We start from the raw sequence: 57,671 nt of genomic DNA on the forward strand, positions 1-57,671 counted from the left end.
AGAAGCCGGGCGCGCTGATCAGATCGAGCATGGCCAGACCGGCCTTCATCGCCAGCGGATTACCGGACAGCGTGCCCGCCTGATAGACCGGGCCCAGCGGCGCGATGCACTCCATGATTTCGCGCTTGCCGCCGAACGCGCCGACCGGCAGGCCCGCGCCGATGATCTTGCCCAGCGTCGTCAGGTCGGGAGTGATGCCGTAGTAGGCCTGCGCGCCGCCCAGCGCGACGCGGAAGCCGGTCATCACCTCATCAAAGATCAGCACCGCGCCATAGCGCGTGCACAGGTCGCGCATGGCGTGCAGGAATTCGGGCGTGGGCGCGATCAGGTTCATGTTGCCCGCTACCGGTTCGACGATGACGCAGGCGATTTCCTCGCCCAGCTCGCCGAACAGCTTCATCAGCGCTTCGTGGTCGTTGTAGGGGAGGGTCAGGGTGTGTTTGGCGAGATCGGCGGGAACACCGGGCGAGGTCGGAACGCCCAGCGTCAGCATGCCGGAACCGGCCTTGACCAGCAGCGAGTCGGCATGACCGTGATAACAGCCTTCGAACTTGACCAGCTTGTCGCGGCCGGTGAAACCGCGCGCCAGTCGGATGGCGCTCATGGTGGCTTCGGTGCCGGAGCTGACCATGCGCACCATGTCCATCGACGGCAGGATCTCGCAGACGCGGTCAGCCATGGTGATTTCGGTTTCGGTGGGCGCGCCGAAGCTGAGGCCGTTCTCGGCGGCCAGCTGCACGGCCTTGATGATGTCCGGGTGGGCATGACCCAGGATCATCGGTCCCCAGGAACCGACGTAATCCACGTATTGCTTGCCGTCCGCGTCCCAGAGGTAGGCGCCCTTGCCCTTGTTGAAGAAGACCGGGGTGCCGCCGACCCCCTTGAAGGCGCGGACGGGGGAATTCACGCCGCCGGGAATGTGCTTGCAGGCGGCGGTGAAAAGTTCCTGGTTACGGCTCATGGTGTGCACTCAGTCAAATAGCTGTTGGTAGACGGCGGTCCGCGCGCGGATATCGGGCAGGGGACGGCCGAAAATATCGTGGATGACCGCGAGGCAATCCGCCCCGGCGGCCAGCAATTCCGGGGCATTATCGGTGTTAATGCCGCCAATGGCCACTACCGGCAGGCCGAATCGCACTTTCGCCAACCCCAGGATGGCGGGGTCGGCCCGATGCGCGCCGGGCTTGGTGGCGGAAGGGTACATCGCGCCGAAAGCCAGGTAATCGGCGCCGCCCTGGACGGCTTCGGCAGCGTAACCCAGCGAGTCGTGGCAGGTAGCGCCGAGGATGGCGTCCGGCCCCAGCCGTTCCCGCGCCGCCGCCAGCGAGCCGTCGGTGCGGCCGAGGTGGACGCCGTCGGCGCCGATGGCCAGCGCCAGGTCGACGTCGTCATTGATCAGCAGCGGGCGGTCATAACGGCGGCACAGGGCCAGCAGGCTGTGCGCCTCACTCAGCCGCCGGTCATGATCGCCGGACTTGTCGCGGTACTGGACGATGGCCGCGCCCCCCTCCAGCGCCGCTTCCACCGCCGCCAGCAACAGGTCGCCGAGGCTGTTGTCGGTGATGACATAAAGGCCGCGCGGCATCTTCACGGAAAATCGCTCCGGATGCGCTTGGGAATGGCCTGGCCGTCGGCATGAGGCAGGTCGGCGTCGGCCAGCGTCGATTGCAGCCAGACTTCCGCCCGGGTGATCGCCACTGGCAGCGTCAGCCCGCGCGCCAGACCGCCGGCAATGGCGGAGGCCAGCGTGCAGCCGGAACCGTGGTATTCGTGCGGCAGGCGCGGCCACTGGCTGGTCTGAACGATTTTGCCGTCCACGGACAGGACATTGCGGATCATCGGTCCCGGTTCGTGGCCGCCTTTCAGCAGCACAGCTTTGGCTCCCAGTTCGTGCAGGCGGGCCAGTGCCTCGTCGAGGTTATCCCGCGCGGCCAGCCAGCGGGTTTCCAGGGAATTGGGCGTAATTACAGCGGCATGGGCAAACAGCGAGGCCAGTTCCGTCACCATGCGCGGGTCAGCCAGAGAGCCGCCGCTGTTGGCGGCCAGCACCGGGTCCAGCACCAGCGGAATCTGCGGATGGTCGGCGCAGACGCTCCGCACCATCGCCACCACCTCGGGGTTGGCCAGCATGCCGCACTTGATGGCGCGCACCGGCAGGTCGGCCAGCACCTTGTCGGCCTGCTGGCGCAGGAAGGCGGGGTCGATGGCCTGAAAGCCGTACACCCGGCGGGTATCCTGGATGGTGAGGGCGGTGCAGACGACGGCGGCATGCGCGCCTTGCGCCGCCACGGCTTCGATATCCGCCTGCAGCCCCGCGCCGCCGGAGGGGTCAAGGCCGCTGAAACAGAGGACGACGGGTCTCATCGGGATAATTTCCTTATCAAAACGGTTTGACGACCACCAGAATGACAATCGCCACCAGCAGCAGCACCGGCAATTCGTTGAACACGCGGTAGAATTTGTGGCTGCGGGTATTCTTGTCGTCGCGCAACTGCTTCAGGTAATGACCGCACATCAGGTGATAAATGACCAACAGGACCACCAGCGTCAGCTTGGCGTGCAGCCAGCCGTTCTTCAGGTATTCCGGCACCAGCGCAACCATCCAGCCGCCAAAGACAACGGTCATCACCAGCGACGGCCACATGATGCCGCGATACAGTTTGCGCTCCATGATCTTGAAGCGGTCGGTGCTGATGCTGTCATGGCTCATGGCATGATAGACAAACAGGCGCGGCAGGTAAAAAAGACCGGCAAACCAACAGATTACCGCAATGATATGCAGTGCTTTCAACCAGAGCATGAGCTGTATTCCCTGAACTTTCCGCTAGTTTAACAAAACCTTGCCTTTCCCAACGCCTGAACATACCGGATAATTCCCGCATGTTTTTGGAGAGTAAGGTCATGATCAAAGTCGGTATTGTCGGTGGAACGGGTTACACCGGGGTTGAACTGCTGCGTTTGCTGGCGCAACACCCGAACGTCGAGCTGACCGCCATCACCTCGCGTAGCGAATCCGGCATGCCGGTGGCGAAGATGTTCCCCAACCTGCGCGGCCGCGTCAACCTGGCGTTCAGCGAGCCGTCGCTGGAGACGCTGGGGGCCTGTGATGTGGTGTTTTTCGCCACCCCGCACGGCGTGGCAATGAAACAGACGCCCGAGCTGCTGGCGCGCGGCGTCAAGGTCATCGACTTGGGCGCGGACTTCCGCCTGAAGGATCTGGCCCAGTTCGAGAAATGGTACGGCATGCCGCACAGCTGCCCGGAGATTCTGGAAGAAGCCGTGTACGGCCTGCCGGAAGTGAACCGTGAAGCCATCCGTTCCGCCCGCGTCATCGGCAACCCCGGTTGCTACCCGACCGCCGTGCAGCTGGGTTTAATGCCATTGTTGAAGGCGGGGCTGATTGACGTTGACCATCTGGTCGCCGATGCCAAGTCCGGTGTATCCGGCGCCGGGCGCAAGGCGGAAGTGCATACTCTCTATTCCGAAGCCGGGGAGTCGTTCCGCGCTTATGGCGTGGCCGGTCACCGCCACCTGCCGGAAATCACCCAGGGCCTGAACGGCATGACCGGCGGCAACGTCGGCCTGACCTTCGTGCCACACCTGCTGCCGATGATCCGCGGTATTCACGCCACGCTGTACGGCCGCCTGACGAAAGAGCCGGGCGACCTGCAAGCCCTGTATGAGCAAACCTATGCCGGGGAACCGTTCGTGGACGTGATGCCCGCCGGTTCGCTGCCGGAAACCCGTTCGGTGAAGGGCGCGAACACCTGCCGCATCGCCGTGTACCGTCCGCAGGGCGGTGACACCGTGGTGGTGCTGTCGGTAATCGACAACCTGGTGAAGGGCGCGGCGGGTCAGGCCATCCAGAACATGAACCTGATGTTCGGGCTGGCGGAAGACGCCGGTCTGGGCCAGATCGCCCTGTTGCCCTGAGCCCGGCTTCGGCCCGGAGGCTAGACCATGTGGCAGCGCTTTCCCCGGCCCCGTTTGCGGACCTATCTGGATGCCCCCGTCACCGCGCACCGGCTGGCCTGGGGGCTATCGGCGCTGCTGGCCATCGGAGTCAGCGCCGCCACCGCGTTTTATCTGGGCTATGACCGCGCCTTGCGTTCGGTCGGGGCCAGCGCGGCGGACGTGGCGGCGATGCGCGCCGACGGCAAGCGCCTGCAGCAAAGCGTGGCAGAGGTGCAAAAGGCGCTGGCGGTGATGCAGCAGGAACGCGACATGGCGCAGGAAACCGCGCGCAAGATGCAGCAGGACGCCGTCGGCCAGATGGATGAACTCTCGGCGCTGCGCGAGCAACTGGTGACCTATCAGCGCATGCTGGGCGCGCAGGGCGCCAATGGTGGCCTGACGGTCGAAAACCTGCATTTCTCGCCGCGCGGTCCCGGCGTCTACGGCTTCCGGCTGCTGCTGACGCAGGTGGGGCAGAACGCGGGCAATACCAGCGGCACGGTTACGGTGCGCGTGCTGGGCGCGGGTTCGGCGCAGCCGGTGGCGGTGGTGAAGGATTTCCGCTTCCAGTACTTTCAGGCGGTGTCGGGAGAATTGACGTTGCCGAAGGGTTTTGTACCGCAAAGTGTCGAAGTGGCGCTGCAGGCCACCTCACCCAAGCCGGTCAGGGTGCAGAAACGGTTCAAGTGGGAAGTGGGCAGCTGAGGCTGCCCTTTTCATTTACTGTCCGCCCAACGCCCGCTGCCAGGTCCGCAACGGAATGGTGGTTTGCAGGCGGTCGATGGCGCATTGCACCAGCGCCGGATGCAGGAAATGCTCCACCCCCGACGCGGTATCCAGCGTGGCATCCCCCTTCAGTTGCGTCAGTTGCTCGAACGCCGCCCAGGCATGCGCCACCGGCATGACATCGTCATCGTCGCCGTGCAGCAGGTGGATGGTGGTCAGCACCGGCGCTTGTGACGGCAGCTTGGCAAAGCGGGCGGCGAAGGCCACTACGCGTCCCACCAGCCCGTCGTGAGCCACACTCAACTCCAGCGCCATGATGCCTCCTTGCGAGAAGCCCACCAGAGCTGTATCCGGGTTGAGGATGCCGAAACGGTCCTGCTGCTCGCGGATGTAAGCGGCCAGTTGCGGCATGACTTCTGCGACACGCTCCGGCCGGGTTTCATCGTTGACGCCTTCCAGCGGGAACCACTGGCGGCCGCCGGGATAGGGCGAGGGCTGGAAGCCTTGCGGAATGAGCACGGCTGCCTTGGGGAAAGCCTCGGACAAGGCTCCGGCCAGTCCCAGCATGCCTTCGGCGGTGTCGCCAAAGCCGTGCAGCACGATGAACAGGCTTTCGGGTCGGCCTTCATGCGGCAGGAATTCAAGGGTGGAATGCGGGGCCATGATGGTGCTCCTCTTCAGGTTTCAGCCAGCATAGCGCGGTTTGGCGGGAACGGGTTCCGCGGATTTGGGGATGGGGTGTTGGCGGGAAGGAAACACGCCTGAATCCGGTCGTTACCGGATTCAGGCGCAAGGCGCTTACAGCACTTCGAAGGTCAGCCCGGCGTGATCCACCAGCCGCTTCACCAGCTTGTCGCCAAAGGCGGTGGCCGGGGTCCAGAATCCGCCGCCGACCTTGGCCTTGTCGGTTTCCAGTGCCAGGCAGACCGCCGCTTCGCCCAGTATCTTGGCGGTGGAGCCATAGCCGGGATCACGGTCGCCGGTCACCTTGACCACCATCTTCTGCCCGCTAGTCGTGCGACCGAAGAAGCGGAAATCGTAGCCGCCTTTTTCCTGTTCTTCCGGCGTCGGGCCTTCACCCGGCTGCGGCACCACCTTTTCCAGCAGGAAGCGGGTGGGCGGCAGGGCGGCGGCGGCCAGGAAGCCCGCCAGTCCCGCGCCGATGGCGGTGGCCACGGCGCGGCCCTTGAAGCCGTTGCCGGTCATCATCGCTTCGTCATAACGGAAATCCGCGCCGTAGTTGCCGCCCACCAGATTGGAACGATGCACCACGCGGGTGTTGATGCCCGCCATGACGAACGGGGCCAGCCAGCTGCGCGCGTCCTCATCGTATTCCGCCAGTGTCACATTGGGCTGGCGCACGCCCTGGACGCCGGGGCAGAGTGCGTAGGGGTTGGACATCAGCTTGCGTACGGACGGATCCTTTACGCTTTCCTGCACCACGTTCAGCATGCTGGCGACGGTGCCGCCCGACGCGCCGCCGCGCATGTTCTTGATGCGCAGCTTGATGGTGGAGCAGGGTTGGCCGAACTGCTGCCTGGCATGCTGTTGCAGGAAATGCACGCCCAGGTCGGAGGGAATGGAGTCGAAGCCGCAGCAATGGACGATGCGCGCGCCGCTCTTTTGGGCGGTGGCTTCGTGTTCGGCGATCATGCGGGCAATCCACTGCACCTCACCAGTCAGGTCGCAATAGTCGGTGCCGGTTTCGGCGCAGACCTTGACCAGCGGCGAGCCGTACAGGGCGTAGGGGCCGACGGTGGAAACAATGACGCGGGTTTGCGCGCACAGGCTGCGCAGCTCGGCTTCGTGGGCGGCGTCGGCGACGATCAGCGGCAGGGCGGCGGCTTGCGGCCCGAGGCTGGCGCGCACCTGTTCCAGCTTGCCCAGGGAGCGGCCCGCCAGCGCCCAGCTGACTTCGCCGCCGATGCCGTGACGCTGCCACAGGTAGCGGGTGAGGATCTGGCCGACAAAGCTGGTGGCGCCGAAGACGACGATATGGTGCTGGGACATGGGGGTGCTCCGTGTTGAGGGCGGTGTGCGGGGAGTATAGCCGGATGGCGGACGAGGGAAAGGTATACAGAATGGTTGAAACGGTTTGATGGCCGTGATCGGGATAAGAAAGGCCGCCAGGGATTGACGGCCTTCATTACCTCGCAAAGGCTTTGGCTTAAAAACCGAGCAATGTTGAAACGGATACGACTTTCGGGGTGCCGACATTCTGGCCGTCGTGCTTCAGTTGCAGCATTGCAGAACCCGTATCAGGAACGGCATAACTGATGTAAAGCCCGGTGCCACCGCTACCGGTAACCGTCATTGCACCACCGTATGCCAGTGGCTGGCTAACAGACTTGATAATGGGTGTGGTGATATTGAAAGCGACACTGCCGTTGATGTTGGCATTGTTGCTGACAATGCTGCCGCTGCCGGTAATGGTGACTTTGCTGAAGTCCGGCGACTGCTGGACCAGAGTCAGGTCTTCATTCAGCGTAAATTGCCGGGTTACGTTGACGTTATTCACCGGTGCGGTTGATTTCACCGTCAGGTCATTGATGCGGTAGTTATTGGATGAGTACGCCGTGTTGTTCTGGGGAAAGCCGCTTTCCGTGCTGGTCCAGACCGCGGAGCCGCTCACGACTTCACTGCTGTAAACGCCTTTACTGATCTTGAAATTGGTAAATGTCAGCGTATCCGTGGTGCTGGTAGTGGTTTCAGCGTTGAAAGCGTCTTGAATCTTGCCGTTGACAGTTGCGCCGTCTAACGTCGTGCAATTGGTGAACTGGACGGAGCCCACTTCCGTGACATCCCAGTCACCATTCGAATTCCGGTCATCGAAGGAAGACGCCATCGAGCCGCTGGACGGGCAAGGGCTCGTATCGCTAACCAAGGCACCGATGACTTGTGCCGACATGGGATGCGCGGCAGCCCGCCAGTCCTGATGCAGTTTTCCGATCAATTCGCGAAGGCTGAAAGAGGGGGCGCTTTCCGATGGGGCATCTGTCGGTTCAATGGCCGTAGCCAAGGCGCTATTCACGTCATTCAGGGTTCCGGTGAAGTTGATGACATTGCTGTTGACTTCAACGGCTACAGGCTGCTGGGAGCCATCCTGCATTTGATAAGAAGGGCTGAATCCCGTGCTGGATCCACCGCTGCCACCACCACCGCAAGCGGCCAGTGAAAGGGTGAGCAGGGTCAAGCCGGTATGGGAAAAAGGGAGTTTCATTCCGTAGCCCTTTTCAGATGATGCGTTATTCCGGATAGGCATCAAGCGCCTGTCCGATTGAGGTTTGGGGACGTGGCTGAGTTTACGCTGAATGGGAAAAGGCGTGGAAATAATCTGCCGGGTTCGGGCGTGCTTGATGGCTATGCTCGCCTGCCGGATAGCCTTCTTACGGATAAAGCGGCTTTGCCTGTCGGTGGGCACCGTGGGCAATCCGAAATCCGTTTTGCGGAAGGGTAGCGGGTTTAAGTCCAAAGCGTGACGGGGCCGTATTGGCCCCGTCAGTCCATCAAGCCTTTGCTTCCTGCCTCCTTTTCAACGCATAAAACAGCACCGGAATCACCACCAGCGTCAGCACCGTCGACACCAGAATCCCGAAGATCAGCGAAATCGCCAGGCCATTGAAGATCGGATCATCCAGGATGAAAAACGCGCCCAGCATCGCCGCGACGCCGGTCAGCACGATCGGCTTGGCGCGCGTCGCCGCCGCTTCCACCACCGCCTTTTCCAGCGCCACACCGTCCGCCAGCCGCAGGTTGATGAAATCCACCAGCAGAATCGAGTTGCGGACGATGATGCCCGCCAGCGCGATCATGCCGATCATCGAAGTGGCGGTGAACTGCGCGCCCAGCAGGGCATGGCCCGGCATCACGCCGATGATGGTCAGCGGAATGGGCATCATGATGATGGCGGGCACGCTGTACGAGCGGAACTGCGCCACCACCAGCAAGTAGATCATGATCAGGCCGACGCCGTAGGCAATGCCCATGTCGCGAAAGGTTTCGTAGGTGATCTGCCATTCGCCGTCCCACTTCACCGCCACTTCGCGGTAGGGGTCGGAGGGCTGGCTGATGAAATACTCCTTTACCGGCGCGCCGTTGGGCAGCCTGATCTGCGACAGCGGCTGGCGCATGGCGAACAGGCCGTACAGCGGCGAGTCCAGCTTGCCCGCCATGTCGCCCATCACGTACATCACCGGCAGCAAATCCTTGTGGTACAGGATCGGATCGACGGTTTCCTGATGCACCTGCACCAGGTCGGATAGCAGCACCAGCGTGCCATTGCCGGACTTGACGGCCAGTTTCAGCACATCGTCGAGACGGGCTTTCTGGGTGTCGGGCAGGGTCAGGCGCATCGGCACTTCGTACTTGGCGCCAGCGGCCAGCAGCGGCGCGGCGTCCAGCCCTTGCAGGCCCAGGCTGAGCGTGGCGGCAACCGTTTGCGGGCTGACACCCAGCACCATCGCCTTGTTCTGGTCGATGACCACGCGCAATTGCGGCGCGGCTTCCCGCCGGGAATCGTCACGGGCCACGATGTCCGGGGTCTTGTCGAAGAGGGCGCGCACGGCTTGCGCGGCCTGGGTGCGGGTCGCATCGTCCGGGCCGTAGATTTCCGCCACCAGCGGCGACATCACCGGCGGGCCGGGCGGCACTTCCACCACTTTCAGCTTCGCACCATGGGCGGCGGCAATCTTTTCCAGTTCCGGACGCACGGCCCCGGCAATCTCGTGGCTCTTGCGGTTGCGGTGATGCTTGTCCACCAGATTGACCTGCAGGTCGCCTTGTTCCGCGTCGGCGCGCAGGTAGTACTGGCGCACCAGCCCGTTGAAGTTGATCGGCGCGGCCGTACCGGCATAAGCCTGGTAGTGCGTCACTTCCGGCACGGTGGCGAGGTAAGCGCCCATGTCGTGCAGTGCGGCGGCGGTCTGTTCCAGCGGCGTTCCGGCGGGCATGTCCACCATCACCTGGAACTCGGACTTGTTGTCGAAGGGCAGCATCTTCAGCACCACCAGCTTCACCACCGCCAGCGACACCGACAGCACGATCAGCCCCACCACGCCCCAATACAGGCGGTGACGGTTGCGCTTGCCCGTTGTGGGTTGCAGGAAGGGGGACATGATCTTGTGGAAGAAGGCATTGAGCTTGCCCGCTTTTATACCCTCCTGTGGAACAGGGGGGTGGCCCGAATGGGCCGGGGGGTTAGGGCCGCCCACCGAACACGCCGTTGTATCCGGAGTTGTATTTTGGCGACCGTCGTTAACCCCCCCGCGGCCTTCGCCGCTCCCCCCTATTGCATAGGGGGGAAGGCCCGTGTGAGGGTGTTTCAGCAACTTCAACGCCAGCCACGGCGTAATCACAAAGGCAATCGCCAGCGACAGCAGCATGCCCATCGAGGCATTGATCGGGATCGGGCTCATGTACGGGCCCATCAGGCCGCTGACGAAGGCCATCGGCAGCAGCGCCGCGATCACGGTCAGGGTGGCGAGGATGGTCGGGCCGCCCACTTCGTCCACGGCTTCGGGAATCACTTCCAACAAGGGCTTGTTGTCCAGCACCATGCGGCGGTGGATGTTTTCGACCACGACAATCGCGTCGTCCACCAGGATGCCGATGGAGAAGATCAGCGCGAACAACGACACCCGGTTCAGCGTGAAACCCCAGGCCCAGGAGGCGAACAGCGTCGCGGCCAGCGTCAGCAGCACGGCCGTGCCGACGATGACGGCTTCGCGCTTGCCCAGCGCCAGAAACACCAGCACCACCACCGAGAAAGTGGCGAAGATCAGTTTCTGGATCAGCTTCTGCGCCTTGTCGTTGGCGGTTTCGCCGTAATTGCGGCTGATGGTGGCTTGCACGTTGGCGGGAATGACGGTGTTCTTCAGTTCATCCACACGCTGCATCACCCGTTCGGCGACATCGACGGCGTTTTCTCCGGATTTCTTGGTGATGGCGATGGTCACGGCCGGAAACTCGCCGTCCGCCTTGATGCCGGAGGTGGTGGCGGCCTTGCCGGTGCCCAGCCAGACATAGCGGTTGGGCAAGGCGGGGCCGTCGGTCAGCGTCGCCACTTCCGAAAGGTAGACGGGCTTGCCGTCGGTGACGCCCACCACCAGGCTTTCCACGTCCTCGCGGCTGCGCAGGAAGTCGTTGGCCTGCACCACGGTGAGGGTGTTGTTGCTGACCAGTTGGCCCCCGGGCAGGGCGACCTGGCTGCGGCGCAGCAGGTCGGCCACTTCCAGCGCGCTGAGGTTGGCGGCGCGCAGGCGTTCCGGGTCCAGTTCGATGCGCAGCTCGCGGCCGGGACCGCCGATCGTTGTCACTTCACGGGTGCCGGGCACGCGTTTCAGTTGGGCCTCGGCGGCGTGGGCGATGCGTTCCAGCTCATAACCGGCCAGCGTGTTGTCGGGATTCCACAGCGTCAGGCTGACGATGGGAACATCATCAATGCCCTTGGGTTTCACCAGCGGTTCGCCGACGCCCAGTTCCGGCTTCAGCCAGTCGCGGTTGGCCTGCAGCGTGTCGTGCAGACGCACCAGCGCTTCGGTGCGCGGCACGCCGACCTTGAATTGCAGCGTCATCACCGCCATGCCGGGACGGGAGACGGAATAGACATGCTCCAGCCCCTGGATTTGTGACAGCACCTGTTCGGCGGGCGTGGCCACCAGCGTTTCCACATCCTTTGACGTGGCGCCGGGGAAGGGGATCAGCACGTTCGCCATGGTGACGTTGATCTGCGGTTCTTCCTCGCGCGGGGTGACCATGACGGCAAATGCCCCGAGCAGCACGGCGATCAGCGCCAGCAGCGGGGTCAGGTGCGAGGTCAGGAACTGGCGGGCGATACGACCGGAAATACCCATGGGTCAGTCTCCTCAGGGCTTCAGGGTAGCGGCAACGGGATCCAAGGCGACCTGCTCGCCTTCCTTCACCCCGGCCAGCACTTCCACCAGACCGCCGGGCAGGCTTTGACCGGCGCGGATCTGGCGCAGTTGCGGGGTCTTGCCGGACGGCACGACATAGACGGCGGTGAGTTCGGAACGGCGCAGCACGGCGGCGGCGGGCACCACCAGTCGGCGCGCGGTGCCGGTGACGAAGTGGGCGCGGGCGAACTGGCCGGGAATCAGGTTGGCGGTATCGGCGGGCAGCATCACCCGCACTTCGGTGGTATGGCTGCGCGGATCGGCGGAAGGCAGCACGATCAAGCTGCGCGCCGCCTGCCAGTTCGGCAGGCCGGGGATTTCCACATAGGCCTTCGCGCCGCGACGCACGGCGTCAATCTGGGTTTGCGGAATCTGGGCGGTGACCCGCAACTGCGAGGGATCGTAGCCGGTGGCCAGCGGCGTGCCGGGTGCTGCCATTTCCCCCAGTTCCACATGCAGCGCCGACATGACGCCGGAATAGGGCGCGATGACATTGGTGAAGCTGCGTGCGGTGGTGCTTTGGCCCAGATTGGCCTTCAGGGTGTTGACCTGCGCCTGCGCCGACTTGAAGTCGGCTTCGGCCTTGTCCACCTGCGCCTGGCTGACGTATTTCTGCGCCAGCAGGTCGCGCACGCGCTCGTACTGCTTGCGGGCGTTGTCCATCTGCACCTGCGCCTCGTTCAGGCGCGCCTGCATGCCCGCGACATCCTGATTGGCGGTGGCGGGGTCGATGCGCATGATCACCTGCCCCTGCTGCACGCGGTCACCGGCGCGGAAGTTGATCGCGACGATGCGGCCCGAAGTCTGGGCGCTGACCGTGGACTGGCGCTCGGCCTCGGCCACGCCGAGGCTGCTCCAGGTGGCTTCGACATTGCGGTATTCCACCGGCGCCGTGGCGACGGGAGCGGCTTGCGCCAGCAGCGGCAGGGCCAGCAGGGCGAGGGGCAGGTGTTTCATGTGCGACTCCTGTTGTTCTGGTTCCCTCTCCCAAGGGGGAGAGGGCTAGGGAGAGGGGGGATGGACAGTGGTCTGAACATGTATTTTCAAGCGGCCACCGCCGAACCCTCTCCCGACGCTACGCGCCACCCTCTCCCGGGCCTCGGGAGAGGGAGATTCATCAGCTAACCGGGCATTCCTTCTTGAAACCCAGCTTACCCAAAAACCAGACCATCGGACACCAGCCGGTAAAGCCTGACTGGAACAGGTTGAGGCCGACAAAGGCGGTGAACAGGAACCAGGCCGGATTGACGAAGTAACCCAGCGCGACGCTGAGCATGACAAAGAAACCGGCGACGATGCGGAGGCCTGCATTGATGGTCATCATGATGGTGTTCCTCGATGGGGTTGCGATAGTGCTAATACTATACCCCCATGGGTATATGTCAAGGGTTGAATGCCATGCTTCGGTACAGGCGAAAGGGTAGAATCGCCGGGTTGATCAGACAAAGTTTTCCCATGCCGACCCTGAAACCCCTGACCCTCGATGATCTGGAAGCGGTGCTGGCCATCCAGTCCGCCTGCTATGAGCCGTTTTTTCATGAATCCGTCGCCGCCTTCCGCGCCATGCTGACGGCGAGTCCCGACACGCACTGGCTTTGCCGCCGCGAAGGCAAGCCTCTTGGCTATCTGGTCACCTTGCCGGTGGCGGAAGGCAAGCTGCCTGTGCTGGATGCGGCTGCCGTTGCAACGGTGGATACACCGGAATGGCTGTACGTGCATGATCTGGCTGTTCTGGCCGAAGCGCGCTCGCTGGGGCTGGGCAGGCGCTTCATGGCGGAAGCGGAACGGGTGGCTCGTGAAAAAGGGCTGCGCGGGTTGGCGCTGGTGGCGGTGCAGGGGGCGGAAGGGTATTGGGCGAAGGCGGGGTTTCGTGCGAAATTGGAAGTTTCACCCGCGCTGGCGGGGAAATTGGCCAGTTTCGGGGAAGGGGCGGTGTACATGGAGAAGGCGTGCTAGGAACGGCTCGCCAGCCGCTCCCGATTGATCACTCCATGGCCACGGCTGCGGCCTCGCTGCCGGTTTGTGCCGGTTTCTTAAGCAGCAGCACCATCGGCAGCGCCGCCAGCGTAATCCACATCATCAACCGGAAATCCTGCAGGTACGCCAGCGTGGCGGCTTGCCGGTTGATTTCCTGATTGATGGCTGTCAGTCCTTCCGGGGTGCTCAGGTTATAGACACCGGCCTGCACCGCCTGCGCCAGCGCCAGATTGTCGGGGTTGATGGAGGCCGCCAGCGCGGCGTGATTGATCTGCGTGCGTTGCGCCAGATAGGTAATCACCACCGAGATGCCGATGCTGCTGCCCAGATTGCGCATCAGGCTGAACAGCGAAGCGCCTTCATTACGGAAGCGCGGGGCCAGCGTGGCGAAGGCGATGGTGGACAAGGGCACGAAGATGAACCCCAGCCCCAGCCCCTGGGTGATGCCAGTGCGTACGATGTCCCAGCCGCTGATGTCGGTGGTGAAGCGCGTCATTTCCCACAGTGAGGCGCTGGTCAGCAGCAGTCCGGCGGTAATCAGGTAACGCACATCAATCCGGCCGTTCAGTCGCCCCACCAGAAACATCGCGAACATGGTGCCGACGCCGCGCGGGGTCAGCAGATAGCCGATATCAATGACCGGATAGCCCATCAGGCTTTGCATGAACGGCGGCAGCAAGGCCATGGTCGCCAGCAAAATGATGCCGATGGTGAAAATGAACACCAGCCCGACGTTGAAGTTGCGGTCGCGGAACAACGCCGGTTCCAGAAACGGCTGCCGGGCGGTGAACATGTGCGCAATGAACAGGTACATCGCCAGACCCGCCACCATCGCCTCAATCACCACTTCCGGACTGGCGAACCAGTCCAGGGATTCCCCCCGGTCGAGCATCATCTGCAAGGCGGCTACCGCCAGGCTGAGCAGGGCGAAGCCGGGCAGGTCGAAACGGCGGCTGCGGTCGATGGGCGTTTCCTGCACGAAGGTGGCCAGTCCCAGCCAGGCCAGCAGCCCGAACGGCAGGTTGATGTAGAACACCCAGCGCCAGTTGTAATACTCGGTCAGCCAGCCGCCCAGCGACGGCCCCAGGATCGGCCCGACCATCACCCCCACGCCCCACATCGCCATCGCGGAGCCGTGCTGTTCCTTGGGATAGGTATCCAGCAGCACCGCTTGCGACAGCGGCACCAGACAGGCGCCAAACACGCCCTGCATCAACCGGAACAGCACGATTTGCGGCAGGCTTTGCGCCGCGCCGCGCCGCGCCGCACAGCATGGAGGCCAGGGTGAAGCCGATGACGGCGGTGATGAAGACGCGCTTGCGGCCGAAGCGGGCGGTGAGAAAACCGGTCAACGGCATGAAAATCGCCGCCGCGACGATATAGGAAGTCAGCACCCAGGAAATCTGGTCCTGGGTGGCGCTCATGCTGCCCTGCATGTGCGGCAGCGCAACGTTGGCGATAGTGGTGTCCAGCGCCTGCATGATGGTCGCCAGCATCACCGACAGCGCCACCAGACCGCGCCGGGGCGCGGTGGCAGGACTGGCGATAGAAGATGTCATGACGGAAGCTCCGGATTACAGACCCGGCAAATGCCGTTGATGCCCGGTGTCGATCTCCACGATCGCGCTCAACCCGGCCCGCAAGGGCGGGCTATCCTTCGACTCATTCAGCCGGATGCGCACCGGCACCCGTTGCACCACCTTCACCCAGTTGCCGGTGGCGTTTTGCGCCGGAATCACCGACAGCTCCGAGCCGGTGGTGGGGCTGAGGCTGTCCACTTCGCCGGTCCACTGACGGCCCGGATAGGTGTCGATCCTCACCGTCACCGGCTGGCCGGGGTGTACATAAGTCAGGTCGTTTTCGGGAAAGTTCGCTTCAACCCAGGGCGCGCCGTTCACGACCAGCGACATGCTGCTGGCCCCGGCCTCCACGAACTGCCCGACCTTGGGCGGCTTGCCGACCGCGCCCGGCATGGTGGCCCGTACTTCGGTCCAGTCAAGCTCCAGCCGGGCCTGCTCCAGATCCGCCAGCGCCGCCTGATAGGCGGGCAACTGTTCCACCGGGGCATTGACGTTGCCGCCCAACAGGGCGGCCAGCCGTTGCAGGTCGGCCTGCTGCACGCCGGTTTCCCGAGCGGCGACTTCAGCATTCTGCTCAGCCTGATCCACTTGGGACGGGGACACATATTGCTGGGCCAGCAGGTTGTTCATGCGCTGCTGTTCCTTGCGCGCAAAGGTCACGCGGGTCTGCGCCAGCCGGATTTCCGCTTCCTTCTCGCGGTAGGCGGCCTGCTGCGCGGCCAGATCGGCGCGCACCTGCGCTAACCTCGCCTCGGCGCGCATGACCGCCACCCGGAACGGTCCCGGGTCCAGCCGGTAGAGGGGTTGGCCGATAGCCACGGTCTGGTTTTCGCTGACCAGCACTTCCCGCACCATGCCGGAAACGCGGCCGCTGACCGGGACTTTCGTGGCCTTGACGTAGGCGTTCTCGGTTTCGACGTAGCGACCGCCATGCAGGTAGACCATGGTCGAGGCAGTCAGGATGGCGGCGGGAACAGCGAACAGCAGCAGGAACCGCCTGGGGTTGCGGGTGGGAGCCGTAAGGGTACTGTCGGACTCCGGATTGGAAGCGGCGAGACTCATAATGGGCGACTCCGTAAAAAGCGCCTAGCGCGCGGACAGGTTGTCGCGCATCGTGCGCAGGGCATGGATCAAGGCATCCGCCTGATCGGGGTTCAGGTTGTTCAGGGCATCCGCCCGAATGGCGGCGGCCACGTTCTCGATGATGGCGATTTGCGGAGCGGCGGCCGGTGTCAGGAAAATGCGGTAGGCGCGGCGGTCATCGGGATCGGAACGTCGCTCCACCAGACCGTCGGCGGACAACTGGTCAATCAGGCGCGCGAGGGTGATCGGTTGTACTTCCAGCAGATCGGCCAGATCAATCTGGCGCACGCCTTCGTTCCGCGCCACAAAGATCAGGGCGCGTGCCTGGGCCATGGTCAGGTTGCTACCTTCCAGGCGCTGGCCGAAGCTGCGGCGCATCAGGCGGGCCACGTCGGAAATCAGGAAGCCCAGGCTGTCAGTGGGAGTAGGCATGGGTAGCTCATAACTAGTAAGTAATGCTTACTATGTGCCTAGAATACTAGTTGGTCAATATTTGGCAATGGAAAGGTATTCAGTGAGGGTGCGGTTTACAGAGGGAGGGAACTGGATTTGCTCCGGTAAGGTGTTTACCGGAGCGGGGTTGGAATCAGGTGGCGGACAGGATGCTCTGGACGGTGCGGAGCGCCTTGACCATGGCGGCAGCCTGTTCCGGATCGAGTCCACGGAGCACATCGCCACGGATGGCGTCTGCAGCGGATTCGATGGTGGCCAGTTGCGGAGCCGAGGCAGCCGTGAGGTAAAGACCCCAGGCATGGAGGTTACCCGGCTCTTGCCGGCGTTCGACAAGGCCGTCGACAGACAGCTGGTCAACGATCCGCGCCAGCGTTACGGGGGCTAATTCCATGAGTTCAGCCAGTTTTGACTGGGTGATTCCCGGATGACGGGCCGCAAATGTCAGGACACGCGCTTGGGTGGTGTTCAGGCCGCCGCTTTCAAGGCGGCGGGCGAGGCTGCGGCGGAGCAGGCGGGCGACATCGGAAATCAGGAAACCGGGGCTTTCTTGGGAGAGATGCATGGACGTCTCGGTAGTGCTAAAGCTGTCTTTGCCGTGGGTGGAGGCAGCCTGATGACCACCAACCGTTAATGCTCGAACGAGCTGGTATTGGCTGAGCCGGGGCAGAGGTCGGCAGTCATTTCAGGCGGCATGATTATCCGACAAATCAAGAGGACAATACCGGGACGGATTTCGCAAAACAAAAAAGGCCAGCTTACGCTGACCTTTTTTGATAAATCTGGTGGCTATGACGTCTATCAAATTGTTTCGTAAGTACATGAAAAATAAAAATAATAATTTCTTACAATTCAGTGTTACTGCCAAAGTTACCGACATTGAATTTCGAGCCTTTTGATGGCCAAGCCTCAACAAGCCAAGTCCTCAGTTCGACTCCCGAAACGAGAGTTGAATTATAAAGGAAATTGCCATGCTGGACATCGCGACTGCGGCTGCGAGGCAGGATTAGAGTCAAATTTGATGGCAGGGGGCTTTATCCATTTGACATGACAGACGTTGGCGACTGTACAGAAGAAAAGCCCCCGACGTACACTTTTAGGCGAGAGCAGACCCACGGCTTCGGGATGAACGGAAAAGGGTGAAACGCAGCCAGTAGCTGTACAGTGCTTGATCAGTGAAGTTGCCGCTCATGGGGTTAGCTTTGTTCTGGCATTTGTAACTGCGGTGGCGGAGGAGATCATGACCAGCTATGATTTGCATGAAACCTCAATGAAGTATCATGCAATGGAAACCGCCGTCGCCCCCTTCTCAAGCTCATCGCCACGAGCCAGGCAGAATGCCGTGGATCAGGTTGCGAGGATGCTGCACGCCGGTAAGGTCTACCGTCGGGAAGATTTGGCTCGGGTTTCCAAAGCGGTAGACAGGCACATGGGTGAGCTGGTTGCCGTTGGTGCGTTGAAGCGCCTGGCGCAAGGGCTTTACTACGCACCGAAGCGATCTGTATTTGGCGTCTTGCCCCCGGACGATCATGAGTTGGTTGCCGCCTTCCTGCGTGATGAAGACTTTCTGGTTTTTTCCCCGTCAATGTACAACACGCTGGGTTTGGGTACCTCACAGCTTTATAACAAGACCCTTGTCTACAACCATAAGCGGCACGGGCGCTTTACATTTGGAAATCGCCAATTTGATTTTCGGGTGAAGCCCCGTTTTCCCAGGCGACTCACGCCTGAGTTCCTGTTTGTCGATGCACTCAACAATCTGGACGAATTGGCAGAAGACAAGCATCAGGTGCTACAGATGGCGGAACGTAAGCTTTCGACGTTTGATCCGACCGAGTTAAGGCGCGCCGTATTGGATTACGCTTCCGTTGCCACTCAAAAGCGTTTCAAACGGTGGCTCAATGTCTGACTTTCTTCATAATCACAGCGACTTCAGCGGCCTGCTGGCTATCGTGGCTGATGAGCGCGGGATTGATCCGGTGCTGGTAGAAAAGGACTACTGGATTATGCATTGCCTGTGGGGATTGCAGGCATTGCAGTTCAGGTTCGAACTGAAGGGCTGCACATCGCTATCAAAAGGCTTTGGCGTCATCCACCGGTTCTCGGAAGACATTGATATCCGGATAGAACCACCCGATCACATGCAGGTCAAGGTGGGTAAAAATCATGACAAGCCTGCACATATAGAGTCACGGCGATACTATTACGAATGGCTCGCCAGGAACATCACCATTCCGGGCATCGACTTGGTTGAGCGCGATACGGCATTTGATGACGAAAAGATGCGCAGCGCCGGAATCCGGTTGCGCTATCCCAATCGGGTTGGCCAACAGAGTGGTATTAAGGATGGAATCTTGCTGGAGTTGGGCTTTGATGACACGACCCCCAATTGGCCGGTTGTCATCTCATCCTGGGCCTACGAGGCGGCGGTCAAGGCTGGAGTGCCGATTTTTGACAATCGAGCCGTCGATGTACCGTGCTACCAGCCTGCCTATACCTTTGTCGAGAAGTTGCAAACGGTATCAACCAAGTACCGGCTGCAAAAGGCTGGTGAAGCATTCCCGGCCAACTTCATGCGCCACTATTACGATATCTACTGCCTGCTTACGTTGCCTGAGGTTCAGGAATTTATTGGTACACCCGCCTATGAGGCGCGCAAGGTGCAGCGGTTTCGGAGTGGGGACGAGCTGATCGCCGCCAAAAATCCTGCTTTTTTGCTGGATGATCCTGAAGAGCGAGAGCGCTTTTCCCGTGAATATAGAAGGACTTCGGCCTTGTACTACAACGGGCAGCCAGACTTGACGGACATTCTTTGTCGTATCGGGCAATTCCTAGATAAAATGTAGCGATCTTTGAGCTGCCACCACTTGCCGCCAGTGTATGAAAGTCCAAGGCAGGCTTGGATCTGAAGTTGATGGCAGGGGCATCTCATGGTGGGCAAGACGGCGTTCGAACTTTGACACAAAGTAGCCCCCGCCTTACGATGCTGGGCGATTCAGAGTGTTGTGGGCCTGGTGATCCGGGATGGCTGTGATGTACCCGCTAAGTGGTACGCACTTTAGAGATGAAAGCATTGAAGTTGATCGCTCTCGTTGGTGGTTTTCTGGACTGAATCCCGTAAAGAAGGAGAAATTAATTGAAGCTTGATTTTGAAAAAATACTTGATGGCTCAAAATTCTATCCAATCGAGGAGTTGGAAAATTTGTTGGCTTGGCCCAAAGGGTATATTTTGAAATCGGCTATTAAGAAAGGGCCCAGATTATTGGTTTGCATTAAGGTTTCTGATGGTTGTGAGGCTTTCTCTATTGATATATCTTCAATTAATCAGGGTTTTGTTGAGCGGATTCGTCATAAAAGTAATAATCCTAATTATCCATCCCCATCTGTTTTCGAAGCCCCTCAGTGCGAATTGCGGGGGCAAGTGATCGCATTAATAGTAGACCGGAGTGTGCTTGTTGATGTAGAAAAAAATTGGTCTGGAGTCTGTCAGAAATTCTTTAGAGAAGCCTACGTTGTTGTGAAGAGGCACCCAACGCTTTCATTTAAGTTATTAAAGTTGATGTCTCCACAAAGGCTTCATGATCTAAATGCACCTAGGGATGTTCTTTGGAACGTAGACCCCGAACGTGCGAGATATGCCGTGTATCGTTCGGATACGAATATTGAGTTTATTGATGGCGCTGGCTATACTGATCCATTGAATGTTCCTGTGAAAATAGATGCTCTCTATATTAGAGGCTATGATTTTATTGAGTGGTTCAAGCAGGTTGGATATTTTTATACAGGTAATATTTGGCGGCAACCTGAAAGCACGGTTTCGCTGTCGGATAGTTTAGCGCCAGTAGATATTTCGCCGGATGGTTTAGAGCCAGTAGATATTTTGCCAGGTAATAATGTTCTGTCAGAGTTAACCGGTGAGGCTGAGGATTCTACTCGCCAAAAGAAATTAAGAATGAATGAATTCCGTATCCGGGTTAAGCGGGGACTTGATTCTATAATGAAAGAGCGCAATATTTCAGCTGCGGATGTTTATGCAGATGACTTGCTGCGTTTGTTTAATGAGGAGGCGAATAAGGGCGGTGGTGATTTCTTCTTTGAGTGTGTAAGTGTTGCCGGGAGCTCAAAAGAGTTGTTTTTCAGAAATTCAACAGGAGGTAGGATTCTTGTGAGCAAAAAGAAAACGGCAGCTTGTCTGAAAAGGGTTGTCGAATTGATAGAAAAAGGATTGTGGGGATCGGATGGTGATTGATGTGGAATGCGCGGCAGATGCATTCAGTTCTGATAGCGTTGACTGCTGAGGCCAACAATCTGTCGTGCGCTGACAGTCGCGGCCCTCGATAGGCTCAATCTTCAATTGATTGGAAGTTCCTGAGTGCCTTGCCGCACAGGCCATCTGTAGTGTACCTCTCGGGCGGGCGGTACTATTAGTGCTTAATAAGCCTAATAAGCCATGCCCCTGGTTAGCCCACCCGCACAATTGCTCTCGATCACGTTGATCCTGCAACAGGCGTGTTGCCTGTTGCCGCTATCGAGAGTTGAATGATGAATGCAACTGTTATTCGCCCCATTATTCGGGCAAAAGACTTTTGTAAAATGACCGGTATTCCCGATTCGACCCGTGCCGTTTGGGAGAATCCGAAATCCAAATACTACGATCAGACCTTTCCTAAGAAAGTTCGCCTTGGGCCGCGCACGGTAGGCTACTTCTTGGATGAGGTTGTGGCCTGGCTGGAGAGTCGTCAGGAAATGAATGCCGTACCTGAGGGGCAGAAGGCGAAGGAGGAATCGAAGTAATCATGGATGGCATTATACCTGCCGGGTATGACCCGGCAGAATACTGCTGGTTTTGGTATCTCAGTTTTCTTCTTGAAGAGTATTAGCGATGAGTAGTCTTATTAACGCTAAAGGCAATCATGATGCTGAGATGGCAAGTAATGGACTTGAGGCTATTCTGGTGACGGATTATCCTGATTTGATTTTTAGTCAGCCTGAGATGATTCGCTTGTTGTGCCCGAGTATGGCCAATCCGTTTATTGCGCCTGAAGTGCTTTCTGTAGTGAGGTGGGTAATCGCGATCAAGGATAACATCAATGTCTGGTCTGGAATGTTTGGAGGGCATGTTGGTAAGTCCTATGCTCGGATTTATATTGATGATTGCCTCGGAACGCTGTGTCAATATTTTCCCGCGCTGCAGCTCTCAGCGGACTGGATAATGTTTGAGGAATTTGGGGAAATGAAGCCTGCCTTTATCGAAATGGCTAGGCATCAAAATCATGGCGCACAATCGCTCTTGGATAAAATGTGGTCTGGCCCTGACTGCTTGATTCAAAGCCAACTGCTGCGCCATCATGTTGATGAAGCGGTTTGGCCCTCCAGCTCCTTATTTGTGCATGCATTGGCTGCATTTGCCCAGTGTGCCACCTCCGACCTTGTCAAATTGTTGACGGATAAAGCTCTTTCTTCGTGGGGCATATTTTGGGGCGAAGCGGTGGATTATCGTTATATGGTGGCCAATCTTCCGGTGTTGCTCGGCTTCTGGAGCATGACTGGTGCACCCATGACGTGGTGGCATCGCCAGCGCCGACTGGCAGTGGTCGAGCAAGTCCGTGTGTTCGATCCGCAGTGGTTCGCCCTTGCTTACCAGCACGGAGTCATGCTGGCTGTGGTCATGGGCCATCATTACAGTACCGCGAAGGTGGAGTAAGCAAGATGACTATTCCTTACTTCAGCGTCTTGTTGTCGGAACTTGCCGAACGCTCCCTTCAGGTCGTGAAACGGCATCTGAAAATCCTTCATCCCGCTTTGCGAGCTTACCTTGACCAATTGATGACCGAGACCACGCTTTTCGCCAGTGATCCGGTGTTTGAGCCGACCTTCGGATGGCGGCAGGCTGTGTCCACCATGGATGAATTGTCCACATCGTTGCTTAGTCCGGCCTTGGTTGCTGCACTGGATGCTCCTGGCGGGGAGGAGGGGGCGAATTATCGCTTTGCACGTCATTTCCACCCCTACCGTCATCAGCATGAGGCTTGGGAGCTCCTGTGCCAGCTGCCCGCTCAGTCGGTGCTGGTCAGCTGTGGGACTGGGTCGGGTAAATCTGAATGCTTCATGGTCCCGATTCTGGACAATCTGGTGCGTGAACAGGCGCAGCTTGAAGCAAATTTGGAAGGTGTTCGCGCCCTGATGATCTATCCCTTGAATGCGCTCATCGCCAGCCAGCAGCAACGGCTCAATGCCTGGACCTGGCCGTTTGGCAAGGCGATTCGCTATTGCCTGTACAACGGAAACACCCCGCACCGGCCGACCGGCAATCAGACCGGCAGCCCCAGCGAGGTGATGGATCGTCAGACGTTGCGTGAGTCGCCGCCCCCTATCCTGGTGACGAATGCCACGATGCTGGAATATCTGCTGATCCGTCCTGAGGACGCACCCATACTTCATCAGTCGCAGGGCCAGTTGAAGTGGATTGTGCTGGATGAAGCTCATACCTACATCGGCTCCAAGGCCGCTGAGCTGGCGTTGCTTCTGCGCCGTGTCATGATGGCTTTCGGGGTAAGGGCGGAGGAGGTGCGCCTCATAGCAACGTCGGCGACTCTTGGCGGCTCGGATGTCGATCTTCATCTTCAACGGTTTCTCGCCAAGTTGGCCGGGGTGCCGTTGGCGCAGGTTCACATCGTCAAGGGGGAGCGTGAGATTCCTGGCCTTGTTAAAGGGCATTGGAAGCATGCCGACAAAACGCTAGCTCAGTTGGAGACCCTGAAGGATGAGTCGCCCGGTAGGCTTTACCGGGTGCTGAGCGGGAACAGGATTGCGCGTGCTCTGCGTGAAGCTTTTCTAACCGATAACGGATGTAAGCCGCAACCTCTGTCAGGCCTGTTGGACTTCGTCAGTAGTGCTGTCGGGGAGATGGACAGCCGCCAAGCCTGTCTGCGATGGCTGGATTTGCTGACCCATGTCCGTGACGAGTCGGGTACGCCATTCTTGCCCTTGCGCATGCATGCCTTTCAGGGTGTATTCGATGGCCTGTGGGCGTGCTGCGATAAACAGTGTTTTCGGCGTGAGGGAACGGCGCTGGACTCACCAGACTGGGCCTTTGGCAAGGTGTATACGACCGCACGCACCTATTGTGAATGCGGCTCACCCGTGTATGAGTTGCGATCCTGTGATCACTGTCATACGGTCTATCAGTGGGCTGAATGGAAAGTGGATGCTGGTTATCAACTTATCCGCCAAGCAGTATCCCAGGGTGATGACTTTTCCTCTGGCCTGGACTCGCAGGATGCGGAGGCAATGCCCGCGATTCGGAAGGTTGGTCAGCCGTGGCTGCCAGTACTGATTCATGGTGAGGATCAGCATGGACTCTGGACGGATTTTGTTGATGCGGAGGCTGTAGCCCGATTCGGCAGTCTGAAGTATGCCCGCACCGTTCGCGTTGCTGCAGACAGGATGGAGTACATGCATACCCTGACCTGCCGATCCTGCGGACGGGAACATCGTCAGGATCGCCCTGTGTTTCAGTCGCTCCGTTTGTCCGCCCCGGTGCTTCAGGAGGCCTTGTTGCCTGTACTGCTCCGACACGCCCAGCCCATCGACGCCAGTTCAGTAGCCAAGGAATACTTGCCCTTCGCAGGCCGCCGCCTGCTGACCTTTACGGATAGTCGCCAAGGTACAGCGCGGTTTGCGCTGAAATGCCAGCAGGATGTGGAACAGCGGTGGCTGCAATCACAGGTTTTACAACGGGTGGTCGCTGTTTCGAGAGAGATTGATCCAGGCAAAGCGCAGCAGACGCTGTTCGATATCGAGCAACTGCGTGACCGGCTTGACACAGTGGACCCACAGCATCGGCCGATGCTCCTGCACGCCATCAAGTTGCATGAAAAGGAGTATCAGCGACTCCTGACGCCACCCTCGGTGTCGTTTGACCGCTTGGTGCGTTGGCTGTCCAAACGTCCAGAATTGCTTGACCATCTGTTACCGGAGTACCGGCGCAAGGATCCCGTAAGCTTCGATGCAGACAACGGGGCTGAAAATTTGGCGCGCATCTTCTTGTTGCGGGAGTTCGCCCGTCGCCCCGTGGCTCTGAATAATCTGGAAACACTGGGGTTGGTGTCCGTGGGCTATCCAACGCTTGAGCGGATTAAGGAAGCGCCCATCCTGGAAATGACATTGGCGGAGTGGCGCGACGTTCTCAAGGCTACGCTGGATTATGTCGTGCGCGGGCAGGGAGCATTGCGCTTTCCTGAGGGGTGGTCTGCCTGGAGCGGAGCTCAGTGGCCTGCTAGTGTGCTGTGGGCTCCGAACACGTTTCCGACCACACCCTCGTCACGCAACCTGTTATGGCCAAGCTTACGGGAAGGGCCAGGCGGACCATCCCGCCTGATTCGATGGTTGGAGAAGGCATTCGGCCTGAGCCGGTATTCACAGGCGGGTCGCGATCATATCGCAGGGCTGTTATGCCGCGCCTTTGACGATCTGGTGGAAGTCGGCCTTTTGCAGCTAGAAGGAGAAACCTGGTTGCTTGACCCCGCCTCATGGGTGCTTCAACTGCCGAATGAGGTTCATGGGTGCCCGGTCACGCATCAGTGCCTGGATACGGCGCTACGGGGCATTACACCCAATTTGCCGCGCAGGAAAACCTACAAAGGAAGCGTGCAGGTGCAAAAGCTTGCCTGGCCATCATTCGGTCAGCGACTGCGCGCTGCCATTGCGGATGGAGAACGTATTTTCATTCAGGATTGGTTGGCGAGCGATCCGGCTATTACGGCATTGCGCGCAACGGGCATCTGGTCAGACCTCCAGGATGCCGTTTTGCTGAACGATCCGCTTTTCTTGGTCGCTGAGCATTCTGCCCAGCAGACGCATCAGACCTTGCGCCGGTATGAGTCGGCATTCCGGCGCGGGCGCATCAATGTGCTGAGTTGTTCGACTACGATGGAGATGGGCATCGACATCGGCGGCATCTCGGTCGTGGCGATGAACAATGTCCCGCCGCATCCCGCCAATTATTTGCAGCGGGCCGGACGTGCGGGGCGACGCGGTGAAAGCCGTTCCGTGGCCTTTACCCTTTGCAAAAGCAATCCGCATGATGCCCATGTGTTGAGCCATCCCCTGTGGGCGTTCGAGACACCGATCAAGCCGCCCACCGTGTCATTCAGTAGTGCTGATCTGGTAAGGCGTCACGTCCATGCCTTTCTGCTCGCAGAATTCCTGAGGGAGGTTTCCGACGGAACCTCCCTGCATCGACTCCGGGTGGGCGGTTGGTTGCTTCCGCTGGGTGAGTCACGGTCTGATGCTTTTCTCCATTGGTTGGAGGTTACGGCGCTCAATCCGGGCGAGGTGTTGTCAGGTAAGCTGGCTGTACTGGTGAAATTGACCGCACTTGAATTTCGAACGGTTGCCGAGTTAGTCCAACAGTGTCAGGAGCAGTACGGACAGTTTGTACATCAATGGTCTGCCCGCTATGAGCCGGTCCGCAAGGCGATTGAAAACTATCGTGCACGCCCCACTCGTCATAACGAAGCTATTTTAAAGCTGCTGGAGTCGCAGGAACGGCAGATGCATGAGGAGTCTTTACTGACCGCGCTGGTCAGGCAAGGGCTCTTGCCGGGCTATGGGTTCCCCGTGCATGTGTTGAGTCTGAATACCACGTCCTTGATATCTAATGCCCGCAGTCAGGCCCAAGCCAAAAAGAGCGATGTAGCCGGGCGGCAAACTGACATGCCGCGCCGGGATGTACGCATGGGGTTATTGGAATATGCGCCTGGAGCGGAGGTCGTCATTGACGAACAGGTCTATCAATCAGCCGGGTTGTCCTTGCCGGAGTACGGACAAGGCAATTCTGATCATCAACCGGTTGATCAGCGCTTGCGGCATGTGTGGCGGTGCGAGTCTTGCGGAACAGTGACGTCCGCCGCCTACGGAACATCGCCCGGCAAGTGTTCTGCGTGTGAAGCCTGGCTGAGCCGACGGACGGAGCATCAATTTTCCATGGTGGAGCCCGAAGGGTTTGCCGTGGACCTCTTCTCCCAACCGCATCGAAATCTGCACGCCCAGCGATTTATTCCACCCGCTGAAACCTGGGTGCAGGCATCAGGTGAGTGGCGGTCACTGGAACTGGCGGAGTGGGGCGGCTACCGGTGCAGCGCCGACGGTACGGTCATCCATCAATCTGCGGGGCACAGTGGAAACGGTTACGCGGTTTGTCTGAGTTGTGGCCGTGCCCAGGAAATGAGTGAGGGCGGCCGGACTCCCGAAGTCTTCACGAAGCCGCATCATCGCCTCCGGGGTCGGCAAGGTCCTGAGGATGAACCTTATTGCGCTGGAACCATTTCGGATGGAACGATCGTGACCGGTCTGCACCTTGGGCATACCTGCCGGACGGATGTTTTGGAGGTCTTCCTGCTGAATCATCGTCAGCCGATCGCGGACCTGTCCTTGGCCTATACCTTGGCGATTGCCATGCGCAACGCGGTGGCGAGATTGTTGGGAATTGAGACGGGTGAGCTGGGGGCGGAGGTGGCTTGGCGGGATCTTGACGGATTAAAAGGCAATGCAATAGTTCTGTATGACCTTCATCCGTCCGGCTATGTCTCTGGCTTGCAGGATCGAATGCCGGAAGTCCTTCACTACACGCGTTTATCGCTGGAGTGTCCGAATAATTGCCAAAACGGATGTCCCGCATGTCTTCAGCATTTTGACACCCGCTCCCGGACCCGGCTGCTGGATCGGCAGAAAGCATTGCGGTCATTCCCGCAAGGATGGACCAACAACCGATACTGGCATGCAGTCGGGAAAATGTTTGGAGCGGGGACCGCTCTTGAGACCCGGCCTCTGATGGAGGCCTTGACGCGAGAGATGGATCAACTCGATACACGGCAGGTGCGTCTTTTTCTGTCACCCGCGATGTTATCAGGGGAAGAATCCAGTAAGCGACTGCATGATGCCTTGGGGCTTTGGCGCTCGCGCGGTGTTGAGGCCTCGATAGTCGTAGTTTCCCAGGAAGATTCATGTGATCTGAGCCGGGTTATGGCATTTGCTGGCCGTGCTGGCATACCGTTGTATCGCCAACTGGATGCAAGCCTTTCACCTAGGTTGGAGTTGTTGGCGGAGTTGGAGACCTCGCGTGGATGTCTGTATTGGGGGCGATGGCGTAGTAGCACCGATACGGCCGCCATGTTCACTTGGCCGCGGCGTGAGGATGAACCGATCTGGCGTAGTGTGCCGATGTCGGTTTTCGAGATGAGCCTTCAGCTGGTGTGATGAGGCTCCTAAGCATGCGGGATTGATTAAAACTCCCTGCAACTTAGGTTTTGCATCAAATGCAGTGTTTTTGCTAAAGTGTACTTTTACTAAAGTTGCTATTTAGTGGGTTATTTCTCCATGAAGGTGTCTCAAGAAGAGCTAGTTGCCGTACTCGCCCAGTTCAATCCGTGGTGGCGGGGTGAGGCTATTGCCGATTTGCCCAATTGGCGACGGGCGGCCTTTCGGGAGTTTAATTCCTGGATGACTGCGCCACCTGCACCCAGAGCCGTCCTGCTCTCAGGAGCCCGTCAGATTGGCAAGACCACCCTAATGTTGCAGGCAGTCGATATGCTGCTTCGATCCGGCGTGCCCGCCGGTAGCATTCTCTATGCGACATTTGACCATCCCTTGCTGAAGCTGGCTGGGATAGACGCCGTTCTTGATGCTTGGCGTGCCCGTGAGCCGAAGGCGGATGGGTTGGAATACCTGTTCCTTGATGAAGCGCAGTTCATCCGAGATTGGGGGACATGGGTAAAGCACCAGGTCGATTTCCGCAAGGATCGCCGACTTGCCTTCACAGGGTCGGCCATGCCCTTGGTGGAAGCTGGTCAGGAGTCCGGTGTAGGTCGCTGGCATACCATCCGATTGACCACACTTTCGTTCTATGAATATTTGCAGATCAAGAACCTGTCACTGCCGCCACTTCCTCAGGTTAAAAGCCTCCGGGAGCTGTTTGACTGGAGCCAATCGGATTTTTACCGGGTAAGTGAGCTTGCTGGCGCTTACGTTGGCCATTTTCATGAGTACCTGGTGAGAGGAGGATTCCCGCAAACAGCTCAGGTTGAAAGCATCACGCAGGCTCAGCGCTTATTGCGTGAGGACATCATCGACAAGGTGCTCAAGCGGGATATGACCGCCTTGTTCGGGGTCCGCCGGGTGCTCGACCTGGAACATACCTTTTTATACCTGTGCATGCATGATGGCGGATTATTGGACATGGGCGACTTGTGCGCCAACCTGGAGGTCAAGCGTCCCACGGCGCAGAACTTCATTGAACTTCTGGAGGCGACGCACCTGATCTATCGACTACCGCCTTATGGTTACGGCAAGGATGTACTGCGAGCCCGCTTCAAGATCTATCTGGCGGATGCGGCAATTGCCCCGGCTGTAATGCTGAAAGGGAAGGCGATTCTGGAGGACGCTGCGGCGTTGGGGGTAGCGACCGAGACGGCTGTCTTCAAGCATCTTTTCGCACGGTACTACGCGCACAATGTGCGATTCACCTACTGGCGAGGGAAGAAGGAGAGGGAGGTTGACTTGGTTGCAGAGGTGAATGGAGAGGTCATTCCTTTTGAAGTCAAGTATCGCGCCCAGCATACTGGCGCGAGGGAACTAAAAGGCCTGATCGAACTGTGCGAGCAGAAACGGATTTCACGAGGTTACGTTGTGACGAAGTCGCTGGACGACTTCGGTTTGATGACGGGCATGCCGAAGGCTTCTTCTGAGGCCGATGGTGATATGCAGTCTGCTCAAATCATGCGCATTCCTGCACCTTTGTTGTGCTACTGGATGGGTGCGACTGAGCTTTCAGTTGATGAATAGAGAACGACCATACCTATGAGGGGCAGGCCATAGGCCTGCCCCTCATAGGTATGGTCTAAAAGAGCAGGATAGCACAGGAGGCAATAGACGAATGATAGGGGGCGGATTGAAGGGACGCATGTCTAGCACTGGTTGTATCATCATGAATGACGGTCTAGATGTGACGGTTGAGAAAAACTGCAAAGATAGGCATCTAAAGTGCTGACCTGGATACGAATTTCTAGTAATTTGTATGGCAATCAGTCAATTCACTTGACTGCCGAGAGCTATGTATGGGCATGGGGTACTGAGCCTGGCTTTAGCCCTCAATATGTCGTCTGTACTTCTAGCAAGCTTGCGAATAAGTAAAAGTAGATCAGTAGGGAAACGAATTGACTGAGCCACAAATAAATTCGACAGATTCTACCTCTCTGCCTTCAAGCGCCTGGGTGCGCTTCTTGCGCTCATACGGCCCTACTCCGAACAATGCAAACCTCTTTGATGAGTACGTCTCCAACGCACTTAAGCGGGCAAAAGTGCAGCCAATCACCTTGCCGAGTCCTATGTTGGAGGACATTAAGAAGAGATTAGCTGATGGGAAGCCTGGCTCTCTCTTGATCGCAGGGACAGCTGGTGACGGCAAGACATATCACTGCCGCAGCCTTTGGACTTTCCTGGGGGGGGAGCCACGAGATTGGTCGGAGAATTCAGCGATCAAGGAGTTAGAGCTTGTCGACGGCCGCCGAGCTGTTTTTGTCAAAGACTTGAGCGAACTGGACGACTCCCAAAGCGACAGAGCTTTGGGACTTCTTGAAAATTCAGTATTTGGTGGTGAAGACAAAACCTTTGTGGTGGTGGCGGCTAACCATGGACAGATACTAGAGAGATTGCGTGATTTGGGCTCCCGGCAGAGGCGAGTCCATCCATTGAGAAAGCCAATACAAGACGCATTTTTGCGCTCCGGAGAGGCCCTTGATCGGCTCGCCATCTTTGACTTAAGCCAAACTACACATCGTCATTCTCTAGAGAAAGTGTTGAGTGCGGTAGCACGACATCCTGAATGGGAGAACTGTGCCCAATGCCCACTTCAAGCTGAGGGCCGCACTTGTTCTATCTTGGAAAATAGGTCGCGTTTGCTGGGTATATCTGATAGCGGTAGGTTTGCTCGTCGCTTGGGTGATCTGGTTGAGATCTCTAGACTTAATGGCTGGCATCTACCTGTGCGTGACATGTTAGCTCTCGTCTCCAATATGATCCTTGGGCACAAAGACGCTAAAGAAGGCCTCATGGCCTGTGCAGATGTGGCGCGTATACAAGACGGGCAACTCACTGAGCAGGGAAGCCTCTATGACAATGTCTTTGGCTCGAACCTTTCTAGGCGACGAGCCATGGATCGGCCAGTATTCAAAGCCCTGTCTTTGTTCGGGATTGGCGATGAGACTACCAATGGTGCTGATGGCCTTTTGGTCTACGGCAACGACGATGTAAGACTTGGGGCCACCTTCGCCAAGCTAGTGGCAAATGATCAGATTTACGGAGGCACGTCAGCTTTTGTAGCGGCGCAGCGTCGTTACTTGGAAGGGGATGAGATCGCGCGTCTAGACAGTGGTGCGTCTGAATTCCTGAAGCGGTTGGAGTCTCAACGGCGCAGACTCTATTTCACACTTCCTGAGGAAGAGGTTGACTATAACTTTTGGGGAATGACTGCTTTTCGTTTTGCTGGTGATTACTTGGATGTGACAGCTGCGCTACGAGACAAGAAAGCTATCAACGAGGCTATTCGTGCACGTCTGGTACGCGGGCTTAACCGTGTCATGAGTGGTCTTCTAATCGAAAACAATGAAATGATATTCGTTGCTAGCTCTGGAGGTTTCACTCAGTCCAAGGTTAGTGTTTTGTGCGACACAGAGGTATCTGCAAGACGTAGCGGTGGGGTTGGAATGACCGTCAAAATTGATCCACTGACGGAGCGCCCCATGCTTGATGTCTCATTGGCGAGAGAGGCCGGCAATTCGGTGAGGTTCAGCTTAACACCAGTTCGCTTCGAGTTCCTGTGTCGTGTTGCTGAAGGTGCGCTGCCAGGTAGTTTCTCCAATGAGTGTTTGGAGGACATGTTAGCTTTCAAAGCCAAGCTCCTCAGGAAAGCGGAGCTTATAAGAGTGCAGAGCCTTGGTGATGAAGATGACGAACCAAGTACTGGAGACGACACGCTAACGCTTAAATTCATTGAGATTGAACAGGATGGTCACGGGTTCTCTCGCCCGGTGACAGTGAAGGTTAGCTCATGAGACCTAGGATTGATAACGTCGATTTCGCCGTAGATGAGCATATTTGGGGGCATCGTCTCTATGACGAGCAACTCCCACATCTGACGGTATTGGAGTTTCTAGGAGTATTGGGCTCCAACAGGGACACTCCTTTGGTCGCGGAACCAACCGATAAGGTACGTTATCGCCCTCAGCGACAAATCAGGCTGAGGGGATTGCTCTTCAATAATCCATACGTGGAGACAGTTCGGGAAAGGCCGATTCCTGACGAGGAGAAGTGGAGAGTCTGGAGTGAGCACTTTGCAAAGGGTGCGACAAAACTCGGCGACGAGGATATGGACTACCTCCGCCAAGTCTTTACCAAATTTGATGACTTTGCCAAGGCTATTGAATTACTTCGTTCCTCGTCTTTTGAGGCACGTAGCAACAAGCGTTGGAGCTCCAAGTTCGTTTTCCCTTTCGGTCCTGATGCGCTCTATGAGGATTTGCGGGTGGATTCCAACGGTGGCGCAACGAATGATCGGCGATTCTTTGCGCGTACTGGTGAGTTGCTGTACCTGATGCTTTGCCGTGCAACTCGGGGCCCAGAGCTTGGCCTAAAGCTGGTAGATCGTCTATTTGACAGACAGGCCCCGATGAATCGCCTTGTTAAAGCATTGCAAGGGGAGATACAGCTTGCAGAAAGTGCACGAGACGTTGGGTATTTGCCTTATGCGAAACACCCGCGCTTTGATCGCCTGTGTGATGACTGGCTGGCAATCTTATCTAGGGACATGCCGATTTATGATGCTTTGGAGCACTTGATCACAATTACGGGCCTTAACCAGCTTCTTTATTTCCTTGAATGTGCGAAGACGCAGTCAGGAGATGTGGAGCCTGTAGAGTTCGTTTGTGAGATCGTGTCCAAGGAGCGCACTAAGGTACGCGCACTCTCGGGAGACTCCTACCAATCTAACCAGGCTGCTTCTCTTAGAGCAGTGAAGGCTGCTGTTGAGGGTATCAGGCTTACGGACGAATGGGCGGATGCTCTCAAGTCGGATTACCCTGATTCCGAGTGCGCAAAATTAATGCACGCGGTTTTTCAATGGCCAACTGCCGATGAAGAGGATGATGGAGGAGTGGGCTCTACCTCCGGAGACGAACTCGTCCGAAAGCTTGTTGAAAAGGCTGAGTCTCGCCATGGACAACACATAGGGAAAATTCACGCCGCCTGGTCAAAAGCGATAGGTCTAAGTTCACGCAGGCTTGCAAGACGCACCCGCTACGCTCCCAACGACCGCCTCTTGAAGACGCTCGTGGTGACCATTGTCAATGATCGCATGCAGTTCGACGAGTTCCTACACGAGGTCCATGCCAGGTATGGCTTGGTGATTGGCGACGCTGAGGGCATCCGCTTGGTTCATGAAAAGCAAGTCGATCAGGAAGCATTGAGTGAAAACAGAGGAAGTCTTGAAACTCGCCTAGTAGGGCTCGGCCTTGTAAGGCGTCTGTCAGACTCATGCTCTTTTGTGGAGAATCCATTTAGCTCCGAGGGAGTGATGTAATGCTGACGGATCGCATTATTGGTCGTGTTGGTGCGGACATTTTGTCGCGCAGACTCGCTGACGCTCGCCAAGGTGACGGAAAGGTTTTGGACTCGGCAGCGCTCTTCCGCTTGGATAAGCTTTCTCCTGCTCAGAATGCAGCAATAGTACGGGAGATCCTCGCCAATCCTGAGTTATCTGCGAGAGTTGACTTACAAATTCCATCGGCCTTGGTTGAAGGCTTCGATCTTCCAAGCTTTGCCTTGACAGCCCTTAACGCAGGCGCGGTGCGAAACGCGGGTACCGATAAAGAAGCTCTGCTGACGGCTAATGGCAACGAGCATAACCTTGCAGACACGTTGGGGCATGTCACTGCCTTGGGAGCTAAAGAGCTGCGCTCTGATGAGTCGGCTTGGATGGAGGCCACATGCCATGTTGCCGGAATCGCTCCTACGCTAGATGACCGCCAGGTTTTCAAAGCAGCGCTTAGAGGGCTGATCGCAGCCACCGAGCTGTCGCTCATCCAGCTTGGGGAGTTTTGTTGGAAAGTCAGTGATGCAATCACCGTAAGAGGGCTACCTATTCGAGATGCGATCGGCTGGGCACTTCCCTTTGTAGGCCTCCCTCGTGATACCTCGTTTTTCGCAAACAGCAAAACCTATAACTCCTCATACACTCCATGGCGCAAAGCGTTTGAGATGCTCCTATCCAACCGCGCCCCCTTCCTGTCGAGGCTTAAGGTTAATGGCCAGCCACTCGATACGGAGGAGATGAAGGCTCGATTGGAGGAGCATGGCAATGACATCAAGGATAATGTCAGGCCTACACTGGAAGCCTTTATTAATGCTCCTCCAGGTGATGAGGCGACGGCTGCTGAGGTCGCCATGCTTGAGTGGGAGATGGACGGCGTTCATTACCTCTTCGATAAGCCTCGTGAAAAGCAGCAAGGTCTAGCTGAGTCGACTCTCCACTTCTTCGATCACGACTGTAAAGATCCTGACGTTCTGATTGATCAATGGCGCAAGCATCTTGAAGAGCTTAAAACGCGCGAGCGCCGATCAGACTTTCCCGAAGAAGAGGATGAGGTCTTTTTCGCACTCCATCGCCGCTATATAGAGGAGCAGCCAAAACTTCATAGTCGTTGGGAGAAGGTCATCTTTGGTAAGCCGATTGAGTGCCATGACTTTCTTGAAGGGTTCGTCAGCGTTACTCACAGCCTTGTTGTCAAGGCAGGCGAGTGCCAGGGCGAGCGTTTTCTTCGGCTAACCGTTAACAAGGGGCGGAAGGAGTGGCGTGAGCGCTTTAATTACGATGTTGGATCTTACTTTTCGGCAATGTACCGAGGCCTAAAGGAACTGATGGGCTCAAAGGTCGATTGGCGCGTCGAGAAGATGGGGACGGCCAACCTACCCGATCCCCTGTTCCGATATCCTGAGTTTTTTGCTCGCGAGTATGAAATTCGAAAGAAGAATATTAAGCCACAAACCTCACTTGCACGGGCTGCGGTCCAAATCAAATTTGAAGTTTCTCTTATTCAACGTGTCGACTCTAAAGAAACAGTGCTGGAAAAGACGCAGTTGGTCTGGAACTACCGTCCCGAGTCAATTGGTCTTTCACTTGCAGAAGACATGACAAGGCTTCAGGAGAAGGGGGGGGTTGCCTGTACCGAGGTTCCTCGGCGTGTAGTCAGCAAGAAGGGCGGCGTACAAAGTGTATCCCTACTGGATACCAGTACATTGGAGGCCATATATTCACGGGATGCTGGTTCTCTCGTGCCCCCGGCAAGTCGATTGCCCAGCATGCGGCACGACATCAAGAAGCGCATAAATGATCTAGCTGCGGAAGGGCGCTTGACCAGAGACCAGCGTGACGAGCTACGGACAGCATGGGATGCTTTTGAGGCGGATTATGGCCAAGCCATTCATGACTTCATTCACACGGGGTTACATGGAGAAGCGGTCCTGCGCCAGGCAGAGTCATTTGGTGCTCTTCTAAGAGCCTTGGCGACCCATGCCCGAGGGGATGTATGTCGCTCTAGACTGGTGTCTGAGGTTCTTTCAATTGGTACGGTTCGTGTTTCAGGAGATCAACCCTCGTTGATCATCCCGCCGTGGCATCCCGAGAGGATGAAAGCACTTGCTGTCAAAACACGTCGGGTGGCCGGACTTGTTACTCACATCCTGAACAACAATGCGCTGTTTGGGGATAGGGGTATTTTCTTTCGTGAGTTCTCGGAAGAGCTTGCGCATCCTTTCTACCCCGAAATCGCAACCATCCAACGCGGTGGCGTTCCTGTTTTGGTGTCCGAGAGTAGCACGGTCAACGGGTACAGCCTGCTGGAAAGACCTGTGCGTGATGATGAAGATGCGTTGACAGATGTCAGTCCGCTAGTGGCGTCCAAACAAGTTCGCGAGCTTTTAGAGCGCTATGTAGGATTACAGCCTCATGAAGCCAATAACTTGAGTGTTTTGCTCTACAACGCGGATGCGGCTGAACTGCCACTGTCAGTAGTGCGAGAGCTTGCCAACCTGCATGCCGAGACTGATGTGCAATGTAATGTGTCTGTAAGGCATCGTGACTCTGGGAAGCTGCGCCGAGTCTATGCAGAACTGGTGACCAAGGCAGGCGATGATCCTGATCTACCTGTGGTGAGCGAGACCTCGGAGAACTTTATCTCGAAGTTACGAATTTCGGTGATTCCCGCGTCTGCGACGCCCTCTCAAACCAAAGATGGCTTCAGGGCATTTGATGTTGCCTTCCTGCATGATGTGGTGTCTCGAACCGCCGGTGTGGAGTGGATACCTGTTGAATGGACCAATGAACGGCCGACCTTAGAGCATGCGCCATCGCGCTGGTCTTATCGAAATGTCTCGGGTGAGAACGAGCTCAAGTCGACTACTTTATTGACATGTCCTCGACAGACGGCTTCTGGGTGGGCCTATGTTGGGGCTGTGGCGTCCGTTGTGCGCCAGACGGATGCTCCACCTGGAACTTGCTTCTTGCCAGCAAGGCGAATTTCATTACAGAACGAAGCTCTCAAAGCCACCCTAGAAGATGCCCATTCCTTGGCAGAGTGGGTTGCCACCTATGACGAGCTACTTGATAAGCGCCAGCTTCAAGCCAATGGGGTGACGGTCGTTCGCTATCGGCGAGCCTCTACCAATGGCCGCAACATGATTGTGAGCTCTACCTCGGAGCTTCGGTTGCTGGGTGTATTGGCGAGACGTCGCCTTGGTGAGTTAGGACTGCCTTTTACGCCTGAAATGCTTGAGGATGTCGCTGGGCGTGTGAAGAAAGACGCCTTGTCCATTTCGGGCGATATTGTTTTGCGGGCGGCCAAGCGGGGGGTCTCTGCAGGTGAAATGATGGGGCTGGTGATGAGCCGCTATTTGCTTGATCACGAGTTCAAGCGGATTGTGGGCTCAGGCACGCGCCAATCGTTTAACGTCTACTTCCTTCTTGACGACTATGCGGATTGGTTGGCTCAGAAGGAGAGCCGTATTGCTGACATTTTGGGACTTTGTGTTGAAGAGCGCGAGGATGGTCTGACTCTGCATATTGCAGTGATCGAATCCAAGTATGTAACAGCTGCAGGAGCTGCTGATGCTAAGCGCTCTTCAAAGGCCCAGTTGTTGGCAACACTTTCGACCTTCCGAGCGGCACTCTTTGGTGATCCTGGGCATCTTGATCGGGATGTTTGGTTGTCGCGGCTTTCCGATTTGCTGATCGATGCGGACATTCCGCCTGGCTGCACGGACCTGCTCGAACGCGCCCGTACAAAGCTGCGGGAGGGAGAAGCGAATATCTCGCTGCGGGGATACTCACATGTCTTTATCCACTCGACCGACCCCACCGGAGGCTCCAGTGTATCCGAGCAAGTCCTGCTTGATGACGCTGATGATATTCAGGCGTGGCAAGAGGTCTTTGACCGGCATGAGCTGCGGAGTCTCGTTGAGGCGTATGCCGGCAAGGACGATCCTTCAGCTATTCGCGCCAGATTAGGACCTGAAGAGCCATGGCTGTCGATCATGGCTCGCCCTCCTGCCGCACGCATCGCTTGGACAGCGATGATGGAGTTGTTGGCGACAAATGGTGAGGCTCAGACTCTCCCCAGTGCTGGGGTAGGTGCTGCCCCTTTGGTTGAGGTTGTAGTAAGTACTCAGAAGATGCAGGCGACGTCTTTGGGAATAGATACAGGCGAGCCTTGTGCTCCTGCTGCACAAGAAATGGCGTTTATCCCTCAGCCAAGTGCTTCTTCCGGTACGCAGTTAGCGCAATTGATAGCCATGAGAGCTTCCGCGCAGTCCAGTTTGGTCGATGAGCGTGAAGCTTGGGCTGAAGAAACCACCAAAAAGCTCAAGTCCGCGCTGAATGGGTATGGGCTTCAGGCGGCAGTGTTAGGCACCCGTCTAACGCCCAATGGTTGTCTGATAAGGCTTGCGGGCTCTGACCGTTTGCGCATCGAGGATATCGAGGCCAAGCGAACTCAGCTTTTGACGACGCATGCAATCAACCTAGTGACGGTGCAGCCTAAGCCGGGTGAAATCGTGGTAACAATCGCTAGTTCTAAGCGCCAGTCGGTTTCACTGTGGGACTTGTGGGCTCGTCGTACCTTGAATCGAAATGCGGCAGGTATTAATACGTCATTTGTATTGGGGCTGCAGGAGGTCAATGGAGCGCTGCTATATCTCAACCTCGGGGGGGAGTTTGGTGGCTTGGCATCTCATGAGCCGCACTCGCTTGTTGCTGGGGCTACCGGTAGTGGGAAGTCGGTGCTCATTCAGGCAATTCTTCTCGATATCGCGGCGACCAACTCCAAGGAGTTAGCCCAAATTGTGCTGATCGATCCTAAGATGGGGGTCGATTACTCTGCCCTGGAAGATCTGCCGCACATGCGTGAGAAGATCGTGACGATGCGGGAGAGGGCGACAGAGGTTCTATCGAGCTTGGTTGAGGAAATGGAAAGCCGTTACCGGCTTTTTGCCTCTGTTCGAGCGCGGGATCTCACAACGTTTAATGCCAAATCGACTGCAGAGGCCCGTCTACCAATGCTCTTCTTGGTCCACGATGAGTTTGCTGATTGGATGCTTGAAGATGACTACAAGAGTGCGGTCAGCGCCGCAGTTCAGCGCTTGGGGGTAAAAGCGCGTGCTGCTGGTATACACTTAATATTCGCGGCGCAGCGTCCAGACAAAGATGTAATGCCGATGCAATTGCGTGAGAACCTAGGTAATCGATTGATCTTGAAGGTGGCAAGTGAAGCAACTTCGAAGATTGCTTTGGATCGCCCTGGCGCAGAGCTATTGCTGGGCAAAGGGCATCTCGCTGCAAAGCTCAATGGTGAGCAGGGTCTGGTTTTCGCACAGGCCCCATTCCTGTCTGATCAGGACATTGAGGTAGTCGTGGCGGCAATTTGTGCAGATAACAACTGAAGAGATTAGTACCGCATGTTCAGAGTCACCGTACGAACTGTTTTAGAGCGCGGCTCTGAGCTGATAAGCTCGGACATCATTGCATTTCACGAGCTAATCAAGAAAGGCTTCTACGCTCGTACGAAGTCTGGAGTTGAAATAAGGTTCGATATTCCACTCAAAGTGGGTCCACAGTGGTTCTGGTTACATTAGAGAATCCACAAGACTGCCCATGATTGGAGTTGCTTTTATTTTCTGACGGGATGCGAAGAAGCGTATCCATAGAGATCGCTCGCGCTTGGTTAGCGCAATAGGGAGAAACGTGCTTTGAGAATTAATTACTTGAGTGCAGATGGAGTCCTTGAAGTCGAGCAAGGCGCGATGCGTGAAATCGAGCGCCGGTTGCCAAAAGCTTGGCTTGGATTTGCGGCATTTCAGCTTGTTCAGCGGGGTTCTCCTGAGGCTCTCGATATTGATTTAGTTGTTCTAACGGAAAATCGAATCCTTGTCATTGAGCTCAAGAATTGGAGTGGCGATATTGAGTTCACGGGTGGTCAGTGGGTACACAAGGGCTGTCCACGTAAGTCGCCAGTGAAGGTAACTCAAAGGAAGGCACAGATACTCAAAGATGTGATTCGAGATAAGTATCCAAAACTGAAGGTGCCTTACGTTCAGCCAGTCGTAGTACTTTGCCATCCCCAATGCAGACTAAGGAGCTTCCCGCCTGAAGAGCTAGCATTTGTGCTGACGCTGGGGGATTTCTGCGATTCGGCATCGAGCCCCAATAAGTACAAGGCGCGTTTTCCGGATACGCCACCCAGGTTTTCCTATCCCTCAGCTAACCCATTGCCAGATAGACAGCATTACGAGGCCCTGTTCTCACTTCAGAATTCCCAAGTTTTGGAACGAAAGACAGTAATTTATGGGTTTCAGCAATCCTCAACATCGCCTGATTACGTCCATCCACGCAGCATTTGGAGTGAGTTTCGTGCTGAACATGTCGACAATCGTCGCTCTAAGGCACTGCTACGCAAGTGGGACTTCCAAGCGCTAGCTGGTGGGGGAACCTCTCCTGTTGAGCGGGCAACGATAGGGCTTCGTGAATTAAGGCTAAATGAAGCGCTTCGCGAGCAGTCTCCGGAACTACATGCGGACCTGCTCGAGCCGGTAGCATCAGCAATCGCGGATGATGTAACAACGAATTTTATCGAGGCCTACCGTCTGCCTGACAGGGTCGAGCGTCTGGAGGAGTTGCTTGCAAGGCGGCCTGACATGCCAGTAGATGAGCGGATTGCTTTGGCGAAGAGCATACTTTCGCGGTTTGCGAAATTGCATTTACTGGATATTTCCCATCGTGACATTACCAAGAAGACGCTTTGGGTCATTGAGCCTGCTCGGGTAATTCTTTCGTCATTCGCGGCTGCACGCGTTCCTGAAGCACGCACAGTGGGAGTGCATAGGGTTGAGCTTGAGACAGGGTCAATCTCTCTACCAGAGGATGCTGAAGGTGGTTCGACGCAAGCTGACCAGAATCCTTTTGTCCGTGACGTGTTCTTGCTCGGAGTGCTCGTATGCGAGTTGCTAGAACAGAGGGAGCTCAGCCGATTAGACGGTGTTCCACTGTTCGACGATGTGCTGTTAGCAGTTGCTGGCTTGCGGGATTGGTATCGACGAGCTATCGATTGGGATCCTGTCCGTCGATTCTCGACGGCCTCAGAGGCGCTTGACACATTCAATGCCGCGCTAGCGAAAGAGATAGGGCCGGTTGTCACTGCCGAAGAGATTTCGGCATTCAAAACAACGGCTAGTCCGCTAAATCTCCCTCAAATGGAAGAGCTTTCCTCCACCTCCGGGAAGCTTGTCTACATCTCCGAGCGAGATGGGATTAAGGTTCTTGTCAAATGTTGGCCAAGGTTGTGCTTCGACAGTAAGCACGCCGCGCGTAACTCACGGCTTCTCGGTTTTCTGCAGCAGGCACGCTCATTAAGACAGTCTGCTTTTGACGCTTCTCCAGAAATTCTTGACTTTGGAATGGGGCAGTTTGGGCTCATGCTTGTAACCCGCTGGGAAGATGGCGAGTCGCTTCAGGAGTGGCTGACAGTAGAGCAGCCACCGAGGCTAAGAGCGATAGTGGCCCTATCATTATTGAACGCAGTACGGCGACTTCACGCGTTAGGCTTAAGCCATGGCGACCTGAAGCCTGCAAACGTGGTGGTATGCCTGTCAATAGATGGTGAGCATCATGCAATGCTTCTGGATGTCCCTGATCTTAGTGCGGATGGAGACATTGGCATTACTATTGGCATACTTCCGCCGCATATCGAATCCGCTTCGCCCCAGCACCGCGATATGTTTGCGGTGACTCAACTAGTCTTGAGTCTCCTTGATGGAGTTGATTTTCCGAAGTCGACTCACGAAGCTGAGCAGGCCCTAATGCTGGGGGAGGCCATGCCTCCGGTTGATCTGCTTGCTGAAACGCTACAGGTAGAGTTGTTCCCGCAAATAGAGTTGAAGCCTAGCTATTTGGTGACCGTCAAGCGTCGCGGGCGAGAGAATGAGCCGCAGACTGAACTTGAGGGAGACAACGGTAGCTTTCCCGTCGGTTTAACAGTGGACAAATCGGGGAACACCATCTTCTTTTTGACAGGACTTCGGCAGCAGATAGTTATCAAGTATGCCCGAGAGTCAGATGAGATTTTGGATGTCCACGCCAAGCAAATAGGCCATGAGCAGTACGTGCTTGCAGCTCGACGAGCTGCCTTTCGCCTTTATGCAACAGTGCATATTGAGTTTGGTGCGGCAGCGGATGTATCCACTTTGGTGGATGTTCTATACGCAAGATATCTTGCTACACAACCAGACCATGATGAGGCTGGAGGGGCGGTTGTTGTCGATCCCTATGCCCAAAGTGAGGCTGAGATAGGTGCTGTCAGACCGCTTTCTACTACTGAGTTGTGGAGTGCCCTTGCAAGCACCGATGATCTGAATGCGACGGCAGTGACACTACGATCCGGCGGACACATGCTGTCAGATAGGAGTGGTCAGTGGCTCCTCCCGTTTGACTTGGATGGTGGTGTTCTTGATTTTTCAGAAGATGAGCGAATTGAGCTTCTTGAGCGTGGCTCAGATCCAATTGATGGCTCGGACCGCTGGTACAAGATTGGCATCGTTTCACCTGACATTGGAAAAGATGTCATGCGTGTCCAGGTTTCAAACTCTAGGTTCAACCCGGTAGCAGGTGACATGGTCTATTTAAGGGGAACTCTCGAACGTCATGCGTCGGGTCGACGTGTCGCGGCTATGCGTCGAGTTCTTGAGAATGGAGCCTTAATTCCAAAAATACCTGACTACTTTGATCCGTCGGTTGATATAGCACCTCGAATGACCAGAGTGCTAGACATTGGCTCGCTCTCGGAGTATTTGCTGAATCCGATGCAAGAAGAGGCGCTACGAACAACGATTGAGTTTGGTCCGATTTCGTTGCTGCAAGGCCCTCCAGGAACTGGAAAGACCAAGTTCATAGCCTCATTTGTGCACTTAGTGCTAAGTAAGGGCCTGGCTAGGAACGTACTCTTGGTGAGTCAATCTCATGAAGCCGTAAACAATGCTCTGGAGAAAGTGGCTGAGCTGGCAAGAACGAACAGTACGGATATCTCAATGGTTCGGGTCGGATTGGCATCAATGGTGTCTCCACGTCTGTGCTCAATTCAAGAGGACTCGAAGCGTCAACTCTATCGAGAAGCATTTGATGCGGAGTTGAAGGAGCGCGTAAAGGCGATTGGTTACGGCATGGGTCTTTCCCGGCCTTATGTTGACGAGGCCATTGAGTTGCATGTTAGTCTTGGCTCTGTGCTTGGCCGCATCGCTCGATTGCAGAGCGGGTCAGAAGTAGACGAGGCTGCAACCCAGACATCAAGCGTTCATGTTGAGCGTATGAAGGAAGTCTTTTGTTCTATCGCTCTTGGCAAGTTTGGGGTTGAGGTTGAGGTCAATGAAGATTTAACAATGTGGTTTGAGGGGCGGTTGACTGATCTTGCGCGCCTGCATGGACAACCTAGTCCAGATAAATGCAAGCGATTGGAGCAGATCATCAATCTATCATTTGAGTTCTCGAGTGTCCTCCGGAATCCCCGGTCAAATTTCACATCTTTTCTTGCCCGGAGTTCGAGTGTAGTTGCTGGGACTTGCGTTGGTATTGGTAAGCATGCCCTTGGCATTGTGGATCATGCTTACGACTGGGTTATTGTGGATGAAGCCGCAAGAGCATCTCCAATGGAGCTTGTTGTTGCCATGCAAGCGGGCAAACGGCTCCTTCTCGTAGGGGACCACTTGCAATTGCCGCCGACCTATCCCCGAGTAGTAGAGGAAAAGACGGCACAGTTGCTCGGAGTGTCGCGATTGGAATTCCGGCGGATGAACAACTTCCAGCGGGCATTTTCTTCAACATACGGACAGCAAGTTGGTCGAACACTACTCCTGCAGTACCGCATGGCGGAAAATATCAACTACGTGGTCTCAAACTGTTTCTACAAGGGGACATTGAAGGTTGCGCGTCAGCCCCCAGGACCAGAATATGAGAGCCTTCCTGACTACTTGTCGAAGCAAGTTGTTTGGATTGATACGGCTGACCAAGGAAGGGGTGGATTTCATGAGGCTGCAGGTACGCACGAAGGAGCGCTTATTAACGAGGCCGAAGCAAACGTAGTTTTGGCTGTGATTCGTGGCATTGCAAAGTCTCAGGTGTTTCTTCGCAGTGTACGGGAATCCGAGACATCTAAGCATATTCCTGTCGGCATCATCACTATGTATGCGGCTCAGCGAGATCTCATTCGGCGCAAGCTCGACCAGGCTGATTGGGCAACGGAAATTCGTGACCTGTTTACGATTGGGACAGTGGATAGCTATCAAGGTAAGGAGAACCGTATCATTATCTTATCGATGGTGAGAAATGATACCTCGCAGGCCATTGGATTCCTTGTTGACCCAGAACGTATCAATGTTGCCCTGTCTCGTGCAAAGGACAGACTCGTTATCATCAGTTCAACATCCATGTGGAGCTCTCGTCCAAAGGTGCCCATGGCATCAGTGCTACAACGGGTTCACGAACTGGTTAACAAAGGCGAAGCTCTCTTCGTCCCCTCACTTGATCTGAAGCGGAGTAATGCCGATGCGTGAGCGATTCAATACAGTTGCTGTCGCGATTCCAGCTCAGCAGTTCCTGATCCGCTGTCACGTCTCTGTAGAAAGGCAAGTTCCGGTCATGACAGAGTTTGCGGTCCGATTGCTTCACTTGGCGGGCTCTTTGGGGGTTGAATCACTCGGAGCATACTTCGGCCTCAAAGGCAAAGAAGTGAACGACCTCCTGGATTTGCTCCGTGTTGAAGGGCTTATCGAGGAGGTCGATGGAAAGTTGACTCTCACATCTTATGCAGAGGCTCGATTTGTGAGTTCTGGCGACGGGTTACCCAGATTTCATCGTATCGCTGAGCGCCAGAGCCGCCCGGTCTTTGAGCTCCTGACGTTCTCGCCAATTCCAAAAGTGCTTTCAGGTTCATATTGGGACAATACCCTGGATCTTGCATGGGATGCCTCAGGAGAGCGCAATAATCGAACTGTTGACCAAGCGCAAGAGGCGTTTCATCGCCACTTCCATGATATCGAACGCCAAGATCGCGATGATGAACAACGACGGGCCTTTGATGTCTATAAGATTGATGACATTACAGCTGGAAGGCGATTTAATATCCCTTTGCCGGTACATTTTGATGTGGATTTAGATGGCAATGTGGAGTTCGATATTGAGTCGCAACTTGCCCTTTTACCTGAAGAGCTACGCTCAACAGTTTATAAACTTACGGCTGAGAGAATAGCGCGTCAACCGCAGCATGCTGATCATTTTAGTGAATTTGTCAATGTCTTCAATGATGACGTATTGGCACGATATCTAGATGGCGTTCCTGATGCGCTACCAGTCTCCATGTCATCTACCCATGTCCTCCGCGAGGATACACCGCGCATAATGCGCAGATCAAACGCTAAGCGCCATTTCGTAGTTGCTAATCCACAATCAAGTGCCAAATTTGATTTTGCTTCCTATGTAAGGGAGGTTCACGGTAGTGCTAATGGCCTGGAGTACGATGCTGGCAAGAGTCGTGCGCTTTTAGGCGCGCTGTATATGCCAAAGAACCAAGAGCGGTTTGTGGAGCTCTTCAGACGCTCACTTCATCGATTTAAGGCGAATAGCTCCGCCTCAACAGTATTCCCCAAAGAGATGTTCTGGGTGGTTCCCGACTCTGACCTCTGGGGTAGAACAGAATCCCTTAGAAGTTTAATTGAGCAGTTGATGAACGTCACGGCGAAGGAATGGGGGGAGCCGATAGACCTTGTTGCGGTCTGTTCAGGTGCACAGTCGGAGCCAATGGAGCGTTTAAGATGGCGTGCGAACCTGCTACTAGATGCTGGTTTCAGTGACGTTCTGCTGGGACCGTCTTTAGCAACTTCTGGGCGCTTTGAAGTCTTGTTGCTTCCGGGAGTAGCTGCTACTGCACTTTATCACTGGAAGATACCAACCTCGGATGTGATTAGCGTTCCTCTAGGCTTCTATTCGGAGGAGGAGGACAAGCTAGGGAAGCTCCTCGTGTTTCTGAAGAAGGTATGCGAAATGAAACTACATCGCATCTTCAGAGGTTCAGGAAAGGATGGCGAGGACCGAAAACTGAAAGTGGAGGATGCGTCACCGACTGACTTTATGTACTTCAGTCAGTTTCTTAACAGTTCAGGAAAGTTTTCAGCGTGACAACAGAGCTTATATCTGTATATGAAAGCATTCAGTGCGTAAGATGACGCTGGCGGGTCCTACGCGCTGTTATGCTGCAAGGTGGGAAGGGGAAGATAGGTGTAAGCGTCCAGCCCTCCCTCCTTGCAGGGTCTTATCCGTCCTGTAAGCATGTTGCCACGCTGATCGAGTTCCGGCGCAAGGTCGCGGTGGTGCGTGACCATGCCACCGGACAGTACTGGGTAATCCCTTATGCGGCGATCAATCTGGAGGGTGCGGATGTGCGGATCCGGGAAAGCAGGATTGAGCCGTCATGAAGTAGCCGTCGGAGATACCGTGGTCACCTGGACAAGGAGCAACGGCAACGCCAGGGACGTTCATCCGCCTCAACGACAAGACGGTGATCCTGCAGTGTGATGAACAGAGCTGGCGGGTATCCTATGGGCTGGTACACCTGACCTGCCCCCGGGTGCTGGAGGCTCGCAAGAAGTAACACTCGGTAAGGCGGGAAGCCATGTGGTAGCGTTGGACGCTTACAGATAGGTAGTGGTATTGGACCCTTACGTTACGGTAAAACTTCTATTTGTGGCAAATCAAGCAGGAGCCACCACCTTCGTCATCACCATAAACATCATCGATATCTTCGGGGCTCTCTTTAGTAGGCCGAAGTGGGTTACTCGGGATTCGCTTGCGCAGACGTGCGCTGCGGGCTTCATATTCGGCCTTGATTTCGGAAATCCGCTCGGGCTGCTCTAGTTCACTCAGAGACTCTCCTTTTGACCAAGTGAAAGGTGATCCATGCTCAAGAGCATCCTTCTCAAGCGCTTTAGCGGCGTCGAAATCGTCGGGGTGGCGCTCTTTAAGTCGCACCCACTCAATTTTTTGTTGGAAGAAGCAGAAGGTGCAACCGCTACGGGAGCGCCATTCATAATAACTGGGATAGCCCACACCTGAAGACTCCAAGATATCCATGACGCCTGCTTTGTCTATCCCAGCTTCGCGGAATGGCAACTTGATGAGTAGATTGTATTGCTTGGAGGAGTATCCCTCACGATAATCCTCATCAGCTCGAATAGCCACGTAAGAGGTGACTTTATCTCCGGACTTGAGCATTGGGGTGACCCATTGTTCAAATGGCTTTAGCTTGAGCATGCGGGTGCACCAGCGGGTTTGCGCTGAAGGTAAATAATTATTGTACTCTTTCAGCCAAAATTTGAAGTCACGGCGCGGGTTAAGTCGCAAAATGGGCTTGCCAAGATAGCCCTCCAGGCGACCTAAAAACTCATAGACTTCCGGCAACTCCTCCCCGGTATCGGTGAAAAAGTAGTCAATGTCCAGTTCCGGATGGGTTTGCCGCATATAGACCGCCAGTGCAGCACTGTCCTTACCACCTGATAGCCCTAAGACGTGGCGCTCAGCCATGAGAGTTCTCCTCTTCAGCAGCTAACTGCATGCCTGCTTTGGCTAGGATGGCAAGAAGGACATTGGTACTTAAACCTTGTTTGCGCAGTTGGCTAGCAATTGCGTCGGCTTGGGACTCAACGGCTTGACGATTGCGGTCGGTGATATCGAAGGATCGAGAAATCATCTTGGCGCTAGTTCCTGCTCCAATCACCACTGCGATAGCCTCACTATTGGGCTTGCGGCCCCTCACTGAAACGAAAGCCTCCGCCTGCCGGAAGCGAAGGGAGACTTTGGAAATTTCTAGCATCGCAGCATCGATATCGCGGTCGTTCCAGTCGCGCGGAGGTTTGTTGGCAGCAAGACTTAGGATTCCTTCAATGCTTGTTATGCTTCCATCGTACTTGGCAAAGCGGGTGGCAAATGAGTCTTGGCGTAAGTCGCCTGTAATTCCTGCCACCGCCTCCGCACGGGCTCGCAGGCGATCTAGCTGATCGCCTGGAGCATCGAGAGCCTCAAGCATCATGGCTTCCACTAGCCTTAACATGGATTCGTAGGCGCTTGCCAATTCAGCTACAGGAAGGCGAAGGGCCTCCACGTAAGCCTCACCATCGCTGGTATCCAACAAAGCAACGAGATCAACAAACAAGACTTTATGGGGATCTTTGGCCTTGAGCAAAGTATCTCGAATAGATCGAGCTCTATCACTGAGTCGATGCGTTCGTTGAGCCCAGGCAGGCAGCTTAAACACCAAGGCAACTAGGCCGCGTGCAGCCTCTAAAGGATCGCGGGCCTCCGCAGCATGCCCGACATCAGCCAAGATTTGTGCGATGCCCTCCAAAATGTGCGTCTTCTCTTCGTCAATTACTACCCAGCGCAAAGAGAAGCGGCTGGCATCTTGCAGGAACTCGTCGAGATCAGCGTCGGTCAGGCGAGGGATGAACATCCCATCCCTGTAGACGGCAATATTCGATTTATGAGCAAGTAAGAAAGCGGTAAAAAAAACAGGCTGAAGGCCCGCCTTAACGCCAAAGGGCGGAGCACTCCAAAGCTTCAGGATCTCTGTTGCTTTGAGGTGCGTGGAGGCGTCAGTAAAAAGTTCTTTAGTGGCCTTCCACAATGTAGTCAATCGAGCCTCGTTGGACTCGTCAGGAGGAAGGATTCTCCAGTAGCCTTGCATGTCTCGTTGGTGCAGTCCCGTGCTTCGCAGCAGTGTTTCATACAAGCCGCGTTCGGCAGGGAAGCCCTCAATGCCGAGGTATTCGGTTGATTCAAAGTCCAGCATACGGTGCAGCAAGTCGCGACGAGCCTTTACACTGTTACTCGATAAATTGTCACGATTGACGAGCTCGCTCCAAACCAGGGGAGAGCATGGGTATAAATCATCAGCCAAATTGGAGGCAATAGGAGAGAGGTGTGAACTTGCTTCCAGAGGAAATTCGCTTCCATCGAACCATTCGGCGTTAGTTACAGCTGCTTGAAGTTGTTCCTCAAGGTTAGCTTTGGTTGCAGCGAGTCGGGCGTGGACCTCACGGCGAGCAACCGGATCACCTGCAAGCTCGTGCCGCTCTTTAACGGCCTCTAACGCCACCAATTCAGCACTAAGCTCTTCGATCCGAGCGTGGTTCCTAGGTATGCCTACAAGTACGGGCCAAGGGTGACGACAAGAGTATTCTTGGGCGCGTCGCCGGGCAGCCTCAGGGCTCACGTCTCGTCCAGGGAGAGCTAGAACGAAAAGACCAAATTCGCCTTTAGCAGGGATATACTTCTTTCCTACGCGCTCAACATCATCGAGCCGATTGAGGGATAGATTCATCCACCGCATCGTGCCAGTTTCGTGGTAGTGGCGCTTTGCTACCACGGGGTGTAGGCCCATCAACTGCGCCAAATAGGTGTAATCAATTCCTGGCGACGCAGCCAAGGTTTCAGTGATGGCGCGATCAATGTCGAAGTCACTACCCTCGAAGACTGACCATGCCCCTATATGCCTCTTGAAAAGCGCCACCCCCATACGAGAAAGCTCTTTAAGGCCTTGCTCGACTTCGTATGGTGGTATGGGATAGAAGATCGCTTCAAGTACAGCGGCATCTGCGGCTAGTCCCGAGCCATTACGAAACAAGTCGATAATGGCAATGTTCTTGATCAAATCGACCAAGAACTGATTACCGGTTTTAGCTTCAGTTCTTTCAATCGCTTCCACTGCTTGAGACCAGCGATGTCCATCAGGTGAGGCTAAGATCGCCGGCTCCAAATTTGAGCGCAGGTAGTCCCAGTAATTGTTTGGGCGATACCAAGAAGTGGGTGAAAGAGAGGTAGCTTTCAAGTAGGAACTAAAGCCATGCGGCTCAACAGACGAGAGGAAGCCAAAAGTACTGCGCTCATTCTGGCCGAATTGGCGTTTGGATATTGGTCCTAAAAGTGCAGCCAATGCCGAATGCAGTGGCCAACAGCGGGCCAGAGCCTCAGCGAATGTGCTACCCACCGCAGGGCGGCGCGAGCGGATGGATTTAGCAATAGCACTAGATGCTGCTTGCATTGATGATGGGCGGTGCGCGGTCTCAATGGCACGGCCGATGAGCGCCACAACCTCATCGCTGGCTGCAACGAATGGCAAATCAATATATCGACCTTGAACCTTAGACCAGTCATCGCGAGTGTCATGGCCTAAGCGTGTGCCATATTGAGCGAATGATTGATGCAGGATCCCTATGATGACCAGTTTACCTTTGGAGCGTGCGGCTGCTTCAGCAAGCTCTTGGAAGAAGTAGACATCGTCGCCACTCCCCAGAGCTGAGGCCTCTAGGAATTTCCCCATCTCGTCCAGGATGATCAGGACGCCATCGTTAGATAATGCTTCAGCCGTTTGGACTAGCTCGTTGATGAGGCTGTCTGGAGAGACCTTGCCATTTTTTGTGGTTCCGCCTTGAGCTTTGCGGAAGGCGGCTGCAAGTGCGGCAATAACACTCCCGCGCTTCCCGACAACAGGAATCGTCATCCAGCCATTACGAGTCGGAAACGCTTGGTCGAAGTCTGGAATGGTATCGATACGCAATAGGCTCCGAGCTTGCGTGCGTAGATGCTCATCGTGATGAAGTGCGCTGGCAAGTACCACGGCTAACGATGATTTGCCACCACCAAACGGACCTGTCCATGTAAAGGAGCGTTGATTCGTTTCAGCCACCTGCCTAGCCATGTTTTCGACTATAGTGGTGGCAGTGGTGTGGCAGATATAGCCTGCAAGCGCGTCAGCGCGCCCGATATCAGCGTCTATTCGGATTGAGCGCTGGTAGTGGCGAGAAATGCTGACGATGTCTGACAGCATGGTTGTATTGTCATTCATAAGCTTTTCGAATCATTTCAACGCGTAACTCTTTGGTGCTGCCTTTCTTCCTATGGACTTGGCGTAATCCAGAGGTATCGCGCCAGGCCAGCACGCCATCGGTGAGATCTTCTAGTGCTATCAGGCGTTCGGCGACAGAGTCTTCGTCAAGTTTAAACACTCGTCCAGGAGAGCCTTCGCCATAAGCGATTGTCTCGAAGGCCATTGATGTTACGTTATTAGCGGAGTCCTCCCAGAAGTCGATCAATGCAAAAGCGAATAACGCGTTATGAAGTGAGGCCTTAGGACCTCTGCGGAAGGTATATTGTCCCTTGTGGACTTCTTGCAGCAAATTCAGCTCGCCAAGTAGTGGCTCGGCAAAGTCTTCAGGAGAGCCGCTGCCGGAACGAGGGGCATAGCTACGAAGACAAGTTTCCAAGTCACGCGAAAAGGTGGCAGAAGACAGTTTCTTATTTGGAAGAAGCTTGCGAGCATAGGCCTCTAGGGGGCCTTCGAGCTCTTGCCTTGTGAATGTGGGAGCGGTCACATGATTAAACAGCCACCGCCAGGTTGTGGCACGGTTGCCTTTGCCTGCTAACCACCAATGTGCATACCAAGCTGTTGTCGGGTTATCGGCATATGGGTCAAGTCCTCCATCGCGGAAAATCTCAGAAGCGATGCTTGAGACCACAAAGGAGGAGGAATCTTCGTCGGTTTCGCAGAGCACGTCACAGGCCAATGCCCAATGCCGGATCGAGCTGACCATGTTCTTGCCTACGCCAAACAGCGCGATTGCGCTGTCATCTGTGAATGTGCTCTTAGGTAGGCGTCCAGACGCCGCTTGGTCAAATGCTTTCTTCAACCACATTTGGCGCAACGGGAAAGTCTCATGACCCGAGAAATGTATGGGCCGGCTTGATGTTAGTGTGGTTAACATGGCGTCATTCTTGATCGGACTGGTGAAGTCCTCCAGTTTGAAGGACTTGAGGAAGTTTAGAGTGAGGAGGAGGGGGTTGCAATAGAGGGGAAAGGCAAAGTGGACTGTTTAGTAAGCATCTGTGAGGAAAAGGACTTCAAAGCGTCAAGTTATGACGACATCTCCTAGGTAACTGTTTTTAAAGGGCTATTGAAAAGGTATCTCCTGGTATAAACATCATCTCGCATTCAAGGTATGCTAATTTCAAGGCGTGGGTTTTCGATGATGAGAGCAGCCACTTCTAGCGACTCTTCAACAGAAGTTCCTGAATTAGGGAGGTAGCTTGGCGGAGATCTGCTTGATCGTCAGTTTCGCCGTATTGTCCAGGATGGCGATTCATTTCAACGGTCTTTGCAATCCAGCCGTTAATGTTGTACTCGAAATGGATGCGATAGATGCAGTAGCCGGTCCAACTCCGGTGGCAATGCAGAATGCAATCTTCGAAAAAGAGGAACCACTTCTCCTCCATGGCTGAAGGCGTGATGCCCTGATAAATTCGCGCCATTTCAGCGATGGTTACTTCTAGATCAAACTGAGCTGTTGATCGGCGCGCTGGCATGGGTCGTGTTTTCCAGTTCTCACGCAGGGTGATGCGGCATCCCTGATGTACGGGTGAAGGAAGGCAAGCCAAGGCGGCGTCCAATACCGCAAAGTCGCGTTGGCGCCCTGTGCTGTTAGTGGTCTCGCCGATGAGTTGCCTAGCTTCGTCTACGTTGGCCCACCGCAGTCTGGCGGTTTCTTTGTTGCTAAAATTGGTGTTGCAGTCTCGCTCCGTTGTTACCATCAGGAAGTAACGGTTGATCGATGTTCCTCCAGTGAATTCTCCGGGTATGGGGCACAGGATTCTGGCCGTGATGCCCGTCTCCTCCTCGACCTCTCGCAATGCGGTTTCGCGAGGAGTCTCCCCTGGATCAGGGCGTCCCTTGGCAAAAGTCCAGACGTATCCATCGAAATGGTTGGCGACCTCCCTGAGCAGAAGGTAGCCTGCCGAATCGATAACGATGCCACCGTAAGCCAAACTCTTGCCCGGGGAGGGAAGAACACCCCAAGGCAAACCATCTGGTCTGGTCAGGGACGGCTCAGGTAGGTCTTCCGGTATATCAGCGAGCATCGACCAGACCTGGCTATATCGATTGGCACGACTTTTACCGAGGCTGTCAGCAATTTCATCCTTGAAGTTGGGGTAGCTGATATCCTCGGCGATACGCTTGAAGGCGTCGGCCACCTCATGGTGTTGGGCGGTTGCGCGCCACGGATAATCGGAGCCGGAATGGGCAAGGCTAGGCCCCAACTCGGGCAGGTAATGATGGCGCAGCCGATCAAGGTCACCGCGAGTCCTGCTCAGGATCGTAAGATGCGGTTCATTCGGCTTCTGTACGATACTGAAAAAGCCGAATTGGGTCATAAGCCACATGTTTATTCCTTCAATGTGGTGTGGGGGTATACTCTCAGCATCCCAGATGGATGGAGCTTTCGGCAAGCTCTACTTTGTTCGGCGAGCACGAGCGAAGACGCGTAGGACACTTAGGGAGAAGAAAATGTTGATCCATGGCACGCAATACTTCGATGAATTGAAAGACGCTCTGACCAAAGCCAAGCAAGCCTCACTGGCAGTAGCCTTCTGGGGAAGTGGCGCAGCACGACTCTTCAACGAGTGGCGTGGCAATTCACTACGCATCATCTGCAATCTGGCCTCTGGTGGCACCAATCCCAATGCTATTCGGGAGTTGCGCAAACTTGCTAACATTGAGATCCGGCATCTATCAGACTTGCACGCCAAGCTAGTACTGACTGACAGCCGCTTGATCCTCGGTTCAGCCAATGTATCAGCCAATGGCCTGGGTCTTGAACTGGATGAAATGGTTGGCTGGCGAGAGGCAGGTATCAGCACCAAGGATGTCACGCAACGACAATCCGCCAGTGTCTGGTTTGAACAACAGTGGCAGGAAGCACAACTCGTCACTGACGCCGACCTAGATGCCGCAAGCGCTGTCTGGCAAAGAAGGCGCCAAGCGCGGCCTCGGTTGAATTTGGGTCAGTCCCTCATCGAGCAGCCTCCTCATGTACTCAGGGATAGACCAATCTATCTGGCTGTTTTTAGGCAGTATGCAAGTGACCGCGCTCGCCAGGAATTGGAGCAGGTCAAGCAAGCCATTGTCGAGGAACAGCCCGAGAGCCGTCTCCTAGCCCGCCTAGAGGTTTTTGAGGGCTGGGATGAGCGGGACTTAATGGCTGATCCCGAATCTACGCTGATTCAAGTTTATTGGGGATCTCGCGGGAGAGTATTGATTCACGATGTTGTTCGCCCAGTCCCTGAACTTCAAAGCTTCTATATTGATCAAGATGAAAATGAAAAAATCATGCTGGACTTCATGGTCAAGCAGAATGCGGTAGGGCCATGGTCCTTCAATAGGGATGATAGGCTTCGCCTGATTGAGCAAGTCCGGCCATGGCTTGAGCTTAATGGCCCAGAAATTGGTGAAGGCCGTTGTTATCCCTTCTATGAGTTCCGGCAATGGGAATTAGATAACCACGTATAGAGGTATTAAGCTCTTTGTCGAGCGGCTTGACTTTGGAGTTGCGACCGATTGGTTAGTGAGGAAGAAACACGGCCATCTCAGCCGCGACAAACTGATAGCGCGTAGGTTGGCCAATATCTGCTCGAGAGTCATGATCTGAACAGGGGCAAAAAAAGAAGTCAAGGCGGGGGCCGCCGGACTTCTTACATGTAATGTAGGCCCTCATCAATGTTGATTCTGCATCGTGATTCTGCGATCCAGTTTCTCCGTGAGCCTGGCCTTTTGATGAGATGCTGTCGGTTGATCAGTCCGCGATGTTTGGCTTTCGGCATCGGTGTCGCTGTGCCCCTCTCCGGTAGGGTAAAACTCCTCTAGGACAGCGGGAATTTCCTCCTCGCCGAACTCGAATGCGGCATTGCCGAAACCTTCCTTCGCAATGGCGTCCAAGGCATCTTGGTCCAGACCGGTTTCCTTCCGTTGATTCTCCAGTTCCCTCGCTGCAATCACCGCTTGTGTCAGCGTCATCCCATCGCGCACCGTCAGGTCCACGTAGAAAATCGCCGACCGATGGCTCTGCGTTGTACTCTTCCCACGAATGCGAAGCTGCAAGGGCAGGCAAGCAAGCAGCTTTCCCGATATTTCGTGGTAATACCTCAGCCGCGCCGTAAGTGTCCGGATGCTATTGAAGCCGGTGGTGCGGAAGATAAAAGTGCCGATTTCATCGTCATCCCCCAGCTTCACGTTCAACCGGCCATACGGCTTGCAGCCGCCATTGGCTGCAAAGTCACACAACAGCGGAGATGGGCATTCCAGCGTCTGCACACCCGATTGGGTAAAGCGCCGGCACTTCTCGCCGTTGCCCACGCACACCGGCCGTCCGGTTTGCCGGTCAAACATCGAATATTCCGCCCGCAGGTTCAGGTCAGGATCGTTGAACAACATCCGAACCGGGATTGAACGCAGCTTGCCGCCCGGTGCGTCCTTACGGTACTCCTCGTCCAGCGGGTGAATGATCCAGTTGCCTTGCTGCTGCACCTGGGTGGTCAGGGTGAACTGGTCGTCTTTCTCCGGTAGACGCTTACCGTTTTTCTCGACCACGCGGCCGATACTGATGCGCCCAAGCACGGGCGGGGTGATGGCGAGACCTTTGATCATGGTCGTGTCCTCAATGAGCTTATATAAAGAAAGAAGCCCGCACCCGGTCTATCCGGGGCGGGCGTTATGCCGTCGTGGCATGGGTCAACTGTTGACGATAAAGCGGCGACTGCCGGATCGGGTCAGAGGGTAGCGTTGCATCAGGTCGGGCTGTTCCTTCAACAGGCGTGCCGTATCGAGTGTTGTACTGTCCTTGCTCTTCCGCCATGACACGCTGCCAGTGGCAAAGATCGCCCGGCTGGCGTCACCCATCCGTTGCTGGATGCGCTGCTTCAAGACTTCTTCCTTTTCCTGCTTATCAGCGACTTCCTGCCTGACCTGCAACAGATCGGCGAAGGCGTCCGACAAATGAATGTCCTCCGACAAATCCAGCGTATTCCCGGCATCCTGGGGAAAGAGGAAGCGCAGCGCCTTGCCCGCCGATTCCGAACCATCCGCCGGTGGCGGTGTATCGGTTTCGACGTAGCGCCAGAACTGTCGCTCCAGTTCCACCAGCTTGGCGATCAGCTCATCATCGCGCTCAATCCTGTGAATGCGGATTTCCTGCCCGCAGACCAGCACGCAGACATCCGCCGCCTCCTTGCCGGTCACGGCCAGTTGATGCTGCACCTGCAACTGGATGTACTCCGGCACGCCGTCCCGCCAGAGGAAGGACCCGTGAAACCCGGCGGTCTTGCACTCCAGTATCTGTACTTCTTCGTTACCGGAAACGGTGTAATCCAGGTTGGCGAGCATCCAGGATTTATCCGGATCGGGATGCTGGAGCACGGCATTGATGCGCCGGACCTTGCGGCCGGTGTGCTTGGTGTAGTGCCGGGCGACGATCGGCTCCAGCAGGCTGCCCCAATAGATCGGCGAGGCTTCATCGAAGGGATCGGGCTTGGGCAGATCTTTGTCCCGGCCGGTCTTGATCATCCACAGTTCCAGCGGTGACAGGTATGGGTTGAGGCCGACTGCAGCGGCGGCATCACTGCTGCCGATGCCTTGCTTGCGGACGTTGAGCCAGGATTCACGGCTCAAGGTTTGGGTGTTGACCAGGCGCAGGGCCTGAGGGCGTGGACGAAACGCGACTTGGGATGGCTGCATGGTACTTCTCCAGGGCAATAAAAAACCCGCGTGACCAAAAAAGATCGCGTGGGTTTTAGGGTGGGGGCTTGTTCAATCGAATAAAAAAGCCCAACCGGAAAGGATTGGGCTTTTTGGTTGCAGCAGGGATCAGGTGTTACAACCGGGCGTCCTCCATCAGTTTCGCCACAGTAATTCCGGTTGCTTGGGCAATACGCGCCAAGGTCAGAATGGCGACATTGTTGTCACCCCGTTCAATGCGGCCAAGATGACTTCGATCTATTTCGGCTTTCAGGGCCAGTTCTTCTTGCGACAGCGAACAGGCGAGCCGGGCACGCCTGATAGCGCCACCCAAGGCGATCAGTACCGGGTCTTGTCTGTAGCTGGTCAAGTTTGGCATGCATCAATAGTTACGATATGATGCATTTGAAGCCACGGTACATGTACCGCAATTGAGCGTGATCGGGAGTCGGCGAGCCCGTCCGATATCAAATCAAAAGGAAGGGGAAGTTATGGTGAAAACGATTGTGCGCATTGGAGCAATGACGGCTCTGTTTGCGTTTCTGACGGGGTGTGGGGATGCGCCGGTGGACGTCAGCTTGGAGTCCTCCACGACAGGAAATGGTTCAAGGGTGGTGATTTCATCGCGGGTGGATGATGTCGAGCTCCAGGGATTTTCTATCAACCGGGGGAACTGCCGAGGTTCATTCTTCGAAAAGGGTCGGCATTTGAAGTTTGGGCAAATCAGCAAGATTTTTGCCAGCTGCAACCCTGAGAACGTCAAGGAGGTAGAAGTCAAAACCGATCAAGGTGAATTCACATTCAGCTTTGACTGACCGGCATCGCTGCCACCAATCCAAGGAGAATCCAATTGTTGTCCCCAACAGAGTTAAAGGATCGTGTCGATACCAAGACCGTCAATATGGTGCTGCTGACCTTCGCCACGGGCGGGTTATATCCCTTGTTATGGCTGAGCCGCGTCTATCCGATTCTGGATGGCATCACCAAAGTCAAAACGGCTACCCAGACGTATGTCATTTGGGTGGCAGTTTGCGTTGGACTGGGCGGGTTGTTCATGCGTGCGCAGGAGGATGAAATGGCCGGTTTGGGATTCCTGATATCGTTGGCCGCCAACGTGATGTATATCGTCTGGTCGTTCAGCGCCAAGAAAGCGCTGGAAGAGTACGCCCTGCAAAACTTCAAGATCGACTTGCGGATGAATGCGTTCTACACCTTCGTCTTCAATGTCTATTACATCAACTACTGCATCAATCACATTCCCGAAGCGGACCGTCGTCAGAAGATTCTGGTGGGGGACACTCCAGCCTGAAGGAAACACTGCCCTGACGTCCTCTGGGCGCAGGGCAGTGTCGATGACCATCCTCCAGAGTCAGTGCGCGACACCGATTTCAGCTTCCAGGCAGAGCGGACCCCGCCAAAACTCGCGCAGTTCCTGATGCAGGAAGCGGTTAATCAACCGGGCGATGGCTTCCGCCGCCTGATCGAAGGTGGGCAGGCGGCCGTTGTTCTCTAGCAGCCAGCCCCCCAGCCACGCGCCGAATGCCGAGACCACCTCGTACTCGAAGACGCCGGGGAAATCGAGGTCGTGCCGGTTCCAAACGTCCGCGATCTGTAACCATAATCCGGGAAGGTACTCGCAGACGGCCATCACCAGCTCCAGGCAGCCGCAACCCCAGCTATCCAGAATCAGGGTGACGCGCTCCTGATCCCGCGCCGGGGCCAGCAGCCCCTCGTAC

General features: G+C 56.0%; 40 protein-coding genes and 2 pseudogenes (2 of these 42 running past the window's edge). 19 read left to right on the forward strand and 23 right to left on the reverse strand.

Annotated elements, in window-relative coordinates:
• The 4 genes in view from hemL to hemJ are tightly spaced (at most 16 nt apart) and all read right to left on the reverse strand, a layout consistent with a single transcriptional unit that may run on beyond the window.
• On the reverse strand, positions 1-961 hold the 5' portion of the coding sequence (hemL, locus tag EV700_RS07510) for a glutamate-1-semialdehyde 2,1-aminomutase (protein WP_130412341.1). 326 nt of this gene lie to the left of the window's left edge; 961 of the gene's 1,287 nt are visible here — the first part of the coding sequence; it begins with the start codon at positions 959-961; its stop codon lies off the left edge, out of view.
• 9 nt (positions 962-970) lie between these two features.
• Complete coding sequence (thiE, locus tag EV700_RS07515) at positions 971-1,585, reverse strand: thiamine phosphate synthase (protein ID WP_130412588.1); 615 nt, start codon at positions 1,583-1,585, stop codon at positions 971-973.
• Positions 1,586-1,587: 2 nt separating this feature from the next.
• Positions 1,588-2,364, reverse strand: coding sequence for a bifunctional hydroxymethylpyrimidine kinase/phosphomethylpyrimidine kinase (gene thiD / locus EV700_RS07520; protein WP_130412343.1), 777 nt, complete (start codon positions 2,362-2,364; stop codon positions 1,588-1,590).
• 16 nt (positions 2,365-2,380) lie between these two features.
• Entirely contained in the window at positions 2,381-2,800 is a 420-nt protein-coding gene (gene hemJ, locus EV700_RS07525) for a protoporphyrinogen oxidase HemJ (RefSeq protein ID WP_130412345.1), read from the reverse strand.
• A gap of 101 nt (positions 2,801-2,901) precedes the next feature.
• Between hemJ and argC the strand changes: the two genes are divergently transcribed.
• Positions 2,902-3,933 carry an N-acetyl-gamma-glutamyl-phosphate reductase gene (argC, locus tag EV700_RS07530; protein WP_130412347.1) on the forward strand — a complete coding sequence of 344 codons (1,032 nt, stop codon included), beginning with the start codon at positions 2,902-2,904 and terminating at the stop codon, positions 3,931-3,933.
• A gap of 27 nt (positions 3,934-3,960) precedes the next feature.
• A complete protein-coding gene (locus EV700_RS07535; RefSeq protein ID WP_130412349.1) occupies positions 3,961-4,659 on the forward strand; it encodes a DUF6776 family protein in 699 nt (232 codons plus the stop codon).
• Positions 4,660-4,674: 15 nt separating this feature from the next.
• Here the strand turns inward: EV700_RS07535 and ypfH are convergent, their stop codons facing one another.
• From ypfH to EV700_RS07565, 6 genes are all read right to left on the reverse strand, one after another.
• Positions 4,675-5,343, reverse strand: a complete 669-nt coding sequence (gene ypfH, locus EV700_RS07540; RefSeq protein ID WP_130412351.1) for an esterase — start codon at positions 5,341-5,343, stop codon at positions 4,675-4,677.
• A 135-nt stretch (positions 5,344-5,478) separates the two neighbouring features.
• A complete protein-coding gene (locus tag EV700_RS07545) occupies positions 5,479-6,690 on the reverse strand; it encodes a saccharopine dehydrogenase family protein (RefSeq protein ID WP_130412353.1) in 1,212 nt (403 codons plus the stop codon).
• Between the two features lie 157 nt (positions 6,691-6,847).
• Positions 6,848-8,110 carry a hypothetical protein gene (locus EV700_RS07550; protein ID WP_130412355.1) on the reverse strand — a complete coding sequence of 421 codons (1,263 nt, stop codon included), beginning with the start codon at positions 8,108-8,110 and terminating at the stop codon, positions 6,848-6,850.
• A 76-nt stretch (positions 8,111-8,186) separates the two neighbouring features.
• The gene (locus tag EV700_RS16915; protein ID WP_207224604.1) at positions 8,187-11,531 is read right to left on the reverse strand and encodes an efflux RND transporter permease subunit; all 3,345 of its coding nucleotides are present in this window, start codon (positions 11,529-11,531) and stop codon (positions 8,187-8,189) included.
• A 12-nt stretch (positions 11,532-11,543) separates the two neighbouring features.
• Complete coding sequence (locus EV700_RS07560) at positions 11,544-12,548, reverse strand: efflux RND transporter periplasmic adaptor subunit (RefSeq protein ID WP_130412357.1); 1,005 nt, start codon at positions 12,546-12,548, stop codon at positions 11,544-11,546.
• A gap of 160 nt (positions 12,549-12,708) precedes the next feature.
• Positions 12,709-12,915: a YgaP family membrane protein gene (locus EV700_RS07565; protein ID WP_207224605.1), complete on the reverse strand. Its 207-nt coding sequence runs from the start codon at positions 12,913-12,915 to the stop codon at positions 12,709-12,711.
• Between the two features lie 131 nt (positions 12,916-13,046).
• Between EV700_RS07565 and EV700_RS07570 the strand changes: the two genes are divergently transcribed.
• Positions 13,047-13,547 (forward strand): GNAT family N-acetyltransferase, encoded by a 501-nt coding sequence (locus EV700_RS07570; protein ID WP_165391374.1) that lies wholly within the window; start codon positions 13,047-13,049, stop codon positions 13,545-13,547.
• A gap of 28 nt (positions 13,548-13,575) precedes the next feature.
• Here the strand turns inward: EV700_RS07570 and EV700_RS07575 are convergent.
• Both EV700_RS07575 and EV700_RS17300 read right to left on the reverse strand, forming a co-directional pair.
• Positions 13,576-14,811: pseudogene (locus EV700_RS07575) on the reverse strand (DHA2 family efflux MFS transporter permease subunit); the annotation flags it as partial.
• 67 nt (positions 14,812-14,878) lie between these two features.
• Positions 14,879-15,064, reverse strand: a pseudogene (locus EV700_RS17300) (MFS transporter); the annotation flags it as partial.
• On the opposite strand from EV700_RS17300, the gene EV700_RS17035 reads away from it, so the two are divergent.
• The gene (locus tag EV700_RS17035) at positions 14,991-15,167 is read left to right on the forward strand and encodes a hypothetical protein (protein ID WP_242610225.1); all 177 of its coding nucleotides are present in this window, start codon (positions 14,991-14,993) and stop codon (positions 15,165-15,167) included. The pseudogene EV700_RS17300 and the gene EV700_RS17035 overlap by 74 nt on opposite strands.
• Here the strand turns inward: EV700_RS17035 and EV700_RS07580 are convergent.
• The 3 genes from EV700_RS07580 to EV700_RS07590 all read right to left on the reverse strand — a co-directional run bounded on the left by EV700_RS07580 (position 15,143) and on the right by EV700_RS07590 (position 17,246).
• Positions 15,143-16,210, reverse strand: coding sequence for an HlyD family secretion protein (locus EV700_RS07580; protein WP_130412361.1), 1,068 nt, complete (start codon positions 16,208-16,210; stop codon positions 15,143-15,145). The two genes, EV700_RS17035 and EV700_RS07580, sit on opposite strands and share 25 nt — an antisense overlap.
• Before the next feature lie 24 nt (positions 16,211-16,234).
• Positions 16,235-16,663: a MarR family winged helix-turn-helix transcriptional regulator gene (locus EV700_RS07585; protein WP_130412363.1), complete on the reverse strand. Its 429-nt coding sequence runs from the start codon at positions 16,661-16,663 to the stop codon at positions 16,235-16,237.
• A gap of 154 nt (positions 16,664-16,817) precedes the next feature.
• Positions 16,818-17,246, reverse strand: coding sequence for a MarR family winged helix-turn-helix transcriptional regulator (locus EV700_RS07590; protein WP_130412365.1), 429 nt, complete (start codon positions 17,244-17,246; stop codon positions 16,818-16,820).
• 675 nt (positions 17,247-17,921) lie between these two features.
• On the opposite strand from EV700_RS07590, the gene EV700_RS07595 reads away from it, so the two are divergent.
• From EV700_RS07595 to EV700_RS07650, 12 genes are all read left to right on the forward strand, one after another.
• Complete coding sequence (locus tag EV700_RS07595; RefSeq protein ID WP_242610210.1) at positions 17,922-18,590, forward strand: hypothetical protein; 669 nt, start codon at positions 17,922-17,924, stop codon at positions 18,588-18,590.
• Positions 18,583-19,527 (forward strand): nucleotidyl transferase AbiEii/AbiGii toxin family protein, encoded by a 945-nt coding sequence (locus EV700_RS07600; RefSeq protein ID WP_130412367.1) that lies wholly within the window; start codon positions 18,583-18,585, stop codon positions 19,525-19,527. The genes EV700_RS07595 and EV700_RS07600 overlap by 8 nt, the downstream gene beginning before the upstream one ends.
• Before the next feature lie 290 nt (positions 19,528-19,817).
• Positions 19,818-20,930 (forward strand): hypothetical protein, encoded by a 1,113-nt coding sequence (locus EV700_RS07605; RefSeq protein ID WP_130412369.1) that lies wholly within the window; start codon positions 19,818-19,820, stop codon positions 20,928-20,930.
• A gap of 290 nt (positions 20,931-21,220) precedes the next feature.
• On the forward strand, positions 21,221-21,475 hold the full coding sequence (locus tag EV700_RS07610) for a helix-turn-helix transcriptional regulator (RefSeq protein ID WP_130412371.1): 255 nt from the start codon (positions 21,221-21,223) through the stop codon (positions 21,473-21,475).
• A gap of 88 nt (positions 21,476-21,563) precedes the next feature.
• Positions 21,564-22,385 carry a hypothetical protein gene (locus tag EV700_RS07615; RefSeq protein WP_130412373.1) on the forward strand — a complete coding sequence of 274 codons (822 nt, stop codon included), beginning with the start codon at positions 21,564-21,566 and terminating at the stop codon, positions 22,383-22,385.
• A 5-nt stretch (positions 22,386-22,390) separates the two neighbouring features.
• Positions 22,391-27,940, forward strand: a complete 5,550-nt coding sequence (locus tag EV700_RS07620; protein ID WP_130412375.1) for a DEAD/DEAH box helicase — start codon at positions 22,391-22,393, stop codon at positions 27,938-27,940.
• 120 nt (positions 27,941-28,060) lie between these two features.
• Positions 28,061-29,524 carry an ATP-binding protein gene (locus tag EV700_RS07625; RefSeq protein WP_130412377.1) on the forward strand — a complete coding sequence of 488 codons (1,464 nt, stop codon included), beginning with the start codon at positions 28,061-28,063 and terminating at the stop codon, positions 29,522-29,524.
• 371 nt (positions 29,525-29,895) lie between these two features.
• Entirely contained in the window at positions 29,896-31,791 is a 1,896-nt protein-coding gene (locus EV700_RS07630) for a hypothetical protein (protein ID WP_242610211.1), read from the forward strand.
• Entirely contained in the window at positions 31,788-33,314 is a 1,527-nt protein-coding gene (locus EV700_RS07635; protein ID WP_130412379.1) for a methylation-associated defense system protein MAD7 family protein, read from the forward strand. Before EV700_RS07630 ends, EV700_RS07635 begins: the two co-directional genes overlap by 4 nt.
• Positions 33,314-38,725, forward strand: coding sequence for an FtsK/SpoIIIE domain-containing protein (locus EV700_RS07640; RefSeq protein WP_130412381.1), 5,412 nt, complete (start codon positions 33,314-33,316; stop codon positions 38,723-38,725). Before EV700_RS07635 ends, EV700_RS07640 begins: the two co-directional genes overlap by 1 nt.
• 306 nt (positions 38,726-39,031) lie before the next feature.
• A complete protein-coding gene (locus EV700_RS07645) occupies positions 39,032-43,879 on the forward strand; it encodes an AAA domain-containing protein (RefSeq protein WP_130412383.1) in 4,848 nt (1,615 codons plus the stop codon).
• Complete coding sequence (locus EV700_RS07650; RefSeq protein ID WP_130412385.1) at positions 43,872-45,500, forward strand: hypothetical protein; 1,629 nt, start codon at positions 43,872-43,874, stop codon at positions 45,498-45,500. Before EV700_RS07645 ends, EV700_RS07650 begins: the two co-directional genes overlap by 8 nt.
• Positions 45,501-46,058: 558 nt before the next feature.
• On the opposite strand, the gene EV700_RS07655 is transcribed toward EV700_RS07650, so the two are convergent.
• From EV700_RS07655 to EV700_RS07670, 4 genes are all read right to left on the reverse strand, one after another.
• A complete protein-coding gene (locus tag EV700_RS07655) occupies positions 46,059-46,901 on the reverse strand; it encodes a phosphoadenosine phosphosulfate reductase family protein (RefSeq protein WP_130412387.1) in 843 nt (280 codons plus the stop codon).
• A complete protein-coding gene (locus EV700_RS07660; RefSeq protein ID WP_130412389.1) occupies positions 46,894-50,220 on the reverse strand; it encodes an ATP-binding protein in 3,327 nt (1,108 codons plus the stop codon). The genes EV700_RS07655 and EV700_RS07660 overlap by 8 nt, the downstream gene beginning before the upstream one ends.
• Entirely contained in the window at positions 50,213-51,067 is an 855-nt protein-coding gene (locus EV700_RS07665) for a DUF4007 family protein (RefSeq protein WP_242610212.1), read from the reverse strand. Before EV700_RS07665 ends, EV700_RS07660 begins: the two co-directional genes overlap by 8 nt.
• A gap of 349 nt (positions 51,068-51,416) precedes the next feature.
• Positions 51,417-52,589, reverse strand: coding sequence for an NUDIX domain-containing protein (locus tag EV700_RS07670; protein WP_207224606.1), 1,173 nt, complete (start codon positions 52,587-52,589; stop codon positions 51,417-51,419).
• Positions 52,590-52,713: 124 nt separating this feature from the next.
• Between EV700_RS07670 and EV700_RS07675 the strand changes: the two genes are divergently transcribed.
• Positions 52,714-53,715, forward strand: coding sequence for a phospholipase D family protein (locus EV700_RS07675; RefSeq protein WP_165391375.1), 1,002 nt, complete (start codon positions 52,714-52,716; stop codon positions 53,713-53,715).
• 204 nt (positions 53,716-53,919) lie between these two features.
• Here EV700_RS07675 and EV700_RS07680 read toward each other — a convergent pair whose 3' ends face one another.
• From EV700_RS07680 to EV700_RS07690, 3 genes are all read right to left on the reverse strand, one after another.
• Positions 53,920-54,849, reverse strand: coding sequence for a recombination directionality factor (locus EV700_RS07680; protein WP_130412395.1), 930 nt, complete (start codon positions 54,847-54,849; stop codon positions 53,920-53,922).
• Between the two features lie 84 nt (positions 54,850-54,933).
• Positions 54,934-55,935, reverse strand: coding sequence for a YqaJ viral recombinase family nuclease (locus EV700_RS07685; protein ID WP_130412397.1), 1,002 nt, complete (start codon positions 55,933-55,935; stop codon positions 54,934-54,936).
• Positions 55,936-56,071: 136 nt separating this feature from the next.
• A complete protein-coding gene (locus EV700_RS07690; RefSeq protein ID WP_242610213.1) occupies positions 56,072-56,305 on the reverse strand; it encodes a helix-turn-helix domain-containing protein in 234 nt (77 codons plus the stop codon).
• Between the two features lie 121 nt (positions 56,306-56,426).
• Here EV700_RS07690 and EV700_RS07695 point away from each other — a divergent pair, with 121 nt between their 5' ends.
• Both EV700_RS07695 and EV700_RS07700 read left to right on the forward strand, forming a co-directional pair.
• On the forward strand, positions 56,427-56,750 hold the full coding sequence (locus EV700_RS07695) for a hypothetical protein (RefSeq protein WP_130412401.1): 324 nt from the start codon (positions 56,427-56,429) through the stop codon (positions 56,748-56,750).
• 35 nt (positions 56,751-56,785) lie between these two features.
• The gene (locus EV700_RS07700; protein WP_130412403.1) at positions 56,786-57,244 is read left to right on the forward strand and encodes a hypothetical protein; all 459 of its coding nucleotides are present in this window, start codon (positions 56,786-56,788) and stop codon (positions 57,242-57,244) included.
• A gap of 60 nt (positions 57,245-57,304) precedes the next feature.
• Here the strand turns inward: EV700_RS07700 and EV700_RS07705 are convergent, their stop codons facing one another.
• Positions 57,305-57,671, reverse strand: the 3' portion of a protein-coding gene (locus EV700_RS07705) for a hypothetical protein (RefSeq protein WP_130412405.1). The gene runs 77 nt beyond the window's last position; only the last 367 of its 444 coding nucleotides appear in the window; the start codon falls outside the window, past its right edge; the stop codon is at positions 57,305-57,307.

Origin of the sequence: Fluviicoccus keumensis, assembly GCF_004217445.1 — a bacterium.
Taxonomy (GTDB): domain Bacteria; phylum Pseudomonadota; class Gammaproteobacteria; order Pseudomonadales; family Moraxellaceae; genus Fluviicoccus; species Fluviicoccus keumensis.

Bases quoted from the DNA above. Each gene is read 5' to 3' on its own strand.
- EV700_RS07680 (WP_130412395.1), bottom strand. From the start codon at position 54,849: ATGATCAAAGGTCTCGCCATCACCCCGCCCGTGCTTGGGCGCATCAGT.
- EV700_RS07595 (WP_242610210.1), top strand. From the start codon at position 17,922: ATGACCAGCTATGATTTGCATGAAACCTCAATGAAGTATCATGCAATG.
- EV700_RS07660 (WP_130412389.1), bottom strand. From the start codon at position 50,220: ATGAATGACAATACAACCATGCTGTCAGACATCGTCAGCATTTCTCGC.
- EV700_RS07610 (WP_130412371.1), top strand. From the start codon at position 21,221: ATGATGAATGCAACTGTTATTCGCCCCATTATTCGGGCAAAAGACTTT.
- EV700_RS07565 (WP_207224605.1), bottom strand. From the start codon at position 12,915: ATGATGACCATCAATGCAGGCCTCCGCATCGTCGCCGGTTTCTTTGTC.
- thiD (WP_130412343.1), bottom strand. From the start codon at position 2,364: ATGAGACCCGTCGTCCTCTGTTTCAGCGGCCTTGACCCCTCCGGCGGC.
- EV700_RS07600 (WP_130412367.1), top strand. From the start codon at position 18,583: ATGTCTGACTTTCTTCATAATCACAGCGACTTCAGCGGCCTGCTGGCT.
- hemJ (WP_130412345.1), bottom strand. From the start codon at position 2,800: ATGCTCTGGTTGAAAGCACTGCATATCATTGCGGTAATCTGTTGGTTT.
- EV700_RS07635 (WP_130412379.1), top strand. From the start codon at position 31,788: ATGAGACCTAGGATTGATAACGTCGATTTCGCCGTAGATGAGCATATT.
- EV700_RS07545 (WP_130412353.1), bottom strand. From the start codon at position 6,690: ATGTCCCAGCACCATATCGTCGTCTTCGGCGCCACCAGCTTTGTCGGC.
- EV700_RS16915 (WP_207224604.1), bottom strand. From the start codon at position 11,531: ATGGGTATTTCCGGTCGTATCGCCCGCCAGTTCCTGACCTCGCACCTG.
- argC (WP_130412347.1), top strand. From the start codon at position 2,902: ATGATCAAAGTCGGTATTGTCGGTGGAACGGGTTACACCGGGGTTGAA.
- EV700_RS07640 (WP_130412381.1), top strand. From the start codon at position 33,314: ATGCTGACGGATCGCATTATTGGTCGTGTTGGTGCGGACATTTTGTCG.
- EV700_RS07685 (WP_130412397.1), bottom strand. From the start codon at position 55,935: ATGCAGCCATCCCAAGTCGCGTTTCGTCCACGCCCTCAGGCCCTGCGC.
- EV700_RS07625 (WP_130412377.1), top strand. From the start codon at position 28,061: ATGAAGGTGTCTCAAGAAGAGCTAGTTGCCGTACTCGCCCAGTTCAAT.
- EV700_RS07675 (WP_165391375.1), top strand. From the start codon at position 52,714: ATGTTGATCCATGGCACGCAATACTTCGATGAATTGAAAGACGCTCTG.
- EV700_RS17035 (WP_242610225.1), top strand. From the start codon at position 14,991: ATGCTGCCCTGCATGTGCGGCAGCGCAACGTTGGCGATAGTGGTGTCC.
- EV700_RS07535 (WP_130412349.1), top strand. From the start codon at position 3,961: ATGTGGCAGCGCTTTCCCCGGCCCCGTTTGCGGACCTATCTGGATGCC.
- EV700_RS07615 (WP_130412373.1), top strand. From the start codon at position 21,564: ATGAGTAGTCTTATTAACGCTAAAGGCAATCATGATGCTGAGATGGCA.
- EV700_RS07580 (WP_130412361.1), bottom strand. From the start codon at position 16,210: ATGAGTCTCGCCGCTTCCAATCCGGAGTCCGACAGTACCCTTACGGCT.
- EV700_RS07655 (WP_130412387.1), bottom strand. From the start codon at position 46,901: ATGGCTGAGCGCCACGTCTTAGGGCTATCAGGTGGTAAGGACAGTGCT.
- EV700_RS07620 (WP_130412375.1), top strand. From the start codon at position 22,391: ATGACTATTCCTTACTTCAGCGTCTTGTTGTCGGAACTTGCCGAACGC.
- EV700_RS07650 (WP_130412385.1), top strand. From the start codon at position 43,872: ATGCGTGAGCGATTCAATACAGTTGCTGTCGCGATTCCAGCTCAGCAG.
- EV700_RS07570 (WP_165391374.1), top strand. From the start codon at position 13,047: ATGCCGACCCTGAAACCCCTGACCCTCGATGATCTGGAAGCGGTGCTG.
- EV700_RS07665 (WP_242610212.1), bottom strand. From the start codon at position 51,067: ATGTGGTTGAAGAAAGCATTTGACCAAGCGGCGTCTGGACGCCTACCT.
- EV700_RS07560 (WP_130412357.1), bottom strand. From the start codon at position 12,548: ATGAAACACCTGCCCCTCGCCCTGCTGGCCCTGCCGCTGCTGGCGCAA.
- EV700_RS07590 (WP_130412365.1), bottom strand. From the start codon at position 17,246: ATGCATCTCTCCCAAGAAAGCCCCGGTTTCCTGATTTCCGATGTCGCC.
- thiE (WP_130412588.1), bottom strand. From the start codon at position 1,585: ATGCCGCGCGGCCTTTATGTCATCACCGACAACAGCCTCGGCGACCTG.
- EV700_RS07695 (WP_130412401.1), top strand. From the start codon at position 56,427: ATGGTGAAAACGATTGTGCGCATTGGAGCAATGACGGCTCTGTTTGCG.
- ypfH (WP_130412351.1), bottom strand. From the start codon at position 5,343: ATGGCCCCGCATTCCACCCTTGAATTCCTGCCGCATGAAGGCCGACCC.
- EV700_RS07585 (WP_130412363.1), bottom strand. From the start codon at position 16,663: ATGCCTACTCCCACTGACAGCCTGGGCTTCCTGATTTCCGACGTGGCC.
- EV700_RS07670 (WP_207224606.1), bottom strand. From the start codon at position 52,589: ATGTGGCTTATGACCCAATTCGGCTTTTTCAGTATCGTACAGAAGCCG.